The 57,671-nt window shown below is 32.5% G+C and carries 60 protein-coding genes and 1 other annotated feature (1 of these 61 only partly in view); of the genes, 51 read left to right on the forward strand and 9 right to left on the reverse strand.

From position 1 onward, the window contains the following. From HMPREF9943_RS01945 to greA, 25 genes are all read left to right on the forward strand, one after another. A partial coding sequence (locus tag HMPREF9943_RS01945) for a Cna B-type domain-containing protein (RefSeq protein WP_004801564.1) occupies positions 1–510 on the forward strand: 510 nt, incomplete at its 5' end. A gap of 148 nt (positions 511–658) precedes the next feature. Next, positions 659–1,366, forward strand: a complete 708-nt coding sequence (pyrF, locus tag HMPREF9943_RS01950) for an orotidine-5'-phosphate decarboxylase (RefSeq protein ID WP_040402528.1) — start codon at positions 659–661, stop codon at positions 1,364–1,366. A 1-nt stretch (position 1,367) separates the two neighbouring features. Next, positions 1,368–2,006, forward strand: a complete 639-nt coding sequence (gene pyrE / locus HMPREF9943_RS01955) for an orotate phosphoribosyltransferase (RefSeq protein ID WP_004801569.1) — start codon at positions 1,368–1,370, stop codon at positions 2,004–2,006. A 75-nt stretch (positions 2,007–2,081) separates the two neighbouring features. Next, entirely contained in the window at positions 2,082–2,885 is an 804-nt protein-coding gene (locus HMPREF9943_RS01960; protein ID WP_040402530.1) for an ABC transporter permease, read from the forward strand. A gap of 9 nt (positions 2,886–2,894) precedes the next feature. Further along, positions 2,895–3,716: an ABC transporter ATP-binding protein gene (locus HMPREF9943_RS01965; RefSeq protein WP_004801572.1), complete on the forward strand. Its 822-nt coding sequence runs from the start codon at positions 2,895–2,897 to the stop codon at positions 3,714–3,716. 10 nt (positions 3,717–3,726) lie between these two features. Continuing rightward, complete coding sequence (tagD, locus tag HMPREF9943_RS01970; RefSeq protein ID WP_004801573.1) at positions 3,727–4,125, forward strand: glycerol-3-phosphate cytidylyltransferase; 399 nt, start codon at positions 3,727–3,729, stop codon at positions 4,123–4,125. Beyond that, entirely contained in the window at positions 4,125–6,386 is a 2,262-nt protein-coding gene (locus tag HMPREF9943_RS01975; protein WP_004801575.1) for a bifunctional glycosyltransferase family 2 protein/CDP-glycerol:glycerophosphate glycerophosphotransferase, read from the forward strand. Before tagD ends, HMPREF9943_RS01975 begins: the two co-directional genes overlap by 1 nt. A 68-nt stretch (positions 6,387–6,454) precedes the next feature. Further along, the gene (locus HMPREF9943_RS01980) at positions 6,455–6,862 is read left to right on the forward strand and encodes a GNAT family N-acetyltransferase (protein ID WP_004801577.1); all 408 of its coding nucleotides are present in this window, start codon (positions 6,455–6,457) and stop codon (positions 6,860–6,862) included. Continuing rightward, positions 6,863–7,981, forward strand: coding sequence for an exonuclease SbcCD subunit D (locus tag HMPREF9943_RS01985; protein WP_004801579.1), 1,119 nt, complete (start codon positions 6,863–6,865; stop codon positions 7,979–7,981). Continuing rightward, positions 7,968–11,009: an SbcC/MukB-like Walker B domain-containing protein gene (locus tag HMPREF9943_RS01990; RefSeq protein WP_004801581.1), complete on the forward strand. Its 3,042-nt coding sequence runs from the start codon at positions 7,968–7,970 to the stop codon at positions 11,007–11,009. Before HMPREF9943_RS01985 ends, HMPREF9943_RS01990 begins: the two co-directional genes overlap by 14 nt. 10 nt (positions 11,010–11,019) lie before the next feature. After that, on the forward strand, positions 11,020–12,180 hold the full coding sequence (locus tag HMPREF9943_RS01995) for a DUF349 domain-containing protein (protein ID WP_004801583.1): 1,161 nt from the start codon (positions 11,020–11,022) through the stop codon (positions 12,178–12,180). Between the two features lie 55 nt (positions 12,181–12,235). Further along, positions 12,236–13,678 (forward strand): proline--tRNA ligase, encoded by a 1,443-nt coding sequence (proS, locus tag HMPREF9943_RS02000; protein WP_004801586.1) that lies wholly within the window; start codon positions 12,236–12,238, stop codon positions 13,676–13,678. Positions 13,679–13,760: 82 nt separating this feature from the next. Beyond that, complete coding sequence (mnmA, locus tag HMPREF9943_RS02005) at positions 13,761–14,888, forward strand: tRNA 2-thiouridine(34) synthase MnmA (protein ID WP_004801589.1); 1,128 nt, start codon at positions 13,761–13,763, stop codon at positions 14,886–14,888. Further along, positions 14,888–17,071 (forward strand): SF1B family DNA helicase RecD2, encoded by a 2,184-nt coding sequence (gene recD2, locus HMPREF9943_RS02010; protein WP_004801592.1) that lies wholly within the window; start codon positions 14,888–14,890, stop codon positions 17,069–17,071. Before mnmA ends, recD2 begins: the two co-directional genes overlap by 1 nt. Positions 17,072–17,322: 251 nt before the next feature. Then, positions 17,323–19,923, forward strand: coding sequence for an alanine--tRNA ligase (alaS, locus tag HMPREF9943_RS02015; protein WP_004801594.1), 2,601 nt, complete (start codon positions 17,323–17,325; stop codon positions 19,921–19,923). Positions 19,924–19,993: 70 nt separating this feature from the next. Then, entirely contained in the window at positions 19,994–20,251 is a 258-nt protein-coding gene (locus HMPREF9943_RS02020; RefSeq protein ID WP_004801595.1) for an IreB family regulatory phosphoprotein, read from the forward strand. Then, on the forward strand, positions 20,251–20,670 hold the full coding sequence (ruvX, locus tag HMPREF9943_RS02025) for a Holliday junction resolvase RuvX (protein WP_004801597.1): 420 nt from the start codon (positions 20,251–20,253) through the stop codon (positions 20,668–20,670). Before HMPREF9943_RS02020 ends, ruvX begins: the two co-directional genes overlap by 1 nt. Continuing rightward, a complete protein-coding gene (locus HMPREF9943_RS02030) occupies positions 20,667–20,960 on the forward strand; it encodes a DUF1292 domain-containing protein (RefSeq protein WP_004801598.1) in 294 nt (97 codons plus the stop codon). Before ruvX ends, HMPREF9943_RS02030 begins: the two co-directional genes overlap by 4 nt. Before the next feature lie 28 nt (positions 20,961–20,988). Continuing rightward, positions 20,989–22,074 carry a lactonase family protein gene (locus HMPREF9943_RS02035; RefSeq protein WP_004801600.1) on the forward strand — a complete coding sequence of 362 codons (1,086 nt, stop codon included), beginning with the start codon at positions 20,989–20,991 and terminating at the stop codon, positions 22,072–22,074. A 77-nt stretch (positions 22,075–22,151) separates the two neighbouring features. After that, on the forward strand, positions 22,152–23,186 hold the full coding sequence (gene mltG, locus HMPREF9943_RS02040; protein ID WP_004801602.1) for an endolytic transglycosylase MltG: 1,035 nt from the start codon (positions 22,152–22,154) through the stop codon (positions 23,184–23,186). Position 23,187: 1 nt separating this feature from the next. Continuing rightward, positions 23,188–23,787, forward strand: a complete 600-nt coding sequence (locus tag HMPREF9943_RS02045; RefSeq protein ID WP_004801604.1) for an O-methyltransferase — start codon at positions 23,188–23,190, stop codon at positions 23,785–23,787. Beyond that, positions 23,784–24,680 carry a peptidase U32 family protein gene (locus HMPREF9943_RS02050; protein ID WP_004801607.1) on the forward strand — a complete coding sequence of 299 codons (897 nt, stop codon included), beginning with the start codon at positions 23,784–23,786 and terminating at the stop codon, positions 24,678–24,680. The genes HMPREF9943_RS02045 and HMPREF9943_RS02050 overlap by 4 nt, the downstream gene beginning before the upstream one ends. Continuing rightward, a complete protein-coding gene (locus HMPREF9943_RS02055; RefSeq protein ID WP_004801608.1) occupies positions 24,677–25,921 on the forward strand; it encodes a peptidase U32 family protein in 1,245 nt (414 codons plus the stop codon). Before HMPREF9943_RS02050 ends, HMPREF9943_RS02055 begins: the two co-directional genes overlap by 4 nt. Then, complete coding sequence (gene udk, locus HMPREF9943_RS02060) at positions 25,914–26,543, forward strand: uridine kinase (protein ID WP_004801610.1); 630 nt, start codon at positions 25,914–25,916, stop codon at positions 26,541–26,543. The genes HMPREF9943_RS02055 and udk overlap by 8 nt, the downstream gene beginning before the upstream one ends. Before the next feature lie 47 nt (positions 26,544–26,590). Further along, positions 26,591–27,067: a transcription elongation factor GreA gene (gene greA / locus HMPREF9943_RS02065; RefSeq protein ID WP_004801613.1), complete on the forward strand. Its 477-nt coding sequence runs from the start codon at positions 26,591–26,593 to the stop codon at positions 27,065–27,067. 74 nt (positions 27,068–27,141) lie between these two features. Here the strand turns inward: greA and HMPREF9943_RS02070 are convergent, their stop codons facing one another. From HMPREF9943_RS02070 to glmS, 5 genes are all read right to left on the reverse strand, one after another. Further along, positions 27,142–27,936 (reverse strand): ABC transporter ATP-binding protein, encoded by a 795-nt coding sequence (locus HMPREF9943_RS02070; protein ID WP_004801616.1) that lies wholly within the window; start codon positions 27,934–27,936, stop codon positions 27,142–27,144. Further along, positions 27,923–28,861, reverse strand: a complete 939-nt coding sequence (locus tag HMPREF9943_RS02075; RefSeq protein WP_004801619.1) for an ABC transporter permease — start codon at positions 28,859–28,861, stop codon at positions 27,923–27,925. The genes HMPREF9943_RS02070 and HMPREF9943_RS02075 overlap by 14 nt, the downstream gene beginning before the upstream one ends. Positions 28,862–28,875: 14 nt before the next feature. Further along, the gene (locus tag HMPREF9943_RS02080) at positions 28,876–29,847 is read right to left on the reverse strand and encodes an ABC transporter substrate-binding protein (RefSeq protein ID WP_004801620.1); all 972 of its coding nucleotides are present in this window, start codon (positions 29,845–29,847) and stop codon (positions 28,876–28,878) included. Positions 29,848–29,890: 43 nt separating this feature from the next. Beyond that, positions 29,891–30,109, reverse strand: a binding site (T-box leader). 412 nt (positions 30,110–30,521) lie between these two features. After that, positions 30,522–31,721 (reverse strand): hypothetical protein, encoded by a 1,200-nt coding sequence (locus HMPREF9943_RS02085; protein ID WP_004801621.1) that lies wholly within the window; start codon positions 31,719–31,721, stop codon positions 30,522–30,524. A gap of 84 nt (positions 31,722–31,805) precedes the next feature. Further along, positions 31,806–33,608, reverse strand: coding sequence for a glutamine--fructose-6-phosphate transaminase (isomerizing) (glmS, locus tag HMPREF9943_RS02090; protein WP_004801622.1), 1,803 nt, complete (start codon positions 33,606–33,608; stop codon positions 31,806–31,808). 310 nt (positions 33,609–33,918) lie between these two features. On the opposite strand from glmS, the gene HMPREF9943_RS02095 reads away from it, so the two are divergent. Further along, complete coding sequence (locus tag HMPREF9943_RS02095) at positions 33,919–34,440, forward strand: hypothetical protein (protein WP_004801623.1); 522 nt, start codon at positions 33,919–33,921, stop codon at positions 34,438–34,440. 137 nt (positions 34,441–34,577) lie between these two features. On the opposite strand, the gene HMPREF9943_RS02100 is transcribed toward HMPREF9943_RS02095, so the two are convergent. Further along, positions 34,578–35,240 (reverse strand): HAD family hydrolase, encoded by a 663-nt coding sequence (locus tag HMPREF9943_RS02100; RefSeq protein ID WP_004801624.1) that lies wholly within the window; start codon positions 35,238–35,240, stop codon positions 34,578–34,580. Positions 35,241–35,360: 120 nt separating this feature from the next. Here HMPREF9943_RS02100 and HMPREF9943_RS02105 point away from each other — a divergent pair, with 120 nt between their 5' ends. The 12 genes from HMPREF9943_RS02105 to scpB all read left to right on the forward strand — a co-directional run bounded on the left by HMPREF9943_RS02105 (position 35,361) and on the right by scpB (position 45,548). After that, positions 35,361–35,900 carry a DUF402 domain-containing protein gene (locus HMPREF9943_RS02105; RefSeq protein WP_040402535.1) on the forward strand — a complete coding sequence of 180 codons (540 nt, stop codon included), beginning with the start codon at positions 35,361–35,363 and terminating at the stop codon, positions 35,898–35,900. Then, positions 35,897–36,340: a tRNA (adenosine(37)-N6)-threonylcarbamoyltransferase complex ATPase subunit type 1 TsaE gene (gene tsaE, locus HMPREF9943_RS02110; protein WP_004801626.1), complete on the forward strand. Its 444-nt coding sequence runs from the start codon at positions 35,897–35,899 to the stop codon at positions 36,338–36,340. Before HMPREF9943_RS02105 ends, tsaE begins: the two co-directional genes overlap by 4 nt. After that, positions 36,334–36,936 (forward strand): tRNA (adenosine(37)-N6)-threonylcarbamoyltransferase complex dimerization subunit type 1 TsaB, encoded by a 603-nt coding sequence (gene tsaB, locus HMPREF9943_RS02115; protein ID WP_004801627.1) that lies wholly within the window; start codon positions 36,334–36,336, stop codon positions 36,934–36,936. Before tsaE ends, tsaB begins: the two co-directional genes overlap by 7 nt. Further along, positions 36,927–37,358 carry a ribosomal protein S18-alanine N-acetyltransferase gene (rimI, locus tag HMPREF9943_RS02120; RefSeq protein WP_004801628.1) on the forward strand — a complete coding sequence of 144 codons (432 nt, stop codon included), beginning with the start codon at positions 36,927–36,929 and terminating at the stop codon, positions 37,356–37,358. The genes tsaB and rimI overlap by 10 nt, the downstream gene beginning before the upstream one ends. A gap of 2 nt (positions 37,359–37,360) precedes the next feature. Next, positions 37,361–38,359 (forward strand): tRNA (adenosine(37)-N6)-threonylcarbamoyltransferase complex transferase subunit TsaD, encoded by a 999-nt coding sequence (gene tsaD, locus HMPREF9943_RS02125; protein ID WP_004801629.1) that lies wholly within the window; start codon positions 37,361–37,363, stop codon positions 38,357–38,359. Next, positions 38,359–38,997, forward strand: a complete 639-nt coding sequence (locus HMPREF9943_RS02130) for a redox-sensing transcriptional repressor Rex (RefSeq protein ID WP_004801630.1) — start codon at positions 38,359–38,361, stop codon at positions 38,995–38,997. The genes tsaD and HMPREF9943_RS02130 overlap by 1 nt, the downstream gene beginning before the upstream one ends. Before the next feature lie 4 nt (positions 38,998–39,001). Further along, a complete protein-coding gene (gene asnS / locus HMPREF9943_RS02135) occupies positions 39,002–40,396 on the forward strand; it encodes an asparagine--tRNA ligase (RefSeq protein WP_004801631.1) in 1,395 nt (464 codons plus the stop codon). A gap of 63 nt (positions 40,397–40,459) precedes the next feature. After that, complete coding sequence (locus tag HMPREF9943_RS02140) at positions 40,460–41,887, forward strand: metallophosphoesterase family protein (RefSeq protein ID WP_004801632.1); 1,428 nt, start codon at positions 40,460–40,462, stop codon at positions 41,885–41,887. Beyond that, a complete protein-coding gene (locus tag HMPREF9943_RS02145) occupies positions 41,887–43,278 on the forward strand; it encodes a D-2-hydroxyacid dehydrogenase (RefSeq protein ID WP_004801633.1) in 1,392 nt (463 codons plus the stop codon). Before HMPREF9943_RS02140 ends, HMPREF9943_RS02145 begins: the two co-directional genes overlap by 1 nt. A gap of 107 nt (positions 43,279–43,385) precedes the next feature. Then, the gene (locus tag HMPREF9943_RS02150; protein WP_051053875.1) at positions 43,386–44,219 is read left to right on the forward strand and encodes a folate family ECF transporter S component; all 834 of its coding nucleotides are present in this window, start codon (positions 43,386–43,388) and stop codon (positions 44,217–44,219) included. Positions 44,220–44,253: 34 nt separating this feature from the next. After that, the gene (locus HMPREF9943_RS02155; protein ID WP_004801635.1) at positions 44,254–44,973 is read left to right on the forward strand and encodes a segregation and condensation protein A; all 720 of its coding nucleotides are present in this window, start codon (positions 44,254–44,256) and stop codon (positions 44,971–44,973) included. A gap of 2 nt (positions 44,974–44,975) precedes the next feature. Next, positions 44,976–45,548: an SMC-Scp complex subunit ScpB gene (gene scpB / locus HMPREF9943_RS02160; RefSeq protein ID WP_004801636.1), complete on the forward strand. Its 573-nt coding sequence runs from the start codon at positions 44,976–44,978 to the stop codon at positions 45,546–45,548. A gap of 7 nt (positions 45,549–45,555) precedes the next feature. On the opposite strand, the gene HMPREF9943_RS02165 is transcribed toward scpB, so the two are convergent. Beyond that, positions 45,556–45,930, reverse strand: coding sequence for a hypothetical protein (locus HMPREF9943_RS02165; protein WP_004801637.1), 375 nt, complete (start codon positions 45,928–45,930; stop codon positions 45,556–45,558). 103 nt (positions 45,931–46,033) lie between these two features. On the opposite strand from HMPREF9943_RS02165, the gene HMPREF9943_RS02170 reads away from it, so the two are divergent. Next, on the forward strand, positions 46,034–46,576 hold the full coding sequence (locus tag HMPREF9943_RS02170; protein ID WP_004801638.1) for a DUF5662 family protein: 543 nt from the start codon (positions 46,034–46,036) through the stop codon (positions 46,574–46,576). Positions 46,577–46,584: 8 nt separating this feature from the next. After that, on the forward strand, positions 46,585–47,319 hold the full coding sequence (locus tag HMPREF9943_RS02175) for a pseudouridine synthase (RefSeq protein WP_004801639.1): 735 nt from the start codon (positions 46,585–46,587) through the stop codon (positions 47,317–47,319). Between the two features lie 15 nt (positions 47,320–47,334). Here the strand turns inward: HMPREF9943_RS02175 and HMPREF9943_RS02180 are convergent, their stop codons facing one another. Beyond that, entirely contained in the window at positions 47,335–47,517 is a 183-nt protein-coding gene (locus HMPREF9943_RS02180; protein ID WP_004801640.1) for a ferredoxin, read from the reverse strand. A gap of 119 nt (positions 47,518–47,636) precedes the next feature. Here HMPREF9943_RS02180 and HMPREF9943_RS02185 point away from each other — a divergent pair, with 119 nt between their 5' ends. From HMPREF9943_RS02185 to nth, 11 genes are all read left to right on the forward strand, one after another. Continuing rightward, a complete protein-coding gene (locus tag HMPREF9943_RS02185) occupies positions 47,637–48,248 on the forward strand; it encodes a hypothetical protein (protein ID WP_004801641.1) in 612 nt (203 codons plus the stop codon). Positions 48,249–48,259: 11 nt separating this feature from the next. Further along, positions 48,260–48,925: a (d)CMP kinase gene (gene cmk / locus HMPREF9943_RS02190; RefSeq protein WP_004801642.1), complete on the forward strand. Its 666-nt coding sequence runs from the start codon at positions 48,260–48,262 to the stop codon at positions 48,923–48,925. A gap of 15 nt (positions 48,926–48,940) precedes the next feature. After that, the gene (gene der, locus HMPREF9943_RS02195; protein WP_004801643.1) at positions 48,941–50,248 is read left to right on the forward strand and encodes a ribosome biogenesis GTPase Der; all 1,308 of its coding nucleotides are present in this window, start codon (positions 48,941–48,943) and stop codon (positions 50,246–50,248) included. 2 nt (positions 50,249–50,250) lie between these two features. After that, positions 50,251–51,255, forward strand: a complete 1,005-nt coding sequence (locus HMPREF9943_RS02200; protein ID WP_004801644.1) for an NAD(P)H-dependent glycerol-3-phosphate dehydrogenase — start codon at positions 50,251–50,253, stop codon at positions 51,253–51,255. A gap of 45 nt (positions 51,256–51,300) precedes the next feature. After that, a complete protein-coding gene (locus HMPREF9943_RS02205) occupies positions 51,301–51,804 on the forward strand; it encodes a flavodoxin family protein (protein ID WP_004801645.1) in 504 nt (167 codons plus the stop codon). Next, a complete protein-coding gene (locus tag HMPREF9943_RS02210) occupies positions 51,797–52,384 on the forward strand; it encodes a hypothetical protein (RefSeq protein ID WP_155957263.1) in 588 nt (195 codons plus the stop codon). The genes HMPREF9943_RS02205 and HMPREF9943_RS02210 overlap by 8 nt, the downstream gene beginning before the upstream one ends. A 74-nt stretch (positions 52,385–52,458) precedes the next feature. Continuing rightward, on the forward strand, positions 52,459–52,731 hold the full coding sequence (locus tag HMPREF9943_RS02215; RefSeq protein WP_004801647.1) for an HU family DNA-binding protein: 273 nt from the start codon (positions 52,459–52,461) through the stop codon (positions 52,729–52,731). A gap of 64 nt (positions 52,732–52,795) precedes the next feature. Further along, entirely contained in the window at positions 52,796–53,503 is a 708-nt protein-coding gene (locus tag HMPREF9943_RS02220; RefSeq protein WP_004801648.1) for a zinc metallopeptidase, read from the forward strand. A 66-nt stretch (positions 53,504–53,569) separates the two neighbouring features. After that, positions 53,570–54,055, forward strand: a complete 486-nt coding sequence (locus HMPREF9943_RS02225; RefSeq protein WP_004801649.1) for a hypothetical protein — start codon at positions 53,570–53,572, stop codon at positions 54,053–54,055. Next, a complete protein-coding gene (locus HMPREF9943_RS02230; RefSeq protein ID WP_004801650.1) occupies positions 54,055–54,633 on the forward strand; it encodes a DnaD domain-containing protein in 579 nt (192 codons plus the stop codon). The genes HMPREF9943_RS02225 and HMPREF9943_RS02230 overlap by 1 nt, the downstream gene beginning before the upstream one ends. Beyond that, positions 54,626–55,270, forward strand: coding sequence for an endonuclease III (gene nth / locus HMPREF9943_RS02235; protein WP_040402461.1), 645 nt, complete (start codon positions 54,626–54,628; stop codon positions 55,268–55,270). The genes HMPREF9943_RS02230 and nth overlap by 8 nt, the downstream gene beginning before the upstream one ends. Before the next feature lie 24 nt (positions 55,271–55,294). On the opposite strand, the gene HMPREF9943_RS02240 is transcribed toward nth, so the two are convergent. After that, a protein-coding gene (locus HMPREF9943_RS02240; RefSeq protein ID WP_004801652.1) for a transglycosylase domain-containing protein crosses the window boundary here: on the reverse strand, positions 55,295–57,671 show its 3' portion. Its footprint extends 275 nt past the window's final position; 2,377 of the gene's 2,652 nt are visible here — the last part of the coding sequence; its start codon lies off the right edge, out of view — the gene reads right to left on this strand; it ends in the stop codon at positions 55,295–55,297.

A 57,671-nucleotide genomic window follows, 5' to 3' on the forward strand; every position in this document is an offset into this window, starting at 1 on the left:
GAGGTAAATATTCCAAACTACGAAAGTAAACTGATAAAGAATGCGGACAAAGACTACACAATCATAAACACAAATACAGAAACAGTGGAAGTGAAAGTGAATAAGAAATGGGTAGGAGAAGAAGCAGATCAAATAACAGTAGAACTGTATGCGGATAATGAAAAGATTTCATCTCAAAAGATCACAAAAGCAGATAAATGGATGTATACATTTAAAAACTTAGATAAGTACAATAAGAAAAATGGAAATATAATAAAGTACGAAATTAAAGAAGTAAAACTTAAAGGATATAAGAGTGAAATTAAGGGAGATGCTAAAAACGGTTATATTATCACAAATACTCAAGAAAAGCCAAATGTAACTGAAACTCCAAAGAAGCCGGAACCTAAGGAGAAAACACCAAAGAAACCGGAGACAGGAGATCAGACATCTGTTATTGGAAATATGATGGTGATGACGGGATCATTATTGACGGCTTTATTAATTATTAGAAAGAAAAAATTTAATTAATTAGCTGTTTGATTGTAAAACAGAGGATAAATGTTTAAACATTTATCCTCTTTTCAATGGGGAAGATATTGTAAAATTTTAATGCTCATTCTTTCCTAAAGCAGAGAATACTGATATAATGTATGAAATAATGGAGGAATACATGTTTATGAATAGAAGTCGTGTTTGTATTGCATTAGATTTTCAAACAAAAGAAGAAGTACTTGCTTTTTTGGATAAGTTTGATGAGAAACTTTATGTGAAAGTAGGAATGGAACTTTTTTATGGAATGGGTATTGAGATTGTTGAAGAAATTAAGAAAAGAGGGCATGCAATCTTTTTAGATCTTAAGCTTCATGATATTCCTAATACTGTTAAGCAGGCTATGAAGCAGCTAGCAAAATTGGATGTGGATATGATTAATTGTCATGCCGGTGGTGGAATTGAAATGATGAAAGCTGCAATAGAAGGATTAGACGAAGGAAAGACAGGTCCTCATCGTCCGAAATGTATTGCGGTTACATGTCTGACATCTTTAGATCAGAGTGTTTTAGATCATCAGTTGTTAATTCATGAACCATTAAATGATGTTGTCGTGAAATGGGCAAATAATGCTAAGGAAGCAGGACTGGATGGAGTGGTTTGTTCACCATTGGAATCAAAGATTATTCATGAATCTTGTGGAAATGATTTTATAACATGTACACCGGGTATTCGTTTAGCTGATGATTCTGTGAATGATCAAAAGAGAGTGACAACACCTTCTCTTGCTAGAGAGTTATCTTCTACAGAAATTGTAGTAGGAAGAAGCATCACTAAGGCGGATGATCCGGTAAAGGCCTATCATGAATGTGTTAGACAATTTGAAGGAGAATAGTATGAATAATGAAAGAAAAATCGCAAAAGATTTATTAGATATTAAAGCTGTTTTTTTAAAGCCTAATGATCCTTTTACATGGGCATCGGGGATTAAGTCACCTATTTATTGTGATAATAGATTAACATTATCTTATCCGGAAGTAAGGGAAGATGTAGAAGAAGGACTGGCTTCTTTAATTAAAGAATATTTTCCTGATGTAGAGATTATAGAAGGAACATCTACAGCCGGGATTGCTCATGCTGCTCTTGTCGCTAATAAGCTAAAGCTACCGATGGGATATGTAAGAGGCGGTCATAAGACACATGGGCGTGGTAATCAGATAGAAGGTATTGTACGTCCCGGTATGAAAGCTGTTGTTGTTGAGGATTTAATATCTACCGGAGGGTCTTCTTTAGAAGTTGTTGATGTACTGAGAGAGGCAGGATGTGAAGTTTTAGGATTAGTTGCTATTTTTACTTATGGTCTTGATTCTTCAGTAAAGAATTTTGAAGATAAGAATTGTAAATTTGTAACTTTATCTAATTATAATACGCTTTTAGAAGTTGCTTTGGAGAATGGATATATCAAAGATAATGAGTTGGAAAAATTAAGACAATGGAAGAAGAATCCTAAAGATGAATCATGGATGATTCAATAATTCATTGATTTATAGGATGATTTGTTGTATAAGTAAGTTGTTTTACTAAAGGAGGACATATGCGTGTTCAGTTATATAAGAAAAAGCATAAAATTTGTTCTGGAAGAGAATTTAAATAATATATTTCGTATTTATTCAATTGCTAAGTATCAGGTATTAGCTGATATGAGAGATAGTAAGCTTGGTCTCTTTTGGAACTTTGCGAATCCTGTTATTCAATGTTTAACATATTTGTTTATGTTTAGTTTAGTTTTGAATAGAAAAAGTGTAGATGGGATTACTTATATCTGGTGGATGCTGGGAGGAATGGTAGTCTGGTTTTATATTTCGCCGTGTATTACTCAAGGATGTAATGCTATTTTTGAAAAGATTAATATTATTACAAAGATGAAGTTTCCTGTATCAATATTACCTGCTACAGTTGTTTTAAGTAAGTTGTTTGATCATTTTTGCTTGATGCTTATATTAACTGTGTTGTTTATATTTGGCGGCTATCCGCCTACTATTCATTGGCTGGGTCTTATTTATTATTGTTTTTGTGGAACAATATTTTCTATTGCTTTATCTATGACAACATCAGTATTAAATATGCTGGCACGTGATACAAGAAAATTGATACTTGCGATTATGAGATTGCTGCTTTATATGACACCTATTTTATGGAATATTAAGATGTTACCTCCATTACTGCAAAGAGTAATGATGTCTAATCCTATTTATTATGTTGTTCAGGGATACCGTGACTGTTTCTTTTATCATAATGGATTATTTCATTATAGTTATTCAGCTATTTGCTTTTGGGTTATCACGTTAATATTATTTGTGATTGGCAGTGGTATTTTATATAAATTTAAAGCTAAGTTTGTTGATTTTATTTAGGAGGATAGAATGGATAAAGATATTGCGATTAAAGCAGACCATGTCTCTAAGATCTATGAACTTAGAGGTAAAAGAAAAAAGAATAAAGGATCAAAATTCTATGCGTTAAAAGATCTTAATTTTGAAATTAAAAAGGGTCAAGTCTTAGGTGTTTTAGGGACAAATGGATCGGGTAAATCTACAATTTCTATTATTTTAGCCGGTATTTGTGATCCTGATGAAGGAACTATTGAGATGCAGGGTACACAGGCTCTTATTGCGATTAATACCGGCTTAAATGCTCAGTTATCAGGTATGGAGAATATTGAGTTAAAAGGGGCTCTTTTGGGATTAAGCAAGAAACGTATTGAACAGATTAAAGATGGTGTTATTGAGTTTGCAGAAATTGGTGATTTCCTCTATCAGCCGGTTAAGACTTATTCATCAGGGATGAAATCAAGGTTAGGCTTCTCAATTAATCTTTGTCTTGATCCTGATATTATGATTGTTGATGAAGCTTTATCTGTAGGGGATAAAGGTTTTGCTCAGAAATGCATATCAAAGATGAAAGAGCTTCGTAATCAGGGGAAAACTATTGTCTTTATCTCTCATAACTTAAAACAAGTCAGAGACTTTTGTGATTCTGCTATGTGGATAGAAGGCGGTATGTTAAAGGAATATGGTCCTATTGATGAAGTATGTGATCATTATGCAGAATATGTTGACTACTATAATTCTTTAGATGCTAAGGAAAAGAAGAAAGAAAGAGAAAAAAAATTTGAAAAAAGAATGATTGCTCATTCAAAGATGACTCTAGGTGATAAGTTCTTTGCAGCAATTCGTACAAGATAGGAGATAGTATATGAAAGATGGGAAGAAAGTTGTAATTACATATGGAACATTTGATTTGTTTCATGTTGGACATTTAAACATATTAAAACGAGCAAAGGAATTAGGAGATTATCTGATTGTTGCAGTCTCTTCAGATGCTTTTAATGCCGGGAAAGGAAAGACTGCTTATCATTCACAGGAAGATCGTAAAGCAATTTTAGAATCTGTTCGCTATGTAGATGAAGTTATTTTTGAAGACTCATGGGATCAGAAAGTAAAAGATGTACAAGAACATCATGTAGATGTATTTGTGATGGGAGATGACTGGAAAGGAAAGTTTGATTTCTTAAAGGATTATTGTGAAGTAGTCTATCTTCCTAGAACAGAGGGAATCTCTACAACAAAGATTAAAAAGGACTTGCATAAATAATGAAAATTTCAGTTATAATACCATTTGATTGTTATGAAAACTATTTAAAAGACTGCCTTGATTCACTTGAAAATCAGACATTTAAGGATTTTGAAGCACTTCTAATTGCGAATGCTGATACTTATTTAGATCAGAGTATGCTTGATGGCTATACTCTTAACCTAAGAGTTATTCCGGCAGATGCTTCATCTTCTACCGCAGTAAAAAGAAATATTGGATTAAATAATGCTACGGGAGAGTATGTTTATTTTTTAGATGCTGATGATTATATTGCACCGGATGCCTTAGAAAGGTTAGCAGCTGTTAGTTATGATGTTGAGCTGATTAGTGGTATAAGAAAGCATACATGGTTTAAAAAAGATGTTTTTGAAGCGATGGGTAATCAAAAGAATGATGAACTGGATCTTAAAGATAAGGATCATGATCAGTTAGAATTAGTCTATGACAAGATGTATAATGAAAATAATAAAGATGAAGAAAAGACAGATGTTCTTGTTCAGTCAAGAAATACTCTAAATGATATTTCTGTTTTGAATATTCTGATTAAAAAATCATTAATTGATAAAATAGATCTTCGTTTTAATGAAGAGTTTGAGTACTATAGTGATGTTCCATTTGTGATATCTTTAGTTAAAGAAGCTAAAAGTTTTGTCTTAGCTGAAAAAGCAATCTATGTGAAGCGTAAGCATAATGATCCTATTAATACACCTGCATTATCTCAGGTTAAAGATCCTGCTAAACGTTTTGATGAATTTATTCAGGCATATCTTTATGGAGCTTCTATTGTTTCATCAGATAGCTATGAAAGACTTAGTCTTGATGAAAAGCTATTATTCTTTTATGAAGATACTTTTGCCAAAAAGATTCATCGTTCAGAAGATGATGACTGGCGTAATGAACGTTTTAAAACTATGGGGAGTGTATTAAAGCTGGTTCATCCTGATGTTGTTAAAGCATCACGTTACCGTAAAAAATTGACTGCTGCTGCGATTGAAGGGGATTTAAAAGGAGCAGAAAAGATTATTAAACGTAAACTTGCTTTTGATAAAGCTAAGAAAATTTTTCAAAATAAGAATGAATGGAATAAGTATCTATACCAGCATAATTATAAGAATAAACCTGTTGATTCAAGGATTATAGTTTTTGAGTCGTTTAGAGGTGCCAGCTATTCAGATACGCCTAAATATATTTATGAATATCTGGCTAAGAATTATCCCGGTGAATATAAGTTTGTATGGGTATTAAATGATAAATCTTATACATTGCCTTATGAGGGACAGATTGTGAAGCGCTTTAGCCGTAAATATGCTTATTATATGGGAATTGCTAAGTATTTTGTTTTTAATACCAGACAGCCTTTATGGTTTAGAAAAAGAGAGGAACAGATATTTTTAGAAACATGGCATGGGACTCCGCTGAAAAGACTGGCATTTGATCAGGAAGAAGTTACAGCTGCTTCACCTTCTTATAAGACACAATTTTATCGACAGAAACAGGAGTGGGATTTCCTGATTGCTGCTAATAAATTTTCTTCAGATGTTTTTAGAAGCTGTTTTATGTATGATGGTCCAATGCTGGAAACAGGCTATCCTAGAAATGATTTATTAAAGGATCCTGATCGTGATGAAATTACGATTGAATTAAAAAAGAAATGTGGAATACCATTATCTAAACGTACTATTCTTTATGCACCAACATGGCGTGATGATGAGTATTATGGCAATGGCTCTTATAAATTTCAGATTAAGCTTAATTTAGAAATGATGAAAAAAGAATTAGGTGATGAATATGTGGTTATCTTAAGAACACATTATTATATTGCTGATAATATTGATCTCACAGGATTAGAAGATTTTGCTTATAATTTATCTAAATATGATGATGTAACAGAGATTTATCTGATGAGTGATATTCTGATTACTGATTATTCAAGCGTATTCTTTGATTATGCCGGCTTAAGAAGACCGATGCTGTTTTTTACTTATGATTTAGATAAGTATAGAGATATTTTAAGAGGTTTTTATATTGATATGGAAAAAGAGCTTCCGGGACCTCTTGTCTATACAACAGAAGAAGTTATTAATCGGATTAAATCAATAGATGAGATGAATAAGGAATATGCATCACGTTATGATGCTTTCTATGAAAGATTCTGTTGCTGGGAAGATGGACATGCGACTAAGCGTGTTGTAGATGCTGTATTCTTTGGTGATAAGGAATATATTAATTGTGTAGAAAATGATGAAGAAAAGACTGCTTAAGGCAGTCTTTTTAAGTCTTAGCATATTTTTGTTTTCTCAAACAAGAAATAATAGTATATAATAAGCATATGAAACTTTATTTATTAGAATATATAGATCAAAATCTTCCTCGTGATTTTACACCTTACTCCATTTATGAAATAGAAGCAGATTCTATGATTATAGGTAGTCTGGTATTTAGGGAAGGTACTGATCAGATGCATTATTATGATGGGCATATCGGCTATACAATTGAAAAAGATTATCAGGGGCATTATTATGCTTATCAAGCCTGTCTTTTATTAAAAGATATTTTAATAAAGAAAGGCTATAATCATGTCATCATAACATGTGATCCGGAAAATAAAGCATCTATAAAGACAATTGAAAGATTAGAAGCACAATATCTGGAAACTGCTGATATAGCAATTCGATTACGTCATGTTTTTACAGAACATGAGAAAGTAAAAAGAATATATAGATGGGAGCTGAGATAGTTGAGAATCATACATTTAGCTGATCTGCATTTAGGTAAGATGCTACATCAGGCAAGTCTGATAGATATTCAAAAAGAATTATTAGAACAAATAACTGATTATATTAAAACCCATAAAATAGATGCAATAATACTGGCAGGGGATATCTATGATCGTTCTATCCCGCCATTAGAAGCAGTTCATTTATTAAATAGCTTTTTAAGTTGTTTGATTAATGAATGTCACTTAAAAGTCTATATGATTTCCGGAAATCATGATTCCAGTGAAAGATTAGATTTTGGCAGTGGAATACTTGAAAAACAGGGACTCTATATAGAAACACATTTGCATCATAAAATACCTTTTATTCAGCAGGAGAATGTCAGGTTTTATATGCTTCCTTATAGTAAGCCGATTGATTTTAAGATGCTTGATGAAACATCGCCGGTCAGTTCTTATCAGGAAGCTATAGCTTATTATATGAATAAGCAGGATATTGATTCTGCATATACAAATATTTTAATTACTCATCATTTTGTAGGTCATACCAGCCGGATAAGCGAATCAGAGGTATCTATAGGTATAGGAGGAAGTGAGATTATTGATCCTCACTTGTTTGAATCCTTTGATTATGTTGCTTTAGGACATCTTCATACACCGCAGTATGTTCTTAATGAAAAGATAAGATATAGCGGATCATTATATAAATATTCATTCTCTGAAGCAAATAGTACAAAAGGCTTTATTATTTACGATACAGAGTCTCATCTTATTGAAAATATACCACTCTGCCCATCAAGAGATGTACAGGTATATCAAGGATATTATAAGGAATTTATGAATTTAGATTTTATTAAGAAAAAGGATGATTATCTTTCTATAGAACTCTTGGATCATGAAATTATTCCTCATGCGATAGAACATTTAAAAATGCTTTATCCTTATTTATTAAAACTGACTTATCCTTCATTAATAAATGAAAAAGCAATTGTTGATAGGAGTATAGATAAAATGAAATCTTTACAAACAATAGATTTATATAAAGATTTCTATCAGAATGTATCAGGACAACCTTTAGATGAAGAGAAAGAAAAGATTATGAGAGATGTTTTGGGAGGAATCAATAATGAAGCCGCTTAAACTAACAATACAGGCATTTTCTGCTTATTTAAATAAAACGGTTATTGATTTTGAAGAATTAAATAAAAGAGGATTGTATCTGATATGTGGAGATACAGGATCAGGTAAAACAACAATTTTTGATGCGATATGCTTTGCATTATATAAAGAAACATCAGGAACATTCAGAAGTCATGATATATTTAGAAGTCATTATGCATCCTATAATATTCCTACAATTGTAGAACTCACATTTATGCTTAATTCTAAAATTTATACTGTTCATCGGGAACATAAGTATTCAAAGACAGGAAAAACTGCAACTGATAATGATTATATTCTATCTTCAGATAAGACAATATCAGGAGTTATTAAAGTTAATGAAAGAATGAAAGAATTATTACAGGTAGATGTCAGACAATTTAGACAAATTGTGATGATTGCTCAGGGAGAATTTTCTAAGCTTTTGACTGCCTCCTCAGATGATCGGGTTAAGATATTCAGAAATATCTTTCATACTGAAAAACTTGTAGAAGTAGAAAAACTGCTTAAAGAAAAAAACAGTCTTTTAGATAAACAATATACTTTACTGTCTGATAGATTAAATACTCTTTATAGTCAATATACAGGAAATGATGATATCTTTAATGAACAGTCATTATCTTTGATGAAAGAGGAGCTTTCCTTCAAGAATAATGAGATAGAGAAGTATCAAATTCTTTTAAAAGAATCTAAGGAAAAGCTTCAAAAAGCTTCTGATAAACTTAATCAGGTTTTAAAGATTAATGAGCTTTTTAGACAGTATGATTTTTATCAGCAGTCATTAGAAGAATTGTTAAAGTGTAAAAAGACATATAAAGAACAGATTCATTCGATAGAATTAATGAAAAAAGCTAAGGAACTTTCTTATCAGGAAGAAACAATTCATACTTTAGATAGACAAATTAAAGAATTAGAGGAACTTCTTAAAAACAATAAAGACCGGCAAAGAAAGCTGTTTAATAAAGAAGAGAGCTTTATTAAAGAAAAAGAAAAACTTCCGGAGTATCAAAAAGAACTCCAGTTTCTTAATGAAATGATAAAAAGACAGGAAGATCTTATTTCATATCAGCATGACTATTTATTAAATGATCAGAAGATTAATGAGCTTAAGAGCACCTATCAGGAGCTGATAAAAAAGCAACAAGAAAAACAGGCAAGAAGAGAAAAACTGTCACGTCATTTAAGTAGAGATCAGTTGAGTATTACTGAATATACAGATTTGGCAGTTAAAAAGAATCAGCTGGAAACAAAAATGAAAAAAGTTAATGAGCGTAAGATACAGCTTCATTATCTTTCTGATGATTATGAAACTCTTTATATATTAAGAGAAAATCACTATGATAAAATTCATGAATTTGATAAACAGAGAGCAATCTATAATAGATGTTTTGAATTATATAAAGAGACTTATGATCATTATATGAGTCAGCTTACCGGACATTTGGCAGCATCTTTAAAAGAAGGAGAACAATGTCCGGTATGTGGCAGTATCCATCATCCCGATCTCGCCGTTTTAGAAGGAAAAAAGATTGATATTAATGATCTTAATAGATTAGAAAAAGCAGCTGATAAAGAGAAAGACGCTTTTGATTTAGCAAGAGATAATGTCTTAAAAGCACAAGAAGAGATTAAACAGAAAGAATCTGTAATAAAAACATTATCTGAGTCATTAGGTATTACTCAGGATCTTAATAAAGAGCTTTTTATTTATTTGTTGAATGATATCAGTCAGCAAGAAAAAACAGATCGTCAGGATTATCTGGAGATATCTAATCGGATAGAATATCTGGATAAATTAAAAGAATCTGTCAAGGAGAGTCAGAATGATTTAGATTATCTTAATGAAGAGCTTTCTTTTTTAGAAAAAAAGATTCAGAACATACTCATAGATAAGAATGGTCTTGAGAGTATTAATCTTGAAATTATCAGACAATATCCCGAACTTAAAGATTTTGATAAAGAAACTATTTTATTAATAAAAGCTAAGAAAGAGAGATTGGAAAAGAAGATAGATAGTTTTGTAAAAATGGACACTTTCTTTATCAGTCAGAAGACAGAACTTCAGACACAGATAAAAGAGCAGGAAATACAAATACAAAAGACAGTTCTATTAAAGACGGAGAAAGAGAATATATTGATAACAGGGATGAAGAATGATTTTCATTCTTCCGATGATTATCAGTATTATAAGAATCTTTTAGAAGAATATGATGATTATGAAAAGAATGTCCGAAATTATGAAAATCAGTATTATAATCTTAATGAAAATTTAAAATCGCTTAATCATCAGTTAGAGGGTAAAATAAGAGAAGATCAAGTTTTTTATCAGAAAGCATTTGACGATTTAAAAAATAAGATAGAGATAGAAGAAGATGACTTTAAAGAGATGATGATGGATATGCAAAGAAAGAAGAAGCTTTATTCTGATATAAAGAAGCTTTATCAAAAGAGTGAGAATCTTTTAAAGGAATATGGACATTATCATACTCTTTATGAGATGACTAGCGGCAGAAACAGTGCTAAACTTTCTTTTGAGCGTTATGTATTGACTAGTTATTTTGATTGTATTTTGGATTATGCAAATGTAGAACTGAGAAGACTGACACAATCACGATATCAGTTTATGAGACGTTTGGAGGCAAAAGGAAATTCAGGGCAAGGACTTGACTTAAATGTGATTGATTATCAGACGGGACTTTCCAGAGATATCAAGAGTCTTTCCGGCGGTGAATCATTTAAAGCTGCTTTAGCGTTGGCATTAGGGTTATCTTCAATGATTCAGAGCTATGCCGGCGGTATTGAATTAAATGCATTGTTTATTGATGAAGGATTTGGTACACTGGATGATGAATCATTGAATCAGGCAATAGAAGTTCTGGCAGATTTAAAATCTGATAACAAGGTTATTGGTATTATTTCACATGTTGGTGAAATAAAAGATAGGATAGATGCCTATATTGAAGTAAAGAAAGGAAATAATGGCAGTCTTCTGACTGTTAGAGTGTAGGAGAGAAGAAATGAATAAAGTAAAACAGATCCCTGATTTTAAGGATCCTTATAGTACTGTAGAAACAAATGAATATAATGATTATTTAGATAAGGTTACTGTCAAATATGGTGCAAGGGATGAATTAAATCGACAAGTAAGTGCTAATGGCACTGAAGGAATTTGGACAGCATACAAAGATCGGAGTCATTATTATGTTGTTTACTGGAAACTGGCTAAGTATGAAGGAAGCAAAGTAAAAATAGATATTGAGAAAGATTTTATTAAAAGTTTAAAGCAAAGAGAAGAGTGTATTCGTAAAGCTAAAGAAACAAATAAGAGCGGAAAAGAAAAGATTGATTACTATAAAGGATTGATGAATGAGTGGAAAAGTATTAAACATTTTCATATTTCTTTAGAAGATCAGTTATGGAAGTCTTTTCAGAATACTATTCAGAGTTTTTATGATCAGCTTCATGAAGAAAACAAATTGGGTACTCAAAAGAAACAGGAACTGATTGAAAAAGCACATAGTTTTTTGAATAGTGATAACTATGATGCGGATACAAAAAAAGTATTATCTTTACAAAAACAGTGGAAAGAACTTGGATATACCGGAAAAGATGATTATAATCTTTATCAGAAATTTAAAAAAGAATGTGATGAGTTTTTTGCTTTAAAGAAAGAATATTTTAAAAAGAATATTGAACCGTTATGGAATGAAGCAAAAGCAAAGAAAGAAAAACTTATTGAAGAAGCTGTTGAGGCATGTAATCTGGAAGATTTACAGGAAGCACAAAATATATTGAGACGATTAATGGCTTTATGGAAAGAGGCCGGATATGCCGGGCGAGATGATCAGAAGCTCTGGCAGCAATTTAACACGCATCAGAATGTTTTCTATCATAAGAAACAGGCTTTTTATCAGGAAAAGCATAAAGACTGGGATAATAACTATAAAGCTAAGAAGGAATTAATTGAAGAGGCTGATCGAATCAATAAGGATGCTTCATATGATCATGATTATAACCATGATCGAACAGAAAGAATGAAAGAAATTATGAATCAGTTTAAGGAAATAGGAGTCTGTGGAAGAGAAAGAGATAATCAGTTATGGACTTCCTTAAGAAAGTCTATGGATCAATATTTTGATGAATTAAGGAAATATGCTTCTTTCAGATATCTGAAATAATACTTTTACTTTCTTTGATATTTGGTATAATGAGACGGTAATAAAGGAGAAGGGTATGGCAAAGAATTTTAAGAATAATGCAATTACTTCAAGAGATGAAGATTTTGCTCAATGGTATACAGATATATGTAAAAAAGCAGAATTGATGGATTACTCGAGTGTAAAAGGATTTATTATCTATCTTCCCTATAGTTATGCAATGTGGGAAAACATTCAGCATTATATGGATAAGAAGTTTAAAGAGACAGGACATGAAAATGTTTATATGCCAATGCTGATTCCTGAATCATTATTAGAAAAAGAAAAAGATCATGTAGAAGGTTTCGCTCCTGAGTGTGCAGTTGTCACTAAGGGAGGAATGAATGAATTAGAAGATCCATTAGTTATCAGACCAACATCAGAAACATTATTCTGTGAACTTTATGCAAAGATCGTGAATAGTTATAGAGATCTGCCTAAAAAATATAATCAGTGGTGTTCTGTAGTACGCTGGGAAAAAACAACACGTCCATTTTTAAGAGGTTCTGAATTCTTGTGGCAGGAAGGTCATACTATTCATGCTGATGAAAAAGAGGCTAAAGAAGAGACATTATTGATGAGAGATATCTATAATCAGACTGCTAAGGATTTATTGGCTATTCCAATGCTGACAGGACGTAAAACTGATAAAGAGAAATTTGCGGGAGCAGAAGAAACTTATACAGTTGAAGCATTAATGCATGATGGAAAAGCTTTACAATCCGGGACATCTCATTATTTTGGACAAGGATTTGCTGAGGCATTTAATATGCAGTTCTTGGATAAAGATAATAAGCAGAAATATGTTTATCAGACATCATGGGGTGTTTCCACAAGACTTCTAGGAGCGATTATTATGGTTCATGGAGATGATAATGGACTTGTCTTGCCACCTCGGGTAGCACCAATACAAGCTGTTATTGTACTTATTCAGTCACAAAAAGAAGGTGTTTTGGAGAAAGCTTATGCTCTTAAGAAACAGCTTGAAGAAGCAGGTATAAGAGTAAAAGTAGATGATTCTGATAAGACACCGGGGTATAAATTTGCGGATGCTGAGATGAGAGGTATTCCTATACGTATTGAATTAGGACCACGTGATATTGAACAGGGACATTGTATTATAGCTAAAAGAAATGATGGAACAAAGCGTACTGTTTCGATTGATGAGACTTTGGGAGATTATGTATCTTCATTAATAGATACAATACATGAAGAAATGTACCGCAAAGCAAAAGATTTCTTAGATAGTCATATAACGATGGTTACATCATTTGATGAAATAGGGAAAGTTCTTGATGAAAAAGGCGGTTATGTTAAAACATACTGGTCCGGTGAATTAGCCTCTGAATTAAAGATTAAAGAGGCTTTTCAAGCGACATCACGCTGTATTGCTGAAGATGAATATCCTCCTGAAGGAGCTATTGATCCTGCGGATAATAAACCGGCAAAATATATTATTTATTATGCTAGAGCTTATTAAGAACACGTTTGTGTTCTTTTTCTTTATTTGACTTTTCTATTCATTAAAAAGGTGATATATTAAATCGGATGGAGGCACATATATGGAACGAGTAGTATTAGGACTAAGCGGCGGTGTTGATAGTGCAGTTGCTGCTTATTTATTAAAAAAACAAGGATATGAAGTGATCTGTGTTTTTATGAGAAACTGGGATTCTTCACTTAATAATGATGTATTAGGAAATCCTAACAATAATAATGATGTCTGTCCACAGGAAGAAGATTATAATGATGCTGTTAAGACAGCACAGCATTTAGGATTAGAAATCAGGAGAGTAGACTTTATCAAAGAATACTGGGATGAAGTCTTTACTTATTTCTTAGATGAATATAAACAGGGAAGAACACCTAATCCGGATATTCTCTGTAATAAGCATATTAAATTTAAAGCATTTTTGAATTATGCTAAAAGTATTCATGCGGATTGGATCGCAACAGGTCATTATGCCAGAATAGAACATCATGGTGATCGCTCGGTGATGCTAAGGGGAATTGATGATAATAAGGATCAGACCTATTTCTTATGTCAGCTTAATCAGCAGCAATTAAGAAATACATTATTTCCAATCGGTCATCTGACAAAGAAAGAAGTAAGAGAAATAGCTGCTCAATTAAAGTTGTCTGTTGCAGATAAGCGAGATTCTACAGGTATCTGTTTTATTGGTGAAAGGGATTTTAGAGAATTTTTAAAGAATTATATACCTGCTAAGCCGGGGAAAATGATTGATATTGAAACCGGAAAAGTAATTGCTGAACATCAGGGAATTATGTATTATACCATTGGTCAAAGAAAAGGATTGAATATCGGCGGCAAGGGGGGTCCATGGTTTGTCGCAGGAAAAGAATATGATCAGAATATTCTTTATATTGCGAGCGGTGATCAGAATAAGTGGCTTTTATCAGAAGGAGCTCTTATTACTGCTGTGAACTGGATTTCTGATAATTTCCCTAAAGAAGATTTAAACTGTACCGCTAAATTTAGATATCGCCAGCAAGATAATGAAGTTTCTCTGCATTTTATTAATCAGCATACTCTCTATGTGACCTTTAAGCATCCTATTAAGTCAGTAACACCCGGGCAGGCTGCTGTTTTCTATCTGGGAGAAGAATGTCTTGGTGGCGGAACTATTGATAAAGTTTATAAAGAAGGCAAGGAGATTGATTATTTATAATGCAGTCTTATACCGGTACAATCATAAGAATTCGTTTTTATAGTGAAGAAACAAAATTTATTGTAGCCCAGTTTGAAACAGTTCAGGAAAGTAAACCTATTACTATTACAGGTAATATGAGTTATGTCAGTATGGATGAAAGGTATTTGATAGAAGGAGAATATGTTTTTCATCCTCGTTATGGCAAACAGTTTAAGCTCTCAGGATATGAAGTTTTGCTGGCTAATGATTCAAGAGAAATTATACGATATCTATCATCTTCATTGTTTAAAGGAATAGGTGAAAAACAGGCAAAGAAAATAGTAGATTATTTAGGAGAAGAATGTCTTTCGATGATTAAAGAAGATCCTTCGTGCTTAAATATGGTAGAAGGTATAACAGAGAAAAAAATTCAGACAATTAGTCAGGTTTTAAAATCACAGGATTATGATCAGGAACTATTGAATCTTTTTATGGGACATGGTATATCTTCTCGTTATTTGGAAATGATACAGTCAGTCTATAAGGAGAAAACACTTTCTATTCTACAAACTAATCCTTATATGCTTATTGAAGATATAGAAGGCATAGGATTCAAGAGTGCTGATAGTCTTGCTTTTAAGCTTGGCTTTGAAAAAAACCATCCTTATCGTTTAAAAGCGGCTATCAGTTATTCATTAATGACAGTTTGTTTTCAAAGCGGCAGTATTTATACAAGCAAAGAGAATCTTTATAAGCAGACTGGAAGATTAGTACCTATTGCATTAGAAGACTTTGAGAATTATCTTAGTGAACTGATAGAAGAAGAGAAGATTGTTTATGAGAATGATAATTATTATACTTATGATCTTTATCATTCGGAACTAACAATTGCCTCTGATCTTAGAATATTAATGAATAGACCGGAAATAATCTCTGACAAATCGTTAATAGATAAAAGAATTGATGAAGTACAGGAGTATTTAGGTATCCGGTATGACCGGATACAAAGACAGGCAATTCATAGTTTTTTAAAATCTTCAGTCATGATTTTAACCGGCGGTCCCGGGACAGGTAAAACCACCATAGTGAGAGGAATCATGAGAGTTTATCGTTCATTTTTTCCGGATCATATGATTGATTTGTGTGCACCTACCGGTCGAGCAGCAAAACGGTTGGAAGAACTGACACATCTGGAAACATCAACTATTCATAGGCTGCTGAAATGGGATCTGCATAAGAATACTTTTGCAGTTAATAAAAAGAACCCTTTGGATACAAGATTAATGATTGTTGATGAATTTTCTATGGTAGACAGTTTATTGTTTGCCAGACTTCTTGAAGCAGGAACTCATCTTAGTAAGCTATTAATTATTGGTGATGATAAGCAGCTTCCTTCTGTTTCACCGGGACAGGTTCTTAATGATCTTCTTGAAACAGGACAAATAGAAACAGTCAGACTTAATACAATTTATCGTCAAAAAGAAGATTCAGGAATTGTAGAATTAGCTCATGATATTAGAAATGATCGATATGATGAAAGAATTTTTGAATTTTATCCGGCTATTCATTTTATCAATTGTTTATCTTATGAAGTATTAAAACATACTGTATCGATTGTTTTAGATTGTTTGGAAAGAGGCTATCAGCCTAAAGATATTCAGGTTCTTTCACCAATGTATCAAGGTATTGCCGGTGTGGATAGTATGAATGAAATATTACAGAATCTGATGAATCCTAAAAAGCTTTCTAAACAGGAATTAAAGATAGGCAGCCGTCTGTTTCGTGAAGGCGATAAGCTGCTGCAATTAAAAAACAGACCGGACGATAATATCTATAATGGTGATATTGGAACTTTAATAGAGATTATGCCTAAAGAGAAGGGTGATCTTTCCGAGACTCTTATCGTAGAATTTGATGATGGGAATTATGTCGAATATGTTCAGTCTGACTTCTCATCTCTTACACCGGCTTATGCAATGACTATTCATAAATCTCAGGGCAGTGAGTTTCCTGTTGTGATTATGCCTGTTTTAAGTGATTTTTCTATTATGAATAGAAAGAATCTTCTTTATACAGGAATGACCCGTGCTAAGAAAGAATTATATTTACTAGGCAGTCAGGATGTTTTAAAAGCAAGCTTAAAAAAACAGGCTGCTAAAAGGCATACATCTCTGAAAGAAAGATTTAATTATCCTATGCTGAAAATAGAAGATTTTGAATAGACAAAAGGTTAAGTGTTCGTTATAATAAAATGGAAATCGATGAGAAAGAAAAAATCTTAGGATCTTTGCTTAGAGAAAAGACGGATGGTGAAAGTCTTCAAAGAGAAGAGATGGGCTGCTTTTGAGAGTGATGTAAACATCAACGTATTCCTTGCGTTAAAAGGATAAGAGGCAGTAGAATTACTGTGAACAAGGATGGTACCACGATTAGTCGTTCCTTATAGGAATGGCTTTTTTATTAGGAGGAAATGATGAAATATTTAACAGGAAATCAGACAAGACAGATGTTTCTTGATTATTTTAAATCTAAAGGACATATGATAGAACCGGGAGCTTCTTTAATTCCTTATAATGATCCAACATTATTATGGATTAATGCCGGTGTTGCCGCATTAAAAAAATACTTTGATGGAACTGAAAAGCCTGCTTCCAACAGGATTGCGAATGCTCAGAAATCTATTCGTACAAATGATATTGAGAATGTCGGAAAGACAGCTCGTCATCATACTTTTTTTGAAATGTTGGGAAACTTTTCTATTGGTGATTATTTTAAAAGAGAAGCGATTCATTTCGCCTGGGAATTTTTAACTAGTGAGGAATGGATTGGTTTTGATAAAGAGAAGTTATATATTACTGTTTATACAGATGATAATGATGCTTATGACATCTGGACTAAAGAATGTGGTGTAGCTGAAGACCATATCTGGAAAACAGATGATAACTTCTGGGAAATTGGTGAAGGTCCGGGAGGTCCGGATAGTGAGATTTTTTATGATCGTGGAGAAGAATATGATCCTGATCATATCGGTATTAAATTGTTTCATGATGATATGGAAAATGACCGATATGTAGAGGTATGGAATGTTGTATTTTCACAATATGACTGTAATCCATCAATAGATCGTAAAGATTATAAGGAGCTTCCTCATAAGAATATTGATACAGGAATGGGCTTAGAAAGACTTGTTTCAATTATTCAGGGAGGAGAAACAAACTTTGATACAGATTTGTTTCTTCCAATTATAGAAGCCACAGAAAGATTATCTAATAGTGCATATAAAGATGAGCCGATGGCTTATCGTGTTATTGCTGATCATATTCGTACAGTTACTTTTGCTTTAAGTGATGGAGCAATGTTTGATAAAGCCGGCAGAGGATATGTCTTAAGACGTATTTTAAGAAGAGCTGTTCGTTATGGTAAGAAATTAGGTATTGATCATGCTTTCTTATACCAGCTGGTAGATATTGTGGTTGAGAATATGAAAGAATTTTATGATTATCTGCCTGCCAAGAAGGATCTTGTAAAAGCAGCTGTAAAAAAAGAAGAAGAGGCTTTCCAGAAAACATTGAATCAAGGAGAAAAGCGTATTCAGAATTTTATGAATAATACATCAGATAAGATTATTGATGGAAAGACAGCTTTTATGCTTTATGATACATATGGTTTTCCGTTAGAACTAACAATTGAAATTGCTGATGAAAAAGGATTTACAGTGGATAAAGAAGGCTTTGATCAGGAGATGAAAGCACAGCAGACAAGAGCCAGAAATGCCAGAGGAGAACAGGAGTCATTTGCTTCACAGAAGGCTGATTTAATGGACTTTACATTAGAATCTTCTTTTGATTATAATCCTGCTCCTATTAAAGCTAAGATTATTGGATTATTTGAAAATGGTGTAAAAACAGATAAATTAATACATACTGGAGAAGTTATTTTAGATCATACTGTATTTTATGCAGAAATGGGCGGACAGTGTGGAGATACCGGATATCTGGAAAATGGTGAAGCAAGATTAAAAGTAACAAATACGACTGCTGCTCCAAATGGTCAGCATCTTCATTTTGTAGAAATTGAAAAAGGTATACTTCACTTAGGGGATGAAGTAATGGTTTTAGTTGATTTAAAAAGACGAATGCTGATTGAAAATAATCATACAGCAACACACTTATTAGATGCTGCATTAAAGAAAGTTTTAGGTGAACATGTTGCTCAGGCAGGAAGCTATATTGATGATAAGCGTTTACGTTTTGATTTTACTCATCCTTCTAAATTAACAGATGAACAGATTCAGGAAGTAGAAGAATTAGTTAATCAGCAGATTTTTGCAGGGACTCATCTAACAGTTGAATATAAAGATAAAGAAGAAGCTGTTAAAGATGGAGCTACTGCTTTATTTGATGAGAAGTACGGTGATGTTGTAAGAGTTGTTTCAATAGGAGATTTTTCATCTGAATTATGCGGCGGATGTCATGTGAATAATACGAGTCAAATAGGATTATTTAAAATTGATGTAGAAACATCGGTGGGTTCAGGAATCAGAAGAATTGAAGCTGTTACTAATCAGGTTGCTTATCGGAGTTTAAAACATGAAGAACAGGTATTATTAAAAGCCGGTCAAATGCTTAAAATAAAGAATAAGAATGATTTATTAGAGAAGTTGGAACTGCTTCTTAATGATTTAAATGATTCTCATAAAAAAGCAAATCAGTTAAGTGCTAAATTGAATGCTTTAGAAGCAAAAGAAAAAGTTGATGAGATTGAAGAAATTAACGGCAGACAGTTCTTATATGTGCATGTTACAAAAGATGTGAAGGCAGCTAAGGCTTTAGTTGTTGATTATCGTGATTCATTAAAAAATGGTGTAGTAGTCGTGAGCAGCAGCTTTGAAGGAAAGAATTCATATTTTATAGGATGTACAAAAGGGTTTGAATTAAAAGCCGGTGATTTGATTAAGGAAATGAATGAAATCTTAGATGGAAGAGGCGGCGGGAAACCGGATATGGCTCAGGGTGGATGTCAGTCTTTGGATAAAATTGATGAAGCAGTTAGAAAAATCAAATCAAAAATGTAAAATTCTTTCATTTTTTGAAAGAATAGTATAGAATGAATTAAAGAATGCTTTTAAAATGAGGTGATGTATTATGGCAAAGGATTTTACACAGACAAGAGTATTTAATTCAGAAGATATAAGACGTGAAGTCATTCATAGTAATTTAAATACTGTTGCTCAGGCACTGAATGAGCGCGGCTATAATCCGGTTCATCAGATTGCAGGATATTTAATTTCAAATGATCCTGCTTATATTTCTTCCCATAAAGGTGCACGTTCAATCATTCAGCAGGTTGACCGTGATGAAATCATCGAAGAACTGGTTAAATCATACCTGGAGTCTAAATAATGCAGAGAGTATTAGGGCTGGATTTAGGTAGCCGTACTTGTGGTGTTGCGGTTAGTGATGAATTGGGTATGTTGGCACATGGAGTAGAAACTTATCGCTTTAGCGAGAATGCATATAAGAAGTGTGCCTTTCATATTCAGTCTTTAGTGGAAAAATATCAAGTGCATACAATTGTTTTAGGACTCCCGAAGCATATGAATGGTGATTTAGGAGAAAGAGCTCAGATATCTATTGATTTCAAGAAGAGATTAGAGGAAATGATGGATGTAGAAGTTATTTTAGAAGATGAACGCATGACGACTGTTATTGCAACACAGGCTTTACTGATGGGGGATGTTTCTCGTAAAAAAAGAAAGCAGGTTGTAGATAAAATGGCAGCGGTAGAAATACTTCAGGGCTATCTTGATAAGAATAAATGAATAAAATAACACTTTATAATGATGATCATCAAAAGAAAGAATATGATGTTATTTTTGAATATCAGAATCAGGAACATACTTATATTGTTTATACAGATTATCAGAATGTTTTTGCTTCAGAGGTGGATCAGAATTATAAATTAAATAAAATCACTAAAGATCAATGGTCCGAGGTGGAAAAAGCATTCCAAAGATTTAGAAATTCACATGAAAATGGATGTTCTCACTGTGTCTGTGATGGTGAGGATTGTGATTGTGAACAGTGTAATGAAATAAAGAATTCACATTAATAAAGTATTTATCCTAAGGAGATCAGGTATGGGTTTATTTTCAAGAACGAAAAATGTCGATATATTTTTTGTGGGTTGTGATGGTACGGATATTGACCGCGGGGTCTATTCTTTCTATCTTGATAGTGCAACCGGAGAGATTATTAAGAAGTCATTTGTTAAGTCACTTGCTAATCCTCTATCAATGAGTAAATCGGGACGCTGGATGTATTTAGGCTATCGTAATGGCTCAGGACGAGCAACTGATGGCGGAGTCTGGCAATATTCCTGTATGGATCTCCAGTTAGGCTTAGCAGCTCGTGTTTCTTATGAAGGACGTACTTATATTAAGACTCTTATTGCTCCTGATAGATTACATGGCTATGCGATTGATTATTATAATGGAGAAATTGTAACTATGCCTATTCGCTACAGTAAGCTTGTCAGAGTTTCTGAAGCAATTAAACTGAATGGTCATAGTATTGATCCTATCAAACAGACTGAATCACATCCTACTGATATTGTCTTAGCACCTGATCATAAAGTTATTGTTCTTGATATGGGAGGAGATCAGGTTCTTGTTTATGATATTGATGAAAGAGGCTATTTAAAGCAGGATCAGGAACATTCATTTAATACGGAAGCAGGAAGCGGACCTAGAAAGATTCTCTTTAGCAACAGTGGTCAATATGCTTATATTATGAATGAAATCAATAGTCATATTGATGTTTATCAGTATGATTCAGGTCAGTTTACAAAGATTCAAAGTACATTATCTTATTTATTAGAGGAATGTGATGGTAATAATATTCCGACTGATATGGTTCTTTTGGATGATGGATCACATCTTGCGATTATTAATAAGGGTGATGATACACTTGTCTTATTTTCTATATTAGATGATGGTACAATTAAGCGTATTGATTGTATAGAAACAGATGAAGGACCAAATAATTTGATGATTTTTAGAGACAGATGGTTTGTGGTAACTAGTAAAATAACTGGTACAATTGAAAGTTTTGAGCTTCGCTCTAATGAAAAAAGAGGAATTCTTTTTGAAACACATTCAAGGCTGCCTTTACATGGACCTGTCTGTGTGGCTAAAGGAACAGAAAATTTAAGAGTGACAAGATAAGACGGAAATTCCGTCTTTTATTCTGATAAGCTTGTGTTATTATTATTTTAGAATATAATACTTGAAGAGGTGCTATTATGAAAAAGAAAATAATTGTGATTATCTTATTATTGCTTATTATTAGCGGTATGACAGGAGGTTACTATTTTTATAATGAAACTGTTAATCAGGGACATCATAGTTCTAAACAAGTGATTGTTGAAGTAGAACAGGGTGAAACTCCTAAAAATCTTTTAAATATTATGTATAAGAAAGGTCTTGTTAAAAATATAATGATGGGTTCATTATATTTAAGACTTACCAATCCTAAGATCAAAGCGAATACTTATGCTTTTAATACATCTATGTCTTTAAAAGATATGTTTAAAGAAATGGGTAATGATAAAAGCAGTTATATTATGAATTCTAAGTTGATTATTCAGGAGGGATTAACTATTCCTGCGATTGCTAAAAAAGTAGCTAAATTATTAAATATGAATGAAAAAACAATATTAAAAACATGGAATGATCAGAATTATCTAAAGACACTTGCTAAAGATTATTGGTTTTTGGATATGAAAACATTAAGTAATAAGAGTCTTTTATATCCTTTAGAGGGATATTTATATCCTGATACTTACTTTATTAATGATAAGAAACCTACATTAGATTTAGTCACACGTAAATTATTAGATATGACAAATAAGAAAATTACACCTTATAAAAATAAGATGACAGGCATGTCAGTTCATCAATATTTGACACTAGCATCAATAGTTGAAAAAGAATCTCTCTATGATGAAGATATTTCTAAGATAGCCGGTGTTTTTATGAATAGATTAAATAAAGGAATGAGACTGGAAAGTGATATTACTGTTAATTATGCATTGCAAAGAACAGGAGTAAAGGTTACTCATAAAATGCTTCAGACAAAATCTCCTTATAATACATATCTTTATAAAGGATTGCCGGTAGGACCTGTATCAAGTGTACAGATTAAAACACTTGATAGGACAATTCATTATGCAAAGCATGATAATTATTATTTCTTTGCTAAAAAAGATGGTCAGGTTATTTATTCCAAGACTTATAAACAGCATTTAGAGGCTGTTGAGAAATACAAGTGGTATTAATATGATAACTTTAGATAAATTAGAGGATTATGCTTTAAGACATGATATACCTATTATGCAAAAAGAAGGCATTACTTATCTGATTAATGAATTAAATAAACATCAAGCTCATAGTGTTTTAGAAATAGGCAGTGCAATAGGATACTCCGGTATGATGATGGCTTTAAATACCAAAGGCTTATTGGTAGAAAGCATCGAAAGAGATGATCTCAGGTATCAGCAGGCATTAGATAATATTCATAAGTATCATCTTACTGATCGTATTCATTTAATCCATGCTGATGCATTAGAATATGATAAAAGATTATTAAAATTTGCTCCTTATGACTGTTTATTTATTGATGGGGCAAAAGCACAGTATCGTAAATTTTTTGAAAAATATATTGATCTTTTAAAAGAAGATGGATTTGTACTTGCCGATAACTTAGATTTTCATGGTATGATTTTTGATATTGAGCATATTAAAAATAGAAATACAAGAGCTTTAGTAAGAAAGATTAAGAAATTTAAAGATTGGATTTTTAATCATGATGAATATCAGGCTCATTATATAGAATTAGGTGACGGTCTTTGCCTAATTACCAGAAAGGATAGAAAATGAGATTAGCATTACATCTGACCAATAAAGACTATCTTTATGATTTTATAGTTATGGGGATAGAAGTTTATATTACAGCAGGTGATTATGGAACATTTACTTTGGAACATTATTCAATAGCTGAATTAAAAGAAATAAATAATCAAGTCAATACATTATATGTATTGGTGAATGGTCTTTATGATGAAAAGGAATTAGAGGAATTATTTAATCATATTGATGATCTTGCCAAGATCGGAGTATCAGGACTTCTGTTTCAGGATATGGCTGTTTTACGCTATGTTATCAAAAAGAAATATTCTTTTAATATGATGTATGCTCCTCATACCTTAAATACAAATCCTCTAACTTTAGAAACATTAAAAAAGCTGGGAATCAGCAGTGCTTTTGTATCTAAGGAAATTCCCTTAGAAGAACAGTTATATATTAAAAGGAATACATCACTTCCTTTAATGATACAAGGTCATGGTGTAATGTATATGGCTGCAAGTAAAAGAAAGCTTATTAGAAACTATATTCAGGAAACAGATAAAGAACTATCTGATCATTTGATTATTAATCCGAGAGGACAGGATTACCGCTGTCATATTTATGAAGATAATAGAGGAACCTGTATTTATACAGAAAATAAACTCTATACTTTAGATTTATTTAATATAATAAATGTATTTGATTATTTATATATTGAAACATTGTTTATGGATCCATTAGAAATGATTGAAGTTTCGCATATGTATCAGGAATGTATTCATGCTTTAGAAACCGGAAAATATAATCATGATGTTAAAGAGTATATGCCTTTATTAAAAAATGTTTCTTATCCTTTAGATAGAGGTTTCTTAAAAGATAAGACACTTTATCATATTGAAGATGTTAAGAGGAGGGATAATTCATGAATTCGCAAATCATTAATGGTCATCGCGTAATTCTTAAGAAACCGGAATTATTAGCTCCCGCAGGTAATCTGGAGAAATTAAAGGTAGCTATTCTTTATGGTGCTGATGCTGTTTTTGTAGGAGGTAAAGAGTTTTCTTTAAGAAGTGCCGCTTCTAATTTTTCATTAGAAGATATTAAAGAGGGGGTACGCTTTGCGAAAGCTCATGGAGCAGATATTCATGTAACATGTAATATTATTCTTCATAATGATAATTTAGAAGGCTTGGAAGAGTATTTAAAAGCCTTGGATGAAATAGGAGTTAAAGCTATCATTGTAGCTGATCCTTATATTATGATACTTGCAAAGAAACTTCAACTTCATTTAGAAGTTCATGTTTCTACCCAAATGTCAACGCTAAACAGTGAAGCGATCTTATTTTATCAGGATATGGGTATGGATCGTGTAGTTTTTGGGCGAGAGACTGAGTTTGAAGATCTCAAGATCATTAGAGAGAAATGTCCTGATATAGATCTTGAATATTTTATTCATGGTGCTATGTGTATTCATTATTCAGGCAGATGTATGCTTTCTAATTATTTTTCTCGAAGAGATGCAAATAGAGGAGGCTGTTCACAAAGTTGTCGCTGGAGTTATGATATTTATGATTCCGGTATATTAAAGACTTTGGAATCAGATACACCTTTCTCAATGAGTTCTAAAGATATGTGCTTAGTAAATCATATTGGTGAATTGATTGAATTGGGAATTGATTCTTTTAAAATAGAAGGACGGATGAAATCTCTTCATTATATTGCGACAGTTGTCTCATCTTATCGTAAGTTGATTGATGCTTATTGTGAGAATCCGGATAGTTTTTCTTATGAGGGATATTTGCAGGAATTAGAAAAGGCAGCTAATCGTGCCTTTTGTACAGGCTTTTATAATGGTGATCCCCAAAATAATGCTCAATTGTTTAATTTAAGAGATGAACATCCTACACAGGAATTTGTTATGAGAATCTTGGATTATGATAAAGATCAGCAGATTATGAAAGTAGAGCAGAGGAATTATTTTAAAAAAGGAGATAGAATTGAGATATTCTCACCATCTCATAATAATTATTTATTTACTATAGAAAAAATCATAAATGAAGAGAATATAGAAGTAGAAACAGCTAATCATCCAATGGAAATACTTTATATTCCTTTAAATAAAGAAGTCTATAAAGATGATATGGGAAGGAAGGTTAGAGATGAATAAGCAGGCTATTATTATTGGGATTGCCGGTGGGAGTGCTTCGGGAAAGACGACTATTGCCAGATCAGTATATGATGCTTTTAAAGGTAATCATAAAGTTTATATTGTAAAACAGGATGATTATTATAATGATCAGAGTCATCTTCCGATGAGTGAAAGAATAAAGACAAATTATGATCATCCTTTTGCTTTTGATACAGATTTACTAGTTAAACATCTTAAAAAATTAAAGAACAGAGAAACTATTAAAAAACCTGTTTATGATTATACTTTGCATACCCGTTCAGATAGAACAGAAGAGATTTCTAATAGAGATGTTATTATTTTAGAAGGAATATTTGTATTAGCTGAAGAGAAAGTTAGAGATCAGTGTAATATATTAGTTTATGTTGATACTGCCAGTGATATTCGCTTTATTAGACGATTAAGACGTGATATTGAAGAAAGAGGACGTTCTTTAGATTCTGTATGTAATCAGTATTTATCTACTGTCAGACCTATGCATGAACAATTTATTGAACCTTCTAAAAAATATGCTCATGTTATTATTCCTAATGGAGGAGAAAATATGGTTGCGATAGATCTCTTAATTACAAAGATAAAATCTATCATTGATGAATCATAGACATTATATAAGAATTATGCTATAGTGTAGAACACGAGGTGAATAATATGGATAACACTGTACTTTTAACAAAAGAGGGTATTGAAAAATTAAAAGAAGAAAAAGAACATTTAGTCAATGTTGAAAGACCACAGGTCATTGAAGAAATTCAGCTGGCAAGAAGTCAGGGTGACTTATCAGAAAATGCTGACTATGATGCTGCTAGAGATAAACAGGCCCATTTAGAAGCAAGGATTAAAGAAATTGATAGTATGCTTCTGAATGCTAAGATTATTGATGACAGTGATCGTGATGTGACTGTTATTAAAGCCGGGGCTACTGTAACGGTTCTTGATTTAGAGGATAATACAGAAGATACTTATACAATTGTTGGTACTTTTGAAACAGATCCGTTAAATGGAAAAATTTCTAATGAATCTCCATTAGCAAAAGCAATGATGGACCATAAGGTTAATGAAATTGTAACTGTTGGGGTTGCACAGCCTTATGATGTGAAGATTTTAAATATTAAATATCATTCATAAAGAGCGAAAGCTCTTTTTTTTATAGGGTAAATTATCATAACAAGTGCAATACCAATAAAAAAAGGGTAGTTTTACTACCCTAAAAGCATTCGATCATTTACAAATTCACTGCCGCTTGCTTCTTCAAACTTCTTTAATAAATCATTAACTTTTAATGATTTTTTTTCTTCACCGCTGACATCATAAATAATTTGGCCATCATACATCATAATCAAACGATTTCCAACATCAATCGCATCCTGCATATTATGTGTAACCATCATCGTTGTTAGATGCATTTCATTAACGAGTTCATTAGTGAGGGTTAATACTTTAGCACTTGTAGCAGGATCAAGAGCCGCTGTATGTTCATCTAATAAAAGTATTTTAGGTTTTGTGAGTGTAGCCATAAGAAGTGTTAAAGCTTGTCTTTGACCACCTGATAATAATCCTACTTTATTGGTCATACGATCTTCTAAGCCCAAGCCCAGCTTTTTAAGATGCTGATAAGAATCTTTAGTTTCCTGTTTTGTAATACTCCATTTAAGTCCTAAAGATTTTCCCCGTCTAAAAGCCATAGCCAGATTTTCCTGAATATTCATATCAGCAGCAGTCCCCATCATAGGATCCTGAAAGACATGACCAATGAACTGTGCTCTCTTATATTCAGGATATAATGAAATATCTAAATCATCCAGAATAATATGTCCACAGTCTATAGGATATAATCCGGCAACCATATTCATTAAAGTACTTTTACCGGCACCATTACCTCCTATAATAGTAACAAAGTCTCCGTCATTCAATGTTAAAGTAATATTTTTTAAAGCTTTTTTCTCATTAATCGTTCCTGTATTGAACGTTTTAGAAACATTTTTAATTTGAAGCATTTTTAGCATCCACCTCTTGTGTTAATTTCTTATAATTAGCCATTTGATGACGATGACTGAGGACTACAGGAATAGTTAGTGCAATACCGACAATGATTGCAGTTAATAGTTTTAAATCATTTGTAGATAATCCCATTTGTAAGACAAATGCAATTACAACACGATAAATAATAGAGCCAATCACAATCGAAACAAGTCTTAATAGAAAATATCCTTTAGTAATCTTAGAAAAGATGACTTCTCCAATCACAATAGAAGCTAAAGCAATTACAATGGCACCAATACCCATTTTAACATCAGAGCTTCCTTGTGACTGTGCGACTAAGGCACCGCTCATAGCAATAAGACCATTGGATAAAGTAACACCAATCAATTTTGTGGTATTGGTATTAACACCGACAGCTCTAACCATTTGTTCATTATTACCGGTAGCACGAATGGCACTGCCAATTTCTGTGCCAAAGAACCAGTATAAACCGGCAATAATAATAATCACAAAGATTAAGCCGACAAAGATAATAGCATAAGAATCTCTTAATCCCAGATTTCTAATCCAGTCAAAGATACTCTTTGCTGAAAGAAGAGGGATATTAGATTTATCACCCATGATTCTTAAGTTAATTGAATAGAGTCCTATTTGAGTTAATATTCCGGATAAAATAGCCGGAATATGACATTTCGTGATTAACAATCCGGTTATAAAACCGGCAATACATCCGGCAAGTGTTCCTGCACATACCGCTATTAGAGGATGCACACCGGAAATAATTAAAACTGCACAGATTGCTCCTCCTGTTGCAAATGAACCGTCAACAGTCAGATCAGCAATATCTAATATTCTGAAAGTTATATAGACTCCAAGAGCCATAATGCTCCATAAGATACCTTGTGCTAAGGCACCTTCAAATGCAGATAATAAAGCCATTCAAAAGCCTCCTCTTAAATATATTTAACCTGTTTCTTTAAATCTTCAGGAATACTGATACCAAATCTTTCAGCCTGCTTTTTGTTAATGGATAATTCACAGTCTGATGCTTTTAAATATTTAATAGGCATTGTCTGAGGCTTTTCTTTACCTTCTAAGATGGAAACAGCCTGCTTGCCTGCTAAATGCCCTAAGGCATTATAATCAATACCATAAGTAGCTAAACCGCCATGAGTTACCATATTTTTTTCACCGACAATAACCGGAATCTTACTGGCATTAGTAGACTGAATAACAGTTGGCATATTTGCTGCTAATAAATTATCAGTAGGAATATAGACAGCATCCACTTTACCGGCAAATGAGTCAGTAACTGCCTGTACATCATTAGAATCAGAAACAGTCTTGCTCACTGTTGTAAAACCTAATGCTTTAGCCTCCTTGATTGCGATTTTCGCCTGAAATTCAGAATTTGATTCAGAACCGTTATATAAGATACCTACATTCTTTGCTTTAGGCATTAACTTCTTCAATAGTTCCATTTGTTCTTTAACAGGAGTTAAGTCACTAGCTCCGGTAACATTAGTATCAGGCTTACTATTAGACTTTACAAGCTTAGAAGTTGCCGGATCAGTTACAGCACTGACCACAATAGGAATATCTTTTGTTTTATTAGCAACAGCTTGAGCAGCAGGTGTCGCAATCGCATAAATTAAGTCACTTCTATCATTAACTAACTGAGAAGCAATCGTTTCACAGTTGCTTGTTTCACCGCTGGCATTTTTAACATTCTTATCATCAATCTTATAACCGGCTTTTTCAACCTCTTCTTTAAATCCTTTGTAAGAAGCATCTAAGGCATCATGCTGAACAAATTGAATAATACCTATTTTTACTTCACTTTTGTTTTTCTTCCCCGTATTTGAAGAAGAACAACCGCTTAATAATAACCCGCAGGCAAGAACTGCACCTAAGACTTTTTTCATATATAACCCTCCATCCCTTTATAAAAACAAAAAAGATCCGCCAAAAGAGGGCGAATCCACGCGTTACCACCTCTAGTTTACCATCTATTCACATAGATAGTCTCGCTAGGTTTACAACCTTATGATTTAACGATCATAACTCGGGATAACCTTTAAGCTAACCAACTCCGTGGTGAATTCAGAATAACTTACGTATCATTTACACCGCCCATGATATCTCTTGTGTCGCATCATTCTTACTATGTCACTTCAATGTTTTTATGAATATGATGATATCATAAAGAAATAATAGTAATTTGTCAATACTTTTATAAAAAGACTAAAAAAAATAAAAAAACACATAAAAAATAGAAAATAGAGATACTAAAAAGTATCTTGGCTTTGTAGTGTGTAAAAAACTTAAAATTAATATACAAATAGAGATATTAATTAAGCTATTTGAGGTGACCTCCAAAAGTTAGACTTTTTTGGTTAATTCTTCCATTGAAGTTTCTTTAAATGCATTAGAATAATCAAAACTAATATGAATTTCAGGATTAAGTTTTAACTTTGCTTTGTAATAAATATTACTTTCTTTACCATTATAGAATATCTTTAAATTATTAGTTTGCTGTAAAAATAAGAAGATTTTTAAATTCTATAGCAAAAACTTAAAAAACCACAGAAATCTGTGGTTAATAGATAGTTCTTAAGAGAATTGCCTTATATGTAGACTCATCTTTTTTACGATCATAAGATTTAATAAGACTATAGCTGACATTATCATATTTTAAGACTTCTTCATCATAAATATAATCTGCTTGTCTAAAGAAAATACGCTGGTCATGATCAATTAAGGTACCAAATCCTTTGTCTTCATTGTAATAGACAACTTTGCCTTCATGACGCTTAATAAATAATTCAAGGTGATTCATCAAAGAATCATATAATTTATCAAAGACATGAGAAGCATCAAGATCTTTATAGTCTTCACTCTCTTCATTTTTCATTTTAGCAAGGAGTGCATTTATTAAAGATAGTTGCTTAGAAGCTTCTTTTTCCTTGCACATTGATTGAATTTTTAAATAAATAGGCATCAGCTTAATATCAAAGCCATTCAAGAAAAATTCATAGAGAAGGCTTGTATAAGCTTCATTTTCCTTGCCTGTATTCATATAAAGTTGAAATAAGATGTCTGAGAAATCAGCTGCTCGAAAATGATCTTTTAAGGCAATAAAAGTATTTTCAGCTTCTTCATAGCGACCAAGTTTTACTAAGCTTGATGCACGATAGTATTGAATCCATGATTTATTATTATAATGCCATTTAAACTGAGAAGCGATAGCAATATTAGCAGTTTCTAGACATAATGAGTAATTCTCTGTTTCATAGAGAGCTCTAACCTTCTGACGATACCATTTTTCTTTCTTGCTTTCAAACTCCTTGCCATCTTTATTGATAAAAGGCTGATCATCTAAAGTAGGACCATCAAGCATATCAAGGAGTTCATTTAATTTACTATAATCAACAGGACTCTTTGACATTTCATATTTAATAGCTTTATTAACTGAAGCTTCTAAGGGAGAATAGCGTTCCTGACGACAGTTCTCTTTAATTTCTTTTAAGATAGTATAGAATAAATTTTCATTTTCAGATATCTTTTCTAAAGAAATATTAATATAACGATTATAAAGAGCATATCCAAAATAATTAACATAGTCATTTAATTCGGGTTTCTGTTCTAATAATGTTCGTCCTACTTCTATAGCTTTATCAGTCTGTCCCTGATTTTTTAATTCTTTAATATAGTCTGAAGCTTGAAATTCAGTAAAAGAAGAAAGATCTTCATTAAACTGCTGCTCATAAGCTGTTAGATCTTTTAATTTTTTATCCATAATAATCACCTCTCATTGCCTATTATAACAAGTTTAAATATCAAAGTGAAGTTTTATTAAATTCTTTCTTTCTATGAAACCTGTTTATTCAACAGTTACTGACTTAGCCAGATTTCTAGGCTTATCTACATCACAGCCTTTTAAGACAGCTGTATGATAAGCAATCAGCTGTAATGGTATAGCTACTAATACACTCATTAATAACGGATTGATTTCAGGAAGGTTATAAACGTTCTTAATCTGATCAGTTTTTTGAGAAGATGTTGTAAATAAGATAACATCTGCTCCGCGGGCTATTGTTTCTTGAATATTAGAAATTGTTTTACCGGCAACATGAGGTTGTGTTGCTGCTGCAATAACAACACTTCCTTCTTCAATAAGAGCAATAGGACCATGTTTTAATTCACCGGCAATATAAGCATCAGCATGAACATAAGATACTTCTTTTAACTTTAAGGCACCTTCCAATACAGAGGCATAATCAAGGCTTCTGCCAATAAAATAACAGTCATGCTGATGTTTTAATAATTGAGCATATGAAGCAAAAATTTTATCATCTTTAAGAATTTTCTCTACCAGTTCACTGAGCTTACTAAGCTGATTCATAACATCAATATCAACTTTTAGATTCAATCTTTGAGATACATATAATGCAAATAAGGTTAATAAAACAAGCTGAGTCGTATAAGCTTTAGTAGATGCTACAGCAATTTCCGGACCGGCTGCGGTATAAAGAGTATAGTGTGCATCACGGGAAATAGTTGATCCTAATACATTAGCAACCGCAAGAGTGACTGATTTTTTCTCTTTTGCAAGTCTAAGGGCTGCCAGTGTATCAGCAGTTTCGCCGGACTGAGAAACAAAGATACATAGGGTATGTTCATCAATGATTGGATCACTGTAACGGAATTCACTGGCCACCTGTGTTAAAACAGGTAATTTAGTTGCTCTTTCCAGAATATTAGCACCACAGAGGCAGGCATGATAAGCTGTGCCGCAGGCAACAAAATAGATTTTATTAAACTGAGTAAAATCAAGATCATCTAATTCTTTTAGAATAATCTGATTATCAAAGATACGTCCTCTCAGTGTTTCATTAATAACATGTGGCTGTTCATAAATTTCCTTAAGCATATAAGTATCATAGCCATCTTTCTGGGCAGCTTCTAAGTCATAAGGAATTGTTACTAGAGAAGGATGAATTTCTTCTTTATGACGATTATAGAATGTCACATGATCATTTTTTAGGATCGCAATATTATTATCTTCTAAAAAATAAACATCCTTTGTATAGGCTAAAAGAGCAGGAATATCACTGGCGGCAACATATCCATCTGCTGTTTTTCCAATAACGAGAGGACTATCTTTTTTAGCAACAATAATCTGATCCGGCTGATCAGTAGATAAGATGCTTAAAGCATAGCTTCCATCAATGCAGTTTAAAGTTTTAAATACTGCTTCTAATAAATCCCCTTGATTAAAGTAATCAAGACACATTACTGCCACTTCTGTATCTGTTTCACTTTGAAACTGATATCCCTTCTTTTTAAGAATCTCTTTTAGTTCACGATAGTTCTCAATAATCCCATTATGTACAATACTTAGTGTATTAGAGGGATTTGTATGAGGATGTGAATTGAGATTTGAAGGAACTCCATGAGTTGCCCATCTGGTATGACCAATGCCTACATGACCGGTCATATCATATTTTTTAACTTCCTGTTCTAATTGAGCCAGTCTGCCTTTACATTTGACAGTCTGAAGATGGTGATTATTTAAGATAGTCACCCCGGCAGAATCATAGCCACGATATTCTAACCGTGAAAGACCCTGCATCAAAAATGGTAAAGCCTGTCCTTTACCTACATAAGCTGTAATTCCACACATATATTTGTCCTCCTTGCTTTCAAGAGAGTACCTGATAGAATCTGTTAGACAATCACTTATCTTTTTTACCTATCTTTTTAGACAGTACTATGCCTCCAGATCATCCGCCGAATATTTCGATAAATCTGGTCCTCGTCAACTCATTGAGTTCTGGCGCTTAAAAAATATTATCACTTGAAAGCTTTTTTTATTATAAAAAGAATACTGTGAAATGCAATGAAAATCACATACTTTTTATAATTTGAAAATAATAATAAAAATATGAGAAATTAAAAAAATTTTTGAGTATAGAATATTAGGAGGAAATAAAATGATTGAGGAAGATGAATTAGACTACTTTAAGCTACAGCTTAAACATCTTGAAGAGAGCGGTAACTTTGATGTTGAGAAGTATAAAAAGTCTTTAGTCTTTCAGACCGGTCAGCTTGAATATTTCTATTGTCATATTGTGAAGGATGGAGATTGCGATCATGCAGTTTATCAGGTAAAGAACAGACCAGAAGAACATTCTATGGCTTATTTCAATATCGGAAGGGGTTTCCCTAAAGAACTGATGGATGGGCACTGGTGTTATGTAGTCAGAGATTTAGGAACTAAAGTTCTTATTATTCCGTGTACATCGATTAAGAAAGAATCCAGGGACTATAACCCCCGATTTGAAAAAGATATTATTATTACTGATTCTCACAAGGAATTAAAAAGTAGAATGCAGCTGTCAGATATGAGAATGATTGACATTCAGAGACTTGATACTCGTAAACAGTTTTATCAGGTTCTTACACCAAGAAATGAGATTAATCAATTCATTATCTCAAGACTTTTTGATGGATAATCATAAAAGCAATCATTATGAATCCTCTGAAAGTATGATTGCTGCTTTCAGATCCTCCAAAGTACATCTTAAGATGTACTTTTTTGGTTTCTTAATCCGGATGTTACTCTTGATTTGACAATTCATTAATAAAAGTCTTAATATTTATTAAAACTTTCTAAAATAGGATAGATATCTTTTTCTTCTTTAATAAAATGTACAGACATTTCTTTTATTTTTTTTTCGTACATCTGACTATAGTCATCATAGACTCCTATTAGCTGAAAATGATTTTTATAAGCACATGATGCAGCATGGATTGCATCTTCAAAAACATAAGTATTCTCAGGTTTACTATTCATATATTGACAGGCTTTATAGTAGATTTCAGGATTATCTTTTCCTGATCCTACTTCATCACTGGTAAGAATATACATGAAGTAATCAGCTAATCCAAATCTTTCCATTGTTTCATAGATAAGACTTTTTTCATTACTGGTACATATCATCATAGGAATATGATTTTTATGAAACGTTAAAATTAATTCTTTCATCCCCGACTTTAATGAGACTTTATGCAGATAAAAATCTCTGACGAGTGATAAGATATCATGAAGCATTATTTCAATAGAATCCTTTATATGAAAGGTATCTTTCATGTATTGCAGTGAGGATTCCATAGTCATTGTAGAAAATTGACGTGATAGTTCTTCTGTAGCCTGAAAACCGTGCTTTTCTAAGTACATTGCATCTACCTGACTCCAGATACCCATCGAATCAATTAAAGTTCCATCAACATCAAATATTACACCTTTTATCATTAGTATTCTTCTCCTTAAAAAGTATTATATAAGGATATTTAGTTAAAGAAAACAAAATTGTTCATTTTATTATAAGTAGAAAACGTGTATAATGCATGTGAAAGAGGTATTTTTTAAATGATGAATGAAAAGAATACAAGGAAAGAAATTGTGATTCATTGTTATAAGCATGATGGAACTATTCACCGCTGCTGGGAAAACTGTATGGTTCTAGAAGAAACAGATAAGCATTTTATTGTAATTAATAATCATACTTTAGTGACTGAAAGCAATGGTAGAAAGTGGATGACAAGAGAGCCGGCTATCTGTTATTTTCCTAAGGATAAATGGTATAATGTAATTTGTATGATTAGAAAAACAGGAATATATTATTATTGTAATATCGCATCTCCAACATTATATGATGGAGAGGCTATTAAATATATTGATTATGATTTGGATTTAAAGGTTTATCCGGATCATCATTATAAAATATTAGATGAAGCTGAGTATAAAGCTCATCGCCGGTTATATCATTATAGTGATGAACTTGATAAAATATTTCATCAACAGCTTGATATATTGATAGAGATGACAAAAACAATGAAAGGACCTTTTCATAAAGATTTTGCTTTACGATGGTATTCTGAGTATCAGAAGATGCTGGGTGAGAATGTATGAATATAAAGACAGAAGAAGAACTGATTGTTTTTGGAAAGAGATTAGGAGAAGTATTAGAAGCTCATACGGTTATTACTCTCAATGGTAATCTGGGAGCGGGTAAGACGACAATGACGAAAGGAATCGGACAGGGATTAGGGGTTAAGAAGATTATTAACTCTCCTACTTTTACTATTTTAAAGGTTTATGAAGGAAGATTACCTTTATATCATTTTGATGCCTATCGATTGGAAGGAACCGATGATGATCTGGGGTTTGAAGAGATCTTTGATGATGAGGGTGTATGCGTGATTGAATGGGCAGAGTTTATTGAAGAAATTTTGCCTGCTGAACGATTAGAGATTAGTATTGAAAAGAAAGATGATAACAGTCGAGAATTACAATTTGTATCAAAGGGAAGAAAATATGATAAGCTGTTAGAGGAGCTGGAAATATGTTAAGCATTGTATTAGATACATCAAATCAATATTTAGGGATAGGTATTTATAAGGATCATCAGATGATAGATTCTTTACTTGAAGCAGGCAGTAAAAAGCAGTCTGAGTATACAATTCCGCGTTTGCAACAACTTCTTGAGAATCATCATTTATCTTTAAAGGATGCTGATGAAATGATTATTACTCAAGGACCGGGAAGTTATACGGGGGTTCGTGTCGCAATGACTATTGCAAAAGTCATGCATGTGATTAATGGCTGCCGGATTAAATGTGTTTCAAGCTTAAATGCTTATGCGGGATTGAACCATATGATTAGTGTAATTGATGCAAGAAGTCATAAAGTCTTCGTTGGATTATATGATAAAGGGAAACCTTTGATGGAAGAGACTTTAATGACAATTGATGAAGCAAGAGCTTTTATTAAAGAAAGGAATCTTCCGGTTACTGGGGAAACACAGGTTTTAGGATTTGAGGCAACAAAATGTGATTTGGTTGATTCAATCTATCAGCTTTCTCTTTCTAAAAAACCGGTAGAGCATCCTGATTTATTAACACCTGTTTATATTAAAGAGGTAGAAGCAAAGAAAACATGCTTATAAGAAAGATGCAAGTTAGTGATCTTGAAAAGATTTTGGAATTGGAAAATAGTCTTTTTAGTTCACCCTGGAGTTATCAGGATTATTGTTTTGAGCTTAATAATCCTTTTGGATCTTATTATGTTTTAGAAGATCAGCAAATTATTGGTTACTTAGGATTATGGATCACTTATGATACTATGACAATTACAACAATTGGTGTTTGTTTTAGTGAACAGGGAAAAGGTTATGGTAAGTATCTTTTGGATTTTGTTTTAGAAATGATGAATAAAAATGATATTCAGACATGTACTTTAGAGGTACGTGTCTCTAATGATAAGGCTATACATCTTTATGAGAAATATGGCTTTCAAAAGAAAGCAGTAAGAAAGAATTATTATGCCGATAACCATGAAGACGCTTATTTAATGATTAAGGAAGGATGAATATGAGTACGATTTTAGCAATTGAATCAAGCTGTGATGAGATGAGTGTTGCAATCATGAAGAATAATCAGCTGATTGCCAATGTAGTGGCTTCACAGATTGATATACATAAACAATATGGCGGTGTTGTTCCTGAAATTGCCTCCAGAAAGCATGTGGAATGTGTCAGTACGGTTTTAAGAGAAGCACTGAATGTTTCAAAGATTCAACTGGAAGAACTGGACGCTGTTGCAGTTACTAAAGGTCCAGGTTTGGTAGGCAGTCTTCATGTAGGAATGCAGGAGGCTAAGACACTTGCTTTAGCTTTAAATATTCCTTTGATTGGTGTTCATCATATTGCAGGACATATTTATGCAAATCTTATTGAAGATACCATTGATTATCCGGCATTAGCTTTAGTAGTGAGCGGTGGTCATACAGAACTTGTTTATATGAAGAGTGAATTTAATTTTAAAGTTATTGGACAGACTTTTGATGATGCGATTGGTGAAGCTTATGATAAGGTTGGACGTGTTATGAACCTTCCTTATCCGGGCGGACCGGTTGTTGATAGAATGGCTCATGTAGGAAAGAGTGTTTATTCTTTACCTAAACCTCTTGATGATGGCAGTTATAACTTTTCTTTCTCCGGCTTAAAGAGTGCAGTGATTAATTTGCTTCATAATGCTTCACAGAGAGGAGAAACGATTTGCTTTGATGATTTGGCTTCTTCTTTTCAGGATGTCGCTATGGATACAATTGCTGAGAAAACTATGAAAGCAGCATCTGATTTTCAGGTTAAGATGGTTATTGTAGCCGGAGGAGTCAGTGCTAATAAGGGATTAAGGGAGAAGATGAGTAATCAGGATATACCGGTTATTTTTCCGCCAATGAAATACTGTACAGATAATGCAGCTATGATTGTTTCTGCTGCTAATGTTATGTATAAATATAAAAAATTTGAATCATTAGATTTATCAGTTAAACCTGACTTTGATTTAGAAAAGGAGAGTGTTGAATAATGTCAGAAAAACGTAAAGTATCTCGTGCTACTATGTCTCGTTTCCCAATTTATCTAAAAGCATTAAGGGAACTAGGTCATTCAGGAAAGGAAAGTTTCTTATCAAGTGAACTTGCTGAAATAACGCGTATTAAGGATACAACAATCCGCCGTGATTTTAGTTTTCTTCCTCAAAAAGAAATGCTTGGTAAAAGAGGATATGGATATGATACACATAATATTATTAAAGCATTATCTCAGGTGTTAGGTCTGGGATTGGATGAATCAATCATTTTGATTGGTGTAGGAAATCTGGGAAGTGCTATTTTAAAGTATAATAAATGGAAATATACTGTTGGTAAGATTGTTCGTGCCTATGATTTGGATGAAAATATTGTAGGCAGCAGATTTGGTGTAGAAATACAGAATATTAATGATCTGGAAAAGACTTTTCCAAAGGGATGTAAAATTGCAATATTGGCTATTAGTGAAAATGTTCAGAATACAGTTGATCGTCTGATTAAATTAGGTGTTAAAGGCATTGTAGATTTTACACATAGTCATTTTGTGGTGCCTGAAGATATTGAAGTACAATCAGTTGATGTTGTAGTAGCTATTCAGGAACTGGAAATAAAAATGAAAGCTAAAGAGAAGGAGTAATGATATGTTTGAATTCATGACAGTTAGAGAATTATATGAAATGTGTCTTGGCGGAGAGAATCAGGAAACTGACAGCTTAGAATATGTAGAGCTGGAAGGATGGGTCCGCACAAATCGTCCAAGTGGGAAAATCGGCTTTATTGCTTTAAATGATGGGACATATTTTAGAAACTGCCAGGTTGTATATAATGAAGATAATTTAGACAATTTTAAGGAGACTGCTCATATTTCTACAGGTAGCAGTGTTCATGTTTTAGGAAAACTAAAACTAACACCGGAAGCTAAACAACCTTTTGAGATTGAAGCAACACATATAGAAATAGAAGGAGTATGTGATGAAGATTACCCATTACAGAAGAAAAGACATTCTTTTGAGTATTTAAGAGATATTCCTCATTTAAGAGTTAGAGGAAATACTTTCTTTGCGATTTTTAGAATTCGTTCTATTTTATCAATGGCTATTCATGAATTCTTTCAGTCACAGGGATTTGTTTATGTTCATACGCCAATCATTACCGGTAATGATGGTGAAGGAGCAGGAGAAATGTTTAGAGCAACAACTATTGATAATACAAAGTTTGAAGAAGATTTCTTTGGTAAAGAAGCTTTTTTGACTGTAACAGGACAGCTTCATGTAGAAGCTTTTGCAATGGCATTTAGAGATGTTTATACGTTTGGTCCGGCTTTTAGAGCAGAAAATTCTAATACTACAAGACATGCTTCAGAATTCTGGATGATTGAACCGGAGATTGCTTTTGCTGATCTGGAAGATGATATGGATTTAATTGAAGATATGGTTAAGTTCTGCATTGATTATGTTTTAGAAAATGCTCCTGAAGAAATGAAGTTCTTTGCTGAAAGAATAGATCATGATTGTATTAATCGTATTACTAAAGTAAGAAATTCTCACTTTGTACGAATGACTTATACAGAAGCTATTAATCATCTAAATAAGGCTATTGAAAATGGTTATAAGTTTGAGAATAAGGTTTACTGGGGAATGGATTTAAACAGTGAACATGAAAGATATATCTGTGAGGAAGTTGTTAAGGGACCTGTTTTCTTAACTGATTATCCAAAAGAAATTAAAGCTTTCTATATGAGGCTTAATGATGATCAGAAGACTGTTGCAGCTTGTGATCTGCTTGTTCCCGGTATAGGAGAGCTTGTTGGCGGTTCTCAAAGAGAAGAACGCTATGATGTCCTTAATCAGATGATGACTGAAAAAGGGATGTCAAAAGAAACATTACAATGGTATATGGATTTACGCCGTTTTGGCGGTTGTAAACATGCAGGCTTTGGATTAGGCTTTGATAGATTCTTAATGTATTTGACAGGTATCGAAAATATCAGAGATGTTGAGCCGTTCCCAAGGACACCTAGAAATTTAAAATTTTAAGAAAGAGCGTCTCGCTCTTTTTTGTTTGTCTGAAAAATGATAGAATGAGTTGAGGTGAGTCATGTGAATGAGTTAGATTATTTATTATATTTTTACAATTATATATATTCTGATGAGCCTAGTATTGATCGCAGCTTTCAGGTGGATTATGTACAATTTGATGGATTTAAGAATTGGCTTATTAATCATAATATTTATATAGATGCTATTATGAAAATTAATGAGGCAATGTTTAATCTTGCTAAAAGTGCAAAATCTGCAAGTAAGATTGAACAGCTTTTGCATATAAATCTAACTGAGGAGTTACTAAAGATTAAGCATCAGTATGAACATATGATCCATGTTGTATTTTTTAAAGGAAATGATGATTTCCCTACTTTTTCTATTGAAAAAGAGAATGTTGTTTTTCATTATATAGAGAATGCTTTAGATGAACATTATCTGTCTTTAACTGATCCGTCACAGCCATTTCTTTTTGGCATATTTCATGCTGATGAATATCCCGGTGCTTTAATTTTCACTAAGGATAAACAAAGATTTTTTAAAATGAATGATGAAAATGATATTTCAGCTCTTTCTGATTTGTTAGATGATCCATGCTTGTTTGAATACAAAGAAACAGGATATTCTTATTATATTCATTTAAGTGATACCCATTTTAATTCTAGAAAATATAAAGCCTTAGAATGTCTTTATGAATCATTGAATATACTGACTTCATTAATTAAGACTGATCATCAGCTTAAAGTTTTTATCACCGGTGATTTAATGAATACGCCTAATGAAAAGAATATGTATATGGCTAATGATTTTATGCATACTGTTAAGAAACACTATCATGCTGATGTAACCTTTATTTTAGGAAATCATGATATGATTACTGCAGGCTTATCTATGTCTACAAGAGAAAAGACAAAGGCTATAGCCTATCTTTTAGGTGAGAAGATTAAGATTTTAGAGGATGATAAAATCATCTTATTAAAGATAGATTCTAATATGTCGGGTAATTTTGCGAGAGGGCGAATTGGGGAAAGACAGTTGGCGGAGATAGAATATGAGTTATCAGATGTAGAACATTTAGAAGAATATACTATAGCGGCTCTTCTTCATCATCATGTCTATCCTGTTACAAAAGCTGATTTTATTAAGAGAAAATGGAATGAGAAGTTTATTATTGGAAAATTGATGGATTCATCAAAATCATTAATAGATTCTCAGAAATTTATTGATTGGTTAGAGAAACATCATATTCATTATGTGTTTCATGGTCATAAGCATGTTCCGTTTCTCTTAAATAAGCATAACAGTTATGTTATTTCTGCCGGCAGTGCAACAGGAACACTGAAGGAAAGCGAATCACGTTATCTATCTTATAATTTGTTAAAGTATGATTATATAAAAAAACAGTTTGTTTCATGTTTTATTTTTTATAAAGATAAAAAAGAATCTAAAAAGCTGCGTATTGAAACATATCTGATGGAGGAAAAATAATGAATATACAAATGAATAAAAACCAAGAGGATTTCTTAATAGATAGTTTATTAAACTTTACTAAGGCTTATCATAAATCTGTTGGTATGGATTTATATCAGTGTGTGTTGGCCTTTCTTAATACACCATTAGTAATGAATAATATACTTCGATTTAAGACATTATCACAGCTGGTAGGCTATTGTATTTCTCAGAATCCGGACTTTGTGAGTGACATCAAAGAAAGAGCAGAAGAATCTAAGTCTTTAATAACACATCTGCTTGGTATTGCCTTGGTAAGACAATGTTTGATATTTGATATCAATGAGCAGGTCGTAACAGCTTTATTGAATGATGATTGTCATTTTAATTATGACCGGAAATCTTATTATTTAGGAAATCTATTTAAAGGTATCACTTACCGGGACTTTTTAAATATTCTTTCAGGAAAAAAGCATAAGATAGTGGTTTTACAAAGAGATAGTGTAGGAAAGGATATTGATTTTTCATTTTTTGAGGCTTTAGGAGATATTACATATTATAATCAGACAGCAGAAAATGAAATTATTAAGCATTCATTAGGTGCAGAAGTTATAGTTACCAATAAGAATCATATGACTTCAGAGATCATTGATCAGCTTCCCGATCTTCGTTTAATCTGTCTACTTGCGACAGGCTATAATAATATTGATATTGAATATGCAAAAGCAAAAGGTATTAAAGTTGCTAATGTTTCAGGCTATTCTACTGATTCAGTAGTACAGGAAACATTTGCTTTAGCTTTAGAATTAATAGAACATATACATCAATATGATCAGTATGTAAAACAGGGAAGCTATTCTTTATCTGATTCATTTAGTTTTTTTGAATATCCAATCAAAGAACTTTCTGAACTTGTTTGGGGAATTGTTGGCTTAGGAGCAATAGGAAGAAAAACGGCTTCTATTGCACAAAGTTTTGGAGCACATGTTCAATATTATTCTGTCCATGGTCCACATAATAATGAAAGCTATCCTTATGTGGATTTTAAAACATTGTTAGAAACAAGTGATATTATATCTATTCATGCTCCTTTAAATGATAAGACTTATCATATGTTTAATAAATCAGCTTTTCATCAGATGAAAGATAGTGCTTATCTGATTAATGTGGCGAGAGGTCCAATTGTAGATGAACAGGCTCTTTCAGATGCTTTAAATAATCATGAGATTGCCGGAGCGGGATTGGATGTCTTTGAAAAAGAGCCATTACCGTCTGATTCACCATTATTTATGGTGAATAATAAAGATCAGCTGATTATGGTTCCTCATATTGGCTGGGGTTCAAAAAGTGCCAGAGAACGTCTTGTTAAAGAGGTATATTTAAATATTGAAGCTTTTTTTAAAGGGGAAGAGAGAAATATTGTTCAGTAAATGCATTATGCATTTACTTTTTTTTATAATCTATGTACAATGTTATATTTGAAAGGAGTTCGAATGTACGGGGAACCGGAATTAACGCCTGTGGACTAGAAATGAGGATGAAGCAGGAACATTTGAAGCAGTATAAGAAAATGATACAAATTGTATTACTAGGTATTTTGGGACTATATGGTTATTTATGCTTTAAGAAGGAGCCTATTTATAAGGATACAAGGCTCTTGATGATTTCAGCAATGTTTGTGGTTATTACATTAATCGCAAAAAGATTAGCTATTATGGTTCCTTTATTTGGGATGGAGAGTCTTAGGATCAGTATAGAATTGATTCCTATTATGTTGTCAGGATATCTCCTTCCATTAGGATATGGATATATGATAGGTATAGTCACTGATCTGATTGGTTTGATTATTGTACCGACAGGATTTCCTTTTTTTGGTTTTACATTATCTTTAGTATTAGCAGCAACATTGCCTAGATGGATTCATTTATATTTTAAGAATATCAATGGAAAAGTATTATATCGTATAATGAGTCTTATCATTATATTATTATCTCTGGGAGGACTGTTATTTGTGAGTCAGACTGATAGTCTGAATATATCTAAAGTACAGTATTCTTTTTCATCAGCTTTTAAAATAGCAATGATAGTATTTATAGGGATAATGTGTGCTGTTTTTGAATATCTTCTCTATCGTCAGAATAAAACTATGAATGAAAAAGATCATCAGCTTCTTTATGATTGGATGATGATAGTTATTACAATAGAATCTCTTATTACATTTATTTTAACGCCATTATGGCTTGATATTATGTATTCTATTCCTTTTATGGTTTCACTTTCAATACGATTATTTAAAGCATGTTTTATTCTGCCTATTGATATAATAGTAGGTTATGCTTTATTAAAAGTAATAAAAAGTCTTAAAATCTAAGACTTTTTTTGTTATTATGGAAAGGAGGTGGGTTATGGATTATCAGGTAACAACGGAAAATTTTACAGGACCTTTAGATTTATTGCTTCATTTAATCAAAGAACATCACATGGACTTAATGGACTTAGATGTTTCTATCATCTGTGATCAGTATCTGGCTTATATTGAAACAATGGAGCCGTCTTTATTAGAAACAGTCTCTGAGTATTTAGTGATGGCGGCATGGCTGATTGAAATGAAAAGCAAGCTTCTGCTGCCAAAGAATGAAATAGATGAAGAAGATGATTATGAGCAGGAAAGACAGAAGATGATCAAACGATTATTAGAAAAAAATCAGATTAATGAAGTCTTAGAGAATTTTAATCAAGCATATGAAAACAGACAATCCATGCATTCTCGCATTCCTGCATCTCTGGAGAACTTTATTGAAGAAGATAATAATCTTCCTGATCATTTAGAAATATATAATCTGATTGGAGCTATGCAGAAAGTCTTACAAAGACAAATTTTACTACAGCCATTGGAATCAAGATTGGCAAGAGTAGAGATTACAATTGATGAAAGAACATCTCAAATAGAAGATTTTTTTGATAACCATAAGAATGAACGTATTAATTTTATTGAATTATTTGAAGGTGGAGATAAATATTTTGCGATAGTGACTTTTTTAAGTATTCTTGTTTTGGTCAAGAATGATAAAATTGAAATATCACAGGAAAATAATTTTGAAGATATTTATCTGAAAGGAAAATAAACATGGATCATATGAATTATTTATCTGTCATTGAAGGGATGATTTTCCTTTCAGGTGATGAAGGTATGAGTATTAAAGATATTATGAATACTCTGGACATTTCTAAAAAAGAAGCAGTAGAATTGCTGGATGAATTAATGAATTATTATTCACAAAAAGAAATAAAAGGATTTGATATTACTTGTTTCGGCGGTATTTATCGGATGACAACATTAGCTTCACATGATCAGTATTATGCCAAGATGATGGCAAAGAGTTCTTCAAGAATATCTAAATCAGCTTTAGAAACACTTGCGATTATTGCTTATTACCAACCTATCAGTAGAATATCTGTTGAAGAAATAAGAGGAGTTGGCTGTGAAGCAATGATTAGAAAATTGCTGGCTAAAGCATTGATTAAAGAGGTAGGACGTGAAGAAACACCCGGCAGACCTATCCTTTATGGAGTTACAGATGAATTTATGAATGCTTTTCAGCTGACCAGTCTTGAAGAATTACCAAAGCTTAAAGAAATTAAGAATGATTTTGATGAAGATGATTTATTTAATACAAAATATAAAGAGAGTTCAGAGTGAACTCTCTTTATATAATATTTTCTTTTCTTTTTAAAGCATCCAGTTTATTTTTAAAATCCTGAATACGTATTGAAATATGCTTTCTAACCGCACGAGCTGTTGTTTCAGCTAGAATTAAGGAAATAAGCATAATAGCTAAAATAGAAAAGAATAAAACATATAGGTAGAATATTCTATTAGTCAGCATAAAGCTTCCTAGAGTGAAAACTATCATAAATAGAGCGTATCTCCAGCTTCTTTTTCCTAAGAAATAGCTATAGAGTTCAGTACGTATATTAGCATAAATATTTTCTAATACCTGAATTTGATTTTTAAGAGATTCTTTATCATTCATATTGATATTATTATCAATATCTGATTGTAAATTAATTTGAAATTTCATCTGATATCACCTCGGTTTGTATATTATATCACTATCTTAAAAAAATGAAAGAAATTTGACAATAAGGGTAATTTATGTATACTTTTCAGCTGTAGGTGATGATATGAAAATATGGGAACATCTTAAGACAATTACATATCATAAGATAATAGTAGGAAAATTATGTTTTCGGGTACATTTATATAGGCAGGGACTGCTTCATGATTTGTCAAAGTATTCATGGGAAGAATTCTCAACCGGTATTCATTATTATTCCGGAAGCTATTCACCTAATAGTGCTGAGAGGAATACTATAGGATATTCAAAGGCATGGCTTCATCATAAAGGAAGAAATAAGCATCATTGGGAATACTGGGTAGATTTTACGAGAAAAGGTCTTGTAGCTGCTAAGATGCCTTATCGTTATGTTTTAGAGATGTTCTGTGATCGTGTAGGAGCAAGTAAAGTCTATAAAGGAAAAGACTATGATGATTCTTATCCTCTGGAGTATTATGAAGGAGGAAAGCATTCTTATATTATGAATGAGGAAACACGAGCATTACTGGAGTATTTGCTTCAATATTTAAGTGAATATGGGCTAGAGAAAACAATAGAATTAATTAATACAAAAAAAGGATATGAAGATTATCCATTATTAGAAAAATAGGGGACAATATGGAAAGATTACAAAAAGTGATTGCTCAAAGCGGGTATACATCAAGAAGAAAAGCAGAAGAATTGATTGTTCAAGGAAGAGTAACTGTTAATGGTGAGGTATGTAAAGTATTAGGAACAAAGGTTTCTTCTAAAGATATGATTACAATTGATGGCTATACATTAAATAAAGAAGAAAAAGTATATTACATATTTTATAAGCCGGCCGGTGTCGTAACGACAATGCATGATGAATTTGATAGAAGATGTATTGCTGATTACTTTAAAGATGTTCCTCAGAGAGTCTTTCCTGTAGGACGTTTGGATTATGATACAACGGGTGTTTTATTAGTAACAAATGATGGAGAATTTGCGAATCTGATGATGCATCCATCATCTCATTTACCAAAAATTTATGAGGTCTCTATTGACGGTATTTTAAATCATCAAGAAAAAAGAATGCTTGAACAAGGGATTTATTTAGAGGGTGTAAAAACATTACCTTGTGAGATAAAAATTGTTGGTGTGGATGAAAAGCATGGTACAACAATGCTGATGATTAGATTAATAGAAGGTAAGAATAGACAGATTAAAAAGATGTTTGAATCTATTGGTTTTAATATTAAAAGACTACATCGTCTTTCAATTGGAGATATTAAGTTGGGAGGTATGACTCCGGGATCATATAGACGTATGAAGATTAAAGAAGTACGTGTCATGAGAGCACAGGCACTGGAAAAGAAAAAAGGAGCATAGCTCCTTTTCAAATACTTATAATTCAATTGCTTCTACCGGGCAACTTTCGGCAGCTTCTTTAACGGAATCCATTAAGTCAGCAGAAACATCTTCACCTAATGTATTAAAAGCTTTACCTTCATCATTAAGATCAAATACATCAGGACAGACAGCTGTACAAGCGCCGCAACCAATACAAGTATCATTAACTTTTACCATAAAATAACCTCCTCATAATATTTACACACTTTTATTATAAACTAATGAGGGTTATTTTTAAAGGCTATTTTAATAATATTTGTGATATGATATAATACGATTAATTGAAGGTGATAACTATGGAAAAACAAACAAGAACAGATAAATATAAGGAATTAAGAGCTTCTTTATCAGATAAAGAAGAAAAGACAAAGAAAGTTATTGAAGAAGTGACAGATGAGACTGATGATGATTTTTTAGCTTTTTTACCTAAAAAAGAAGAGAAGTTAGATGAGCTTCATCCTTTGACTTATGATTCATTAAAAGAAGATGAAGCAGTCAGAACAGCAATCAAGGAAGCAAAAATCAATGTGGGTAAACAGGAATATAATACTCGTATGGATATTTTAAATAAGCTTAAAAAAGATCATCCTGTCCGGGAGACTGAAGATAAAAATGAGGATTATGATGCCGGCTATGATGTCAGTAAAGCTGAAGTTGTTGAAGAAGCTGCACAGGAAATTGAAGATGAAGAAAGTAAGATGGAAGAAACGCTTAAATCTTTGCCTAAAGAGAATGTACGTATTTATGGCATTGATGAAAAAGAAACATCTTCTGAGGAGATAGAGGAAATAGAAGAAAAAGAACCTAAAAAGAAGAGTATTGTGCCTATTCTTTTAGATATTATTATTGTGATATTGATTATTGTTTTTGTGACATTATGCATTATTTATTTTAAAAAGATGTTTTAGAGGGGTTAACAATGAAAAAGATATCTATTGCGATAGATGGACCGGCAGCTGCCGGTAAGTCAACAATTGCTCAAATGGTAGCAAGAAACTTAGATTATACGTATATTGATACAGGAGCTATGTATCGCTGTGTGGCTTATTACGCTTTTATCAGCGGTGTAGATTTTCATGATGAAGATAAGGTTATTAGTTTATTGAAGGATATCAAGATTCGTATGCTTCCTGATGGTAGCGTTCATTTAAATGGACAGGAAGTTACTGCGGCTATTAGAGCTAATGAAGTCTCTATGGGGGCGAGTATTGTTTCACAGTATGCTAAGGTGAGAAGCTTTTTAGTAGCTCAGCAAAGAGAAATGGCTAAAGGCGGAGGAGTTATTCTAGATGGACGTGATATTGGAACAGTTGTTTTGCCTGATGCTCAGTTAAAGATTTATCAGGTTGCTTCTATTGATACACGTGCTCATAGAAGATATAAAGAAAATATTGAGAAGGGAATTCCTAGTGATTTAGAAGCTTTGAAAAAAGAAATTGCTGAGCGTGACTATCAGGATGCTAATCGGGAAGTATCACCTCTTAAAAAAGCAGATGATGCGATTGAAATAGATACATCTGACATGAGTTTAGAAGAAGTTGTTGCCCATGTGATGGATTTATGTGAAGAAAGAATTAAAGATTAGAAAGGTTGTGGCATAATGAGTCATGGAACAGTTGCGATAGTAGGACGTGCCAATGTCGGGAAATCTACTTTATTTAATAGAATTGTTGGTGAACGGATATCTATTGTTGAAGATACACCCGGAGTAACACGTGATCGGATTTATGCACGTGCCTTATGGCTTACAAGAGAGTTTAATATTATTGATACAGGCGGCATTGAATTAGAAGATGATGATTTTACACAGTCTATTAAAATACAGTCAGAAATTGCGATTGAAGAAGCAGATGTTATTATATTTGTGGTGAATGGACGTGAAGGTATTACATCGGAAGATGAGATGGTAGCACGTATTCTTCAAAAATCAAATAAGCCTATTGTCTTAGCGGTGAATAAGATTGATGATAAGATTTTTGCTGATAATATTTATGATTATTATGCTTTAGGCGTAGGAGATCCTATTCCTGTTTCAAGTGCTCATGGAATTGGTGTTGGAGATCTTCTTGATGAAGTGATTCATTTACTTCCTAAAGATGAGTCTCCCCAAGAACATGATGATATAAGATTCTGTATTATTGGCAGACCTAATGTTGGGAAGTCTTCACTTACTAATGCTTTGTTGGGTGAAGATCGTGTTATTGTTTCTGAAATTGAAGGAACAACAAGAGATGCTATTAATTGCTCTTTTGAAAAAGATGGAACTAAGTATACCGTGATTGACACTGCGGGTATGAGAAAAAGAGGAAAAATCTATGAGAATATAGAAAAATACTCTGTTTTAAGAGCTTTATCGGCTTTGGAGAATAGTGATGTTGTGTTAGTGGTACTTGATGGTGAAAGAGGCATTATTGAACAGGATAAGCATATTGCCGGATATGCTCATCAATCGGGTAAAGGTGTTCTTTTTGTGGTTAACAAGTGGGATGCTGTTAAAAAAGATGAAAAGACGATGGCAAAGTTTGAAAAGAAAATACGTGAAGAATTTAAATATCTTGATTATGCGAGAATTGCTTTTGTGAGTGCATTAAAGAAAAAACGTATTGATACATTATTTAGTCTTATTCAGGAAGCCTATAGTAATACACGTAAACGTATCGCTACAAATGTTTTTAATGATATTATTGTGGATGCACAGGCTATGAATCCGACAAGTAATTTCCAGGGTGGAAGACTGAAGATTTATTATGGATCACAGGTCGCAGTTACTCCGCCAACATTTGTTTTATTTGTGAATGATCCTAAATATCTTCATTTTTCCTATAAACGTTACTTAGAAAATAAATTAAGAGATGCTTTTGGATTTGAAGGAACACCTATTCATATTATTTGCAGAAAGAGAGATTGATTATGAAAACAGCAATATTAGGAACAGGAAGCTGGGCTACCGGTCTGGCTAGAGTATTAAATGATAACGGTGTTGAAGTACTTATGTATGGTGTTGATAACAGAGAGATTGATGATATTAATATTAGACACTGTAATTATAAATATTTTAAAAATGTTAAGCTTGAAAAAGAAATAAAAGCAACAAATAATTTATCAGAAGCTATTGATGGTGCAGATTATATTCTTATTACTGTACCTACAAAGTTTGTTCGTTCGGTATTAGAAGAGGTAAAGCCTTTATTAAAAAAGAAAGTTACAGTGATTAATGCATCAAAGGGATTTGATATGGAAACGAATATGAGTATGTCTAATACTATTCGTTCAGTATTCACAAATAATGAGATTAATTCTGTTGCTTCTATTATTGGACCATCACATGCAGAGGAAGTTGTAGTCAGAATGCTGACAGCTGTTTGTGCAGTCTCTAAAGATATTGAAGTAGCTAGAGCTGTTCAGCATTTATTCGCAAATGATTATTTTAGAGTTTATACAACAACGGATGAAACAGGTGCTGAAATGGGTGTAGCCTATAAGAATGTTATTGCGGTGGCTTCAGGGATACTTTCAGGGCTGGGTTATGGTGATAATGCGAGAGCAGCCTTGATTACAAGAGGTCTTTATGAAATGACACGCTATGGAATGCTTAAAGGAGGAGAATTGTCTACCTTTATTGGATTAACAGGTGTTGGAGATTTGATAGTGACGTGTTCCAGTATACATTCAAGAAACTTTCAGGCAGGAAAAGAGATTGGATTATCCAATGATGCCAGTGATTTTATGATAGGTAATAGTAAAACAGTTGAAGGGGTTAGAACTGCAAAGGTTATTCATGATGAAATTAAAGAAAGATTTCCTCATTTTGAAGCACCAATTTTAGACGCTGTCTACTCTGTTTTATATGAGAATGCTATCCCCAGTGTAAAAGTTAAGGATTTAATGAATAGAGCTTTAAAATCAGAACAGTAAAAGGAGCAGAATGCTCCTTTTACCTTTAATCATAGGAGTTAATATATGAAAAGTCTTGTTATTACAGATAAAGATCTGGCAGCAGATTTATTTAAAAAATCAGTTATAGTAAATCTTAATAATTTAAGATATTCATTCTGTACAGGAGGGCTGGAGTGCCTAAAAAATGAAGGGCAATGTTATTTTTATGATGATATGAGTACGCTTTCTTCATGGATTAATGATTCAAGTCTGATTATTATGATTACGAGAACTATTTATGGTGGAATGGATGTTCCTTTAAAAAAGATGTTTGAAAGAATGATTGTGAATAGTGAGCCATATTATACTATAGAAGATGGAAAGACATGTCATCTTAATCTTTCAGCTTCTAAAAAGAGGTTGCTTATTATAGCATATGGAGATACCAGCAAAGAAGATCAGGCTTTATTTAAAGGATATTTCGATACCGTAAAATTAGGTTACAATATTACTTTATCTCATTATTTCTGCAAAGAAGAAGAGTTAAATGATATATTAAAAGCTTTTGGAGGTGTAGATGATGAATAATAATGTTCTGATTATTTCTTGCAGTCTGCTTCATAATTATATTCATACAGAGATGTTTGTTAAGTCAATGCATACAATGCTTACCGGTGAAATTAAAAATGTTGATATCAGGGATGTTCATTGTTTTGATATTAGCAGCTTCAGTCAGTATGATACAGTCTTATTTATTTATGAGCTTTCTATGGGGACTTTACCTTCTGTTGCGATTACATTATTAAAACAGTTGGAAACTGTTTTAAAACATGCTGATATTTACTGTATTGCAGCTACTGATCTTTATGAACCGGAAGCGTGTGAGATTTCCTGCCGTCAGCTTGAGAGATGGGCACAACTTAATCATCTTAATTATATGGGTTCTTTAATGATTGGCAGTCTTTATCTTCAGAATTATCTTTCTATTCGAATGGTTACTAAAGCTTATTTAAAAAGACTTTCTAAAGCTATCAAAGAGAATTCTCAAATAAGTCTTCAGACAACTTGTTTTTCAATGAAACAGTTTATGAAATTGGGAAATATTTATTGGAAAAAAGAAATCAAAAAGAAACAGAAAGAGCTTTTTAAGAAAATGAAAAATCAGTGATAAATTCATGGCTTTTTTCTTGAATGAATGTTTAACTTTTGTTATAATTTCATAGTATTAAATAGGGGGACAAAATGAATAAAAAAGAATTAGTGGAGATTGTTTCAGTTAAGCATGATCTTACAAAAAAAGAAGCAGATATCTTAGTGGATACTGTATTTGATACAATGATAGAAACTATGATGAATGGAGAAAAAGTACTGATTTCAGGTTTTGGAACATTTAAAGTGAATGAAAGAAAGGCTAGAAAAGGTGTTTCACCAAAGACAAAAGAAGCTATTCTTATTCCGGAAAGCAGAACGATTACTTTTAAGCCAAGCAATAAACTGAAAGATGCTATGAATTAAGCATCTTTTTTCATATTGAGTTCATAAAATGTTATTATATTATAGAAGTTAAGAGGTGATTGATATGTTGTGGTGGTACTTATATTCAAATCCATATTATTTGTTAGGAACTGTATTTGTTGGTATTGCTATGATCTTTTCTTTATATGCACAAACTAAGGTGAGAAATGCCTATACTAAATATCGTATGGTAAGGAATCATTTGAATATGACAGGAGCACAGGTAGCTAGAGAAATATTAGATGCTAATGGGATGAGAGATGTTCCCGTACAGATGGTTTCAGGAGAGTTAACTGATCATTTTGATCCTAGAAAAAGAACGGTTAATTTATCAGCAGATATTTATCAGGGAACATCTATTTCTTCTATGGCTATTGCTGCTCATGAATGTGGACATGCTATTCAGTGGCATAAGAATTGGGGACCAATTAAATTTAGAGATAGATTGGCTCCTTTATGCTCAGTCAGTAATACTCTTGGCTGGGTGGCTATTATGATTGGTTTAATAATGGGTCATACTAGAATAGCTTGGATAGGATTTTTCCTGATGCTTGGTATTTTGCTGTTTCAGCTTGTGACTTTACCGGTTGAATTTGATGCTTCTAAAAGAGGATTAGAGATATTGGAAGGACATTACTTATATGCTGATGAAACAGATCAGGCTAGATATGTTTTATCAGGAGCGGCTTTAACTTATGTTGCTGCTACATTTGCTACAATAGCTTCATTATTAAGAATATTTCTTTTGATTAATTCTTCGAATCGTGATTAAAGAGCTAAAAGCTCTTTTTTTGTTCTTTAATTATATGTTATACTATTGAATGAATTGAGGGATATTATGGAAATGAAAAAACAGAAAAACTATTTATTTAGAATTATTGTTACAATTTTAATTATTCTTTTTATGATTGTTTCATTCTATACTTTTAATGTTCATATTCCTTATGTTAATCATCAGAAAGATTTAATACAGGTAAGAGATAAGATTATTAGAGATAATCATTTAAACTATGATGGTTATTTTAATGCTTATGACCGAGAGAAGACAATTTATATTATCAAGGTTAAAGAAAATAATGCATCAGTCTATCAGGCTTATGATTATAATTATAAGATATTAAAAAGCTATCAGGGAACATCAGCATCTAAAAACTTTGTAAAGAGTCAGATAAAAAAGAAATATAAAGTTGATGTTTCTAATATTAATATTGGTTATGAGAATGATAAATTTTTATATTATGGTTCATATCAGACAGATAATCATTTATATTACTATTATTATTCATTTGAAGATGGAACTTTTATAAAGGAGTATATTTTATAATGGACTTACTACAATATGACTGTATAAATTTTAAGAAACTTCTTATTCTTAAGAGTAAAGAAATAGAATTGGAAGATCATGAAGTTTATATATTACTTATTATGATGACAGTAAAGGAAATGGGGATTAAGATTATTACGCCATCAGTTATTTCTCGTTATTCTTCATTGCCTCTTAAACAGATAGATGAGATTATGCTTAAGCTAATTAATGCTCATTATTTAGATCGTCAGAATGGGGTACTAGAATTTAATCCTTTATATCAGAAATTATTAAATATTAAGACTGAAGAAAAACAGGAAAAGAATCTGATTGCTGAATTTGAAGACTGGATGGGAAGAGCGTTATCTGCTACAGAAATTGAATTTATTAATACTTATAAAAGAGATGGCTATGATGATCAGATGATTATAGATGCTAAAAATGAAGCAGTAAAAAGTAATGTACGTAATTTCAGATATGTTGATAAGATACTTGATAACTGGAGACATTATGGTAAGAAAATGAGAAAAGAAATTAAGGATGAGAAAGAAGTTGACAGTATGATTGCTGATTATAAGTGGTGGGATGATGAATAAAGAAACATTAGAAAGAATTTTAGAAACATGGGATACGATGTTTCCTGATGCAAAATGTGAATTAACTCATAGTAATCCATTAGAACTTTTAATTGCCGTGATGCTTTCAGCACAGACAACGGATGCTGCTGTTAATAAAGTAACACCGGCTTTATTTGAAGCTTATCATAGTGCAAAAGATTATGCATGTGCAGATATTAATGATTTACAGAGATATATTAAAAGAATAGGCTTATATCGTAATAAAGCTAAGAATATTCAGGCAATGTGTCAGGTATTAATAAATGATTATCAGGGTGTGGTACCATCCGTTATGGAAGAATTAATAGATTTGCCGGGAGTAGGACGTAAAACAGCTAATGTAGTATTAGCTGATGCTTTCAATATTCCGGGAATAGCTGTAGATACTCATGTGACAAGAATTGCTAAGAGATTAAAATTCTGTTACTTAAAGGATAATGTAGGAACAATTGAGAAGAAATTAAGAAAAAAGATACCTCAGGATCGATGGATTAAAAGTCATCATCAAATGATCTTTTTTGGACGCTATCACTGTAAAGCAATTAATCCTCATTGTTATGAATGTCCATTAATTGATATTTGCAGAGAAAAGAATAAGAAATTAAAAAGAAACTGACAATCTATCAGTTTCTTTTTATTATTATGCAGCAACCGTAAAGGTAAAGCTGCCTAATTCTTTTGTATTAGTTCCATCACTTTCAATGATTTTAACATTATAATTTGATCCTTTAGGAAGCTGTGTGAATGAAACAGTATTTCCGGCATCAATAGTCTTGCTGACTGTTGCACCACCACTCATTTCAAAGATTATCTTGTGTCCTTTAGGACCGGAAGTGGTGAAAGTAATCTCATCATTTGAGATAGTACTGCCGCTGGAAACCGATGAACCCTTACTTTTAGCACTATAAGTAGCTGTTCCTAATTCAGTTTTTATTTCTTTGGTAGTTACTGATGTAGAGATTTTATTTGATGTACTGCCATCATTAGCCCATGCATAACATCCGGTAATAGTATAGGTAGTATTAGATTTAGCATCAAAACTTATTGTTCCTGATGACGATGTCAGATTTTTGGTAGCTATCAGCTGAGAGCCGTTATAAATCTGTACTTTATAGATTAAATCATCATATGCTGTAGAACCTGTATAATCAGCAAATTTAACTTCCAGTTGTCCCTGATTATTAATAGTAGCGGTAAATGATTTTAAATCATCCAGTTTAGCCGCTTTAACAGACTGATCGCTTCCGCTAGGACCATGGCCTTTTGTAAACCATGCTGTACCAATACGAGAAAGAGGTGTTGTTGGACTTGGTGAAACATAAGGGTAAATACCTTTAATATATTTAGCTTCATAGACTGTATCCGGAGTTTCATAAGATCCTTTTGTCTTACTATGGAGAAGACGACCTATCTGAGCAGCTATCTTACGAGACTCATTCTGACCGGAACGAATATACTTATGTTTAGAATTTTGTATTGATTCAGGATATCCATTCCATGTTGACCATGAATAAGTAGGATTAAAGCAGCAGAACCAGTTATCTTTTGCAGCTCCATCAGGAATGCCTTTCTTACCTCCATGAGTACTTGTTCCGGTTTTAGCGCCAATCTCATCACCAATACTATTAACAAGAGAATAGCTGCCGGAATATGTTTTAACAATACTTGTTAAAATTGTTCGCATCAGGAAAGCAGAAGATGAAGAATAAACCTGTTTAGCATTTTCCTGTGCTTTCTGATCTAAATAAATTGTTTCACCGGTAGTATTAATCACAATCTTTTCAACTGTATGGGGTTCAATATATTTTCCACCATTCACAATAGTAGCATAAGCAGCAGCTTGTTGCATAGGAGTAGTTCCATCAATCCATCCGCCGATGGCATAAGATGCTGAAAATTTATTAGGAGATGATAATGCACTATCAGTATATCCAAGCTCTTTCATATAATTAATGATCTTTGTAACACCTTCTTTTTTGATAACCTCATTATAAGTATTAATAGCCGCTAAGTTCCATGAATGACCCAGTGCATCATAAAGGGAAACATTTCCATGATAACGTCTATCCCAGTTTTGAGGATTCCATGAGCCGGAAGTATACTGGTTGTCATTAACCAGATGACCGGTTGAATAATAAAGATGTTCAAAGGCTGGAATATAATCAAGAATAGGCTTGATTGAAGAACCCGGTTGATGTCTCATGGTTGTGCCATAGTTATGATAATTAGCGGCTGTACCATAGTTACGTCCGCCCATAATACCAACAACACGACCTGTTTTATTTTCCTGCACAACACTTCCTGCCTGCATATCAATATCAGAATATCGGTATTTCTTGCCTGAAGCAATATTATCTAATTCTGTCTGTATTGTCCGATCCATATAAGTATAAATAGTCATATTCGTTTTATTTGGATCATAATGAGTTTTAGATTTTATTTCCTCAGTAACTCTATCTACATAAGCAGCATAATCTTTAGTGCTTTTTAATGGATTAGAATCTAAAGTGTTCTCGACCGGAATCTGCTGAGTCTCATTTTTCTGCTTCTCTGTAATATAGCCATGCTGATGCATAAGACTTAAGATAATGTTTCTTCTCTTTTGAGCTTTCTTTAGATCATAGAAAGGATCATAATAGACAGGAGAATTGATAGTACCGGCTAATAAGGCGGCTTCGGGTAGAGTTAACTGTGAAGGATTCTTATTAAAATAATAATAGCTGGCTGCATAAATACCCACTGTATTAGGACTTCTGCCAAAATAAATCTTATTCAGATAAAGCTCCATGATTTTCTCTTTAGAAGTCAGACGAGTTGCCTGAGTGGAAAGAATAACTTCACCGATTTTTCTTTGCAGTGTTTTCTCCTCAGCCGGATAATAAGTCTTTTTGATCAGCTGTTGGGTAATAGTACTGCCACCGGCATTAATTTTTCCTGCAAAAAGATTTGTAAACATGGCTTTGATTATTCTTGGTAAATCAAAGCCATCATGGATAAAGAAACGGGAATCTTCTGCT

Origin of the sequence: Eggerthia catenaformis OT 569 = DSM 20559 (genome assembly GCF_000340375.1) — a bacterium.
Taxonomy (GTDB): Bacteria; Bacillota_I; Bacilli_A; order Erysipelotrichales; family Coprobacillaceae; genus Eggerthia; species Eggerthia catenaformis.

Excerpts from the sequence above, each read along its gene's own strand:
- HMPREF9943_RS02205 (WP_004801645.1), top strand. The coding sequence starts at position 51,301 with ATGAAAAGTCTTGTTATTACAGATAAAGATCTGGCAGCAGATTTATTT.
- der (WP_004801643.1), top strand. The coding sequence starts at position 48,941 with ATGAGTCATGGAACAGTTGCGATAGTAGGACGTGCCAATGTCGGGAAA.
- HMPREF9943_RS02185 (WP_004801641.1), top strand. The coding sequence starts at position 47,637 with ATGGAAAAACAAACAAGAACAGATAAATATAAGGAATTAAGAGCTTCT.
- HMPREF9943_RS02070 (WP_004801616.1), bottom strand. The coding sequence starts at position 27,936 with ATGCTTCAAATTAAAAATGTTTCTAAAACGTTCAATACAGGAACGATT.
- cmk (WP_004801642.1), top strand. The coding sequence starts at position 48,260 with ATGAAAAAGATATCTATTGCGATAGATGGACCGGCAGCTGCCGGTAAG.
- HMPREF9943_RS02150 (WP_051053875.1), top strand. The coding sequence starts at position 43,386 with ATGAAGCAGGAACATTTGAAGCAGTATAAGAAAATGATACAAATTGTA.
- HMPREF9943_RS02100 (WP_004801624.1), bottom strand. The coding sequence starts at position 35,240 with ATGATAAAAGGTGTAATATTTGATGTTGATGGAACTTTAATTGATTCG.
- asnS (WP_004801631.1), top strand. The coding sequence starts at position 39,002 with ATGTTTGAATTCATGACAGTTAGAGAATTATATGAAATGTGTCTTGGC.
- tsaE (WP_004801626.1), top strand. The coding sequence starts at position 35,897 with ATGAATATAAAGACAGAAGAAGAACTGATTGTTTTTGGAAAGAGATTA.
- HMPREF9943_RS02105 (WP_040402535.1), top strand. The coding sequence starts at position 35,361 with ATGAATGAAAAGAATACAAGGAAAGAAATTGTGATTCATTGTTATAAG.
- HMPREF9943_RS02180 (WP_004801640.1), bottom strand. The coding sequence starts at position 47,517 with ATGGTAAAAGTTAATGATACTTGTATTGGTTGCGGCGCTTGTACAGCT.
- HMPREF9943_RS02130 (WP_004801630.1), top strand. The coding sequence starts at position 38,359 with ATGTCAGAAAAACGTAAAGTATCTCGTGCTACTATGTCTCGTTTCCCA.
- pyrE (WP_004801569.1), top strand. The coding sequence starts at position 1,368 with ATGAATAATGAAAGAAAAATCGCAAAAGATTTATTAGATATTAAAGCT.
- HMPREF9943_RS01975 (WP_004801575.1), top strand. The coding sequence starts at position 4,125 with ATGAAAATTTCAGTTATAATACCATTTGATTGTTATGAAAACTATTTA.
- glmS (WP_004801622.1), bottom strand. The coding sequence starts at position 33,608 with ATGTGTGGAATTACAGCTTATGTAGGTAAAGGACAGGCTTTACCATTT.
- udk (WP_004801610.1), top strand. The coding sequence starts at position 25,914 with ATGAATAAGCAGGCTATTATTATTGGGATTGCCGGTGGGAGTGCTTCG.
- HMPREF9943_RS01980 (WP_004801577.1), top strand. The coding sequence starts at position 6,455 with ATGAAACTTTATTTATTAGAATATATAGATCAAAATCTTCCTCGTGAT.
- HMPREF9943_RS02035 (WP_004801600.1), top strand. The coding sequence starts at position 20,989 with ATGGGTTTATTTTCAAGAACGAAAAATGTCGATATATTTTTTGTGGGT.
- HMPREF9943_RS01990 (WP_004801581.1), top strand. The coding sequence starts at position 7,968 with ATGAAGCCGCTTAAACTAACAATACAGGCATTTTCTGCTTATTTAAAT.
- tagD (WP_004801573.1), top strand. The coding sequence starts at position 3,727 with ATGAAAGATGGGAAGAAAGTTGTAATTACATATGGAACATTTGATTTG.
- HMPREF9943_RS02085 (WP_004801621.1), bottom strand. The coding sequence starts at position 31,721 with ATGGATAAAAAATTAAAAGATCTAACAGCTTATGAGCAGCAGTTTAAT.
- HMPREF9943_RS02050 (WP_004801607.1), top strand. The coding sequence starts at position 23,784 with ATGAGATTAGCATTACATCTGACCAATAAAGACTATCTTTATGATTTT.
- HMPREF9943_RS02055 (WP_004801608.1), top strand. The coding sequence starts at position 24,677 with ATGAATTCGCAAATCATTAATGGTCATCGCGTAATTCTTAAGAAACCG.
- HMPREF9943_RS02045 (WP_004801604.1), top strand. The coding sequence starts at position 23,188 with ATGATAACTTTAGATAAATTAGAGGATTATGCTTTAAGACATGATATA.
- recD2 (WP_004801592.1), top strand. The coding sequence starts at position 14,888 with ATGCAGTCTTATACCGGTACAATCATAAGAATTCGTTTTTATAGTGAA.
- nth (WP_040402461.1), top strand. The coding sequence starts at position 54,626 with ATGAATAAAGAAACATTAGAAAGAATTTTAGAAACATGGGATACGATG.
- alaS (WP_004801594.1), top strand. The coding sequence starts at position 17,323 with ATGAAATATTTAACAGGAAATCAGACAAGACAGATGTTTCTTGATTAT.
- HMPREF9943_RS02225 (WP_004801649.1), top strand. The coding sequence starts at position 53,570 with ATGGAAATGAAAAAACAGAAAAACTATTTATTTAGAATTATTGTTACA.
- HMPREF9943_RS02075 (WP_004801619.1), bottom strand. The coding sequence starts at position 28,861 with ATGGCTTTATTATCTGCATTTGAAGGTGCCTTAGCACAAGGTATCTTA.
- pyrF (WP_040402528.1), top strand. The coding sequence starts at position 659 with ATGAATAGAAGTCGTGTTTGTATTGCATTAGATTTTCAAACAAAAGAA.
- HMPREF9943_RS02155 (WP_004801635.1), top strand. The coding sequence starts at position 44,254 with ATGGATTATCAGGTAACAACGGAAAATTTTACAGGACCTTTAGATTTA.
- HMPREF9943_RS02200 (WP_004801644.1), top strand. The coding sequence starts at position 50,251 with ATGAAAACAGCAATATTAGGAACAGGAAGCTGGGCTACCGGTCTGGCT.
- HMPREF9943_RS01995 (WP_004801583.1), top strand. The coding sequence starts at position 11,020 with ATGAATAAAGTAAAACAGATCCCTGATTTTAAGGATCCTTATAGTACT.
- HMPREF9943_RS02175 (WP_004801639.1), top strand. The coding sequence starts at position 46,585 with ATGGAAAGATTACAAAAAGTGATTGCTCAAAGCGGGTATACATCAAGA.
- HMPREF9943_RS02220 (WP_004801648.1), top strand. The coding sequence starts at position 52,796 with ATGTTGTGGTGGTACTTATATTCAAATCCATATTATTTGTTAGGAACT.
- HMPREF9943_RS02170 (WP_004801638.1), top strand. The coding sequence starts at position 46,034 with ATGAAAATATGGGAACATCTTAAGACAATTACATATCATAAGATAATA.
- ruvX (WP_004801597.1), top strand. The coding sequence starts at position 20,251 with ATGCAGAGAGTATTAGGGCTGGATTTAGGTAGCCGTACTTGTGGTGTT.
- mnmA (WP_004801589.1), top strand. The coding sequence starts at position 13,761 with ATGGAACGAGTAGTATTAGGACTAAGCGGCGGTGTTGATAGTGCAGTT.
- HMPREF9943_RS02215 (WP_004801647.1), top strand. The coding sequence starts at position 52,459 with ATGAATAAAAAAGAATTAGTGGAGATTGTTTCAGTTAAGCATGATCTT.
- HMPREF9943_RS02030 (WP_004801598.1), top strand. The coding sequence starts at position 20,667 with ATGAATAAAATAACACTTTATAATGATGATCATCAAAAGAAAGAATAT.
- HMPREF9943_RS02165 (WP_004801637.1), bottom strand. The coding sequence starts at position 45,930 with ATGAAATTTCAAATTAATTTACAATCAGATATTGATAATAATATCAAT.
- greA (WP_004801613.1), top strand. The coding sequence starts at position 26,591 with ATGGATAACACTGTACTTTTAACAAAAGAGGGTATTGAAAAATTAAAA.
- HMPREF9943_RS02095 (WP_004801623.1), top strand. The coding sequence starts at position 33,919 with ATGATTGAGGAAGATGAATTAGACTACTTTAAGCTACAGCTTAAACAT.
- tsaD (WP_004801629.1), top strand. The coding sequence starts at position 37,361 with ATGAGTACGATTTTAGCAATTGAATCAAGCTGTGATGAGATGAGTGTT.
- proS (WP_004801586.1), top strand. The coding sequence starts at position 12,236 with ATGGCAAAGAATTTTAAGAATAATGCAATTACTTCAAGAGATGAAGAT.
- HMPREF9943_RS02210 (WP_155957263.1), top strand. The coding sequence starts at position 51,797 with ATGAATAATAATGTTCTGATTATTTCTTGCAGTCTGCTTCATAATTAT.
- tsaB (WP_004801627.1), top strand. The coding sequence starts at position 36,334 with ATGTTAAGCATTGTATTAGATACATCAAATCAATATTTAGGGATAGGT.
- scpB (WP_004801636.1), top strand. The coding sequence starts at position 44,976 with ATGGATCATATGAATTATTTATCTGTCATTGAAGGGATGATTTTCCTT.
- HMPREF9943_RS02230 (WP_004801650.1), top strand. The coding sequence starts at position 54,055 with ATGGACTTACTACAATATGACTGTATAAATTTTAAGAAACTTCTTATT.
- HMPREF9943_RS02145 (WP_004801633.1), top strand. The coding sequence starts at position 41,887 with ATGAATATACAAATGAATAAAAACCAAGAGGATTTCTTAATAGATAGT.
- HMPREF9943_RS02080 (WP_004801620.1), bottom strand. The coding sequence starts at position 29,847 with ATGAAAAAAGTCTTAGGTGCAGTTCTTGCCTGCGGGTTATTATTAAGC.
- rimI (WP_004801628.1), top strand. The coding sequence starts at position 36,927 with ATGCTTATAAGAAAGATGCAAGTTAGTGATCTTGAAAAGATTTTGGAA.
- HMPREF9943_RS01965 (WP_004801572.1), top strand. The coding sequence starts at position 2,895 with ATGGATAAAGATATTGCGATTAAAGCAGACCATGTCTCTAAGATCTAT.
- HMPREF9943_RS02020 (WP_004801595.1), top strand. The coding sequence starts at position 19,994 with ATGGCAAAGGATTTTACACAGACAAGAGTATTTAATTCAGAAGATATA.
- mltG (WP_004801602.1), top strand. The coding sequence starts at position 22,152 with ATGAAAAAGAAAATAATTGTGATTATCTTATTATTGCTTATTATTAGC.